This window comes from Paraburkholderia phytofirmans, assembly GCF_046028095.1.
Classification (GTDB): Bacteria; Pseudomonadota; Gammaproteobacteria; order Burkholderiales; family Burkholderiaceae; genus Paraburkholderia; species Paraburkholderia phytofirmans_A.
The window spans coordinates 57,672-115,342 of sequence record NZ_JAQQDJ010000004.1; the positions used below are offsets into that span (position 1 = coordinate 57,672).

Annotated in this window: 49 protein-coding genes (2 of these 49 cut by a window edge); 18 read left to right on the forward strand and 31 right to left on the reverse strand. The window is 62.1% G+C overall.

Annotated elements, in window-relative coordinates; all coding sequences use genetic code 11:
• The 10 genes from PQR54_RS12925 to PQR54_RS12970 form a co-directional block, all read right to left on the reverse strand.
• On the reverse strand, positions 1-456 hold the 5' end (the start) of the coding sequence (locus tag PQR54_RS12925) for a peptide chain release factor 3 (protein ID WP_012428715.1). It extends 1,146 nt beyond the left edge of the window; only the first 456 of its 1,602 coding nucleotides appear in the window; it begins with the start codon at positions 454-456; its stop codon lies off the left edge, out of view.
• Positions 457-863: 407 nt separating this feature from the next.
• Positions 864-2,246 (reverse strand): MFS transporter, encoded by a 1,383-nt coding sequence (locus tag PQR54_RS12930; RefSeq protein ID WP_408246167.1) that lies wholly within the window; start codon positions 2,244-2,246, stop codon positions 864-866.
• A gap of 121 nt (positions 2,247-2,367) precedes the next feature.
• Positions 2,368-3,807, reverse strand: coding sequence for an NAD-dependent succinate-semialdehyde dehydrogenase (locus tag PQR54_RS12935; protein ID WP_408246169.1), 1,440 nt, complete (start codon positions 3,805-3,807; stop codon positions 2,368-2,370).
• Positions 3,804-4,841 (reverse strand): aldo/keto reductase, encoded by a 1,038-nt coding sequence (locus tag PQR54_RS12940; RefSeq protein WP_408246171.1) that lies wholly within the window; start codon positions 4,839-4,841, stop codon positions 3,804-3,806. Before PQR54_RS12940 ends, PQR54_RS12935 begins: the two co-directional genes overlap by 4 nt.
• A 90-nt stretch (positions 4,842-4,931) precedes the next feature.
• A complete protein-coding gene (gene fae, locus PQR54_RS12945) occupies positions 4,932-5,456 on the reverse strand; it encodes a formaldehyde-activating enzyme (protein ID WP_116146872.1) in 525 nt (174 codons plus the stop codon).
• A gap of 615 nt (positions 5,457-6,071) precedes the next feature.
• Positions 6,072-6,362 (reverse strand): H-NS histone family protein, encoded by a 291-nt coding sequence (locus PQR54_RS12950; protein WP_408246173.1) that lies wholly within the window; start codon positions 6,360-6,362, stop codon positions 6,072-6,074.
• A gap of 134 nt (positions 6,363-6,496) precedes the next feature.
• On the reverse strand, positions 6,497-7,699 hold the full coding sequence (locus PQR54_RS12955) for a serine hydrolase domain-containing protein (protein WP_408246175.1): 1,203 nt from the start codon (positions 7,697-7,699) through the stop codon (positions 6,497-6,499).
• 200 nt (positions 7,700-7,899) lie between these two features.
• The gene (locus tag PQR54_RS12960; protein ID WP_408247146.1) at positions 7,900-8,103 is read right to left on the reverse strand and encodes a hypothetical protein; all 204 of its coding nucleotides are present in this window, start codon (positions 8,101-8,103) and stop codon (positions 7,900-7,902) included.
• A 513-nt stretch (positions 8,104-8,616) separates the two neighbouring features.
• Positions 8,617-8,877, reverse strand: coding sequence for a hypothetical protein (locus tag PQR54_RS12965; protein ID WP_408246177.1), 261 nt, complete (start codon positions 8,875-8,877; stop codon positions 8,617-8,619).
• An 86-nt stretch (positions 8,878-8,963) separates the two neighbouring features.
• Positions 8,964-10,445, reverse strand: a complete 1,482-nt coding sequence (locus PQR54_RS12970; RefSeq protein ID WP_408246179.1) for a sigma-54 interaction domain-containing protein — start codon at positions 10,443-10,445, stop codon at positions 8,964-8,966.
• Between the two features lie 312 nt (positions 10,446-10,757).
• On the opposite strand from PQR54_RS12970, the gene PQR54_RS12975 reads away from it, so the two are divergent.
• Positions 10,758-12,158, forward strand: coding sequence for a GntP family permease (locus tag PQR54_RS12975; RefSeq protein ID WP_408246181.1), 1,401 nt, complete (start codon positions 10,758-10,760; stop codon positions 12,156-12,158).
• A gap of 102 nt (positions 12,159-12,260) precedes the next feature.
• Positions 12,261-12,662 carry a RidA family protein gene (locus tag PQR54_RS12980; RefSeq protein WP_408246183.1) on the forward strand — a complete coding sequence of 134 codons (402 nt, stop codon included), beginning with the start codon at positions 12,261-12,263 and terminating at the stop codon, positions 12,660-12,662.
• A gap of 22 nt (positions 12,663-12,684) precedes the next feature.
• Here the strand turns inward: PQR54_RS12980 and PQR54_RS12985 are convergent, their stop codons facing one another.
• Positions 12,685-16,224, reverse strand: coding sequence for an ATP-binding protein (locus PQR54_RS12985; RefSeq protein ID WP_408246185.1), 3,540 nt, complete (start codon positions 16,222-16,224; stop codon positions 12,685-12,687).
• 308 nt (positions 16,225-16,532) lie between these two features.
• On the opposite strand from PQR54_RS12985, the gene PQR54_RS12990 reads away from it, so the two are divergent.
• The 7 genes from PQR54_RS12990 to PQR54_RS13020 all read left to right on the forward strand — a co-directional run bounded on the left by PQR54_RS12990 (position 16,533) and on the right by PQR54_RS13020 (position 24,725).
• A complete protein-coding gene (locus PQR54_RS12990) occupies positions 16,533-18,233 on the forward strand; it encodes a methyl-accepting chemotaxis protein (RefSeq protein WP_408246187.1) in 1,701 nt (566 codons plus the stop codon).
• A gap of 439 nt (positions 18,234-18,672) precedes the next feature.
• Positions 18,673-19,284, forward strand: coding sequence for a DinB family protein (locus tag PQR54_RS12995; RefSeq protein ID WP_408246188.1), 612 nt, complete (start codon positions 18,673-18,675; stop codon positions 19,282-19,284).
• A gap of 275 nt (positions 19,285-19,559) precedes the next feature.
• Positions 19,560-19,811 carry a hypothetical protein gene (locus PQR54_RS13000; RefSeq protein ID WP_007178686.1) on the forward strand — a complete coding sequence of 84 codons (252 nt, stop codon included), beginning with the start codon at positions 19,560-19,562 and terminating at the stop codon, positions 19,809-19,811.
• 339 nt (positions 19,812-20,150) lie between these two features.
• Positions 20,151-21,143 carry a DedA family protein/thiosulfate sulfurtransferase GlpE gene (locus PQR54_RS13005; protein WP_408246190.1) on the forward strand — a complete coding sequence of 331 codons (993 nt, stop codon included), beginning with the start codon at positions 20,151-20,153 and terminating at the stop codon, positions 21,141-21,143.
• Positions 21,144-21,233: 90 nt separating this feature from the next.
• Complete coding sequence (locus PQR54_RS13010) at positions 21,234-22,979, forward strand: FAD-dependent oxidoreductase (RefSeq protein ID WP_408246192.1); 1,746 nt, start codon at positions 21,234-21,236, stop codon at positions 22,977-22,979.
• Between the two features lie 137 nt (positions 22,980-23,116).
• A complete protein-coding gene (locus tag PQR54_RS13015) occupies positions 23,117-23,392 on the forward strand; it encodes a hypothetical protein (protein ID WP_408246194.1) in 276 nt (91 codons plus the stop codon).
• 97 nt (positions 23,393-23,489) lie between these two features.
• A complete protein-coding gene (locus PQR54_RS13020) occupies positions 23,490-24,725 on the forward strand; it encodes a winged helix-turn-helix domain-containing protein (RefSeq protein ID WP_408246196.1) in 1,236 nt (411 codons plus the stop codon).
• 20 nt (positions 24,726-24,745) lie between these two features.
• On the opposite strand, the gene PQR54_RS13025 is transcribed toward PQR54_RS13020, so the two are convergent.
• The 4 genes from PQR54_RS13025 to PQR54_RS13040 form a co-directional block, all read right to left on the reverse strand.
• Entirely contained in the window at positions 24,746-25,345 is a 600-nt protein-coding gene (locus PQR54_RS13025; protein WP_408246198.1) for a LysE family translocator, read from the reverse strand.
• A 191-nt stretch (positions 25,346-25,536) separates the two neighbouring features.
• Positions 25,537-25,794, reverse strand: coding sequence for a hypothetical protein (locus PQR54_RS13030; RefSeq protein ID WP_408246200.1), 258 nt, complete (start codon positions 25,792-25,794; stop codon positions 25,537-25,539).
• Between the two features lie 110 nt (positions 25,795-25,904).
• The gene (locus PQR54_RS13035) at positions 25,905-28,088 is read right to left on the reverse strand and encodes an NHL repeat-containing protein (protein ID WP_408246202.1); all 2,184 of its coding nucleotides are present in this window, start codon (positions 28,086-28,088) and stop codon (positions 25,905-25,907) included.
• A gap of 212 nt (positions 28,089-28,300) precedes the next feature.
• Positions 28,301-28,966, reverse strand: a complete 666-nt coding sequence (locus tag PQR54_RS13040) for a helix-turn-helix transcriptional regulator (protein ID WP_408246203.1) — start codon at positions 28,964-28,966, stop codon at positions 28,301-28,303.
• Positions 28,967-29,052: 86 nt separating this feature from the next.
• On the opposite strand from PQR54_RS13040, the gene PQR54_RS13045 reads away from it, so the two are divergent.
• Positions 29,053-30,480: an MFS transporter gene (locus PQR54_RS13045; RefSeq protein WP_408246205.1), complete on the forward strand. Its 1,428-nt coding sequence runs from the start codon at positions 29,053-29,055 to the stop codon at positions 30,478-30,480.
• Positions 30,477-31,469, forward strand: coding sequence for a LysR family transcriptional regulator (locus PQR54_RS13050; protein WP_408246207.1), 993 nt, complete (start codon positions 30,477-30,479; stop codon positions 31,467-31,469). The genes PQR54_RS13045 and PQR54_RS13050 overlap by 4 nt, the downstream gene beginning before the upstream one ends.
• A 10-nt stretch (positions 31,470-31,479) precedes the next feature.
• Here PQR54_RS13050 and PQR54_RS13055 read toward each other — a convergent pair whose 3' ends face one another.
• The 5 genes from PQR54_RS13055 to PQR54_RS13075 all read right to left on the reverse strand — a co-directional run bounded on the left by PQR54_RS13055 (position 31,480) and on the right by PQR54_RS13075 (position 36,520).
• A complete protein-coding gene (locus PQR54_RS13055) occupies positions 31,480-32,682 on the reverse strand; it encodes an osmoprotectant ABC transporter ATP-binding protein OsmV (protein WP_408246209.1) in 1,203 nt (400 codons plus the stop codon).
• Complete coding sequence (locus tag PQR54_RS13060; RefSeq protein ID WP_106281586.1) at positions 32,679-33,332, reverse strand: ABC transporter permease; 654 nt, start codon at positions 33,330-33,332, stop codon at positions 32,679-32,681. Before PQR54_RS13060 ends, PQR54_RS13055 begins: the two co-directional genes overlap by 4 nt.
• Before the next feature lie 15 nt (positions 33,333-33,347).
• Positions 33,348-34,244, reverse strand: a complete 897-nt coding sequence (locus PQR54_RS13065; RefSeq protein ID WP_408246211.1) for a glycine betaine ABC transporter substrate-binding protein — start codon at positions 34,242-34,244, stop codon at positions 33,348-33,350.
• Positions 34,241-34,957, reverse strand: coding sequence for an ABC transporter permease (locus PQR54_RS13070; RefSeq protein ID WP_408246213.1), 717 nt, complete (start codon positions 34,955-34,957; stop codon positions 34,241-34,243). The genes PQR54_RS13065 and PQR54_RS13070 overlap by 4 nt, the downstream gene beginning before the upstream one ends.
• A 663-nt stretch (positions 34,958-35,620) precedes the next feature.
• On the reverse strand, positions 35,621-36,520 hold the full coding sequence (locus tag PQR54_RS13075; protein WP_408246215.1) for a DMT family transporter: 900 nt from the start codon (positions 36,518-36,520) through the stop codon (positions 35,621-35,623).
• Positions 36,521-36,678: 158 nt separating this feature from the next.
• On the opposite strand from PQR54_RS13075, the gene PQR54_RS13080 reads away from it, so the two are divergent.
• Complete coding sequence (locus tag PQR54_RS13080) at positions 36,679-37,596, forward strand: helix-turn-helix domain-containing protein (RefSeq protein ID WP_408246217.1); 918 nt, start codon at positions 36,679-36,681, stop codon at positions 37,594-37,596.
• 42 nt (positions 37,597-37,638) lie between these two features.
• Here the strand turns inward: PQR54_RS13080 and PQR54_RS13085 are convergent, their stop codons facing one another.
• The 4 genes from PQR54_RS13085 to PQR54_RS13100 all read right to left on the reverse strand — a co-directional run bounded on the left by PQR54_RS13085 (position 37,639) and on the right by PQR54_RS13100 (position 44,201).
• Positions 37,639-40,662 carry an FAD-binding and (Fe-S)-binding domain-containing protein gene (locus PQR54_RS13085; RefSeq protein ID WP_408246219.1) on the reverse strand — a complete coding sequence of 1,008 codons (3,024 nt, stop codon included), beginning with the start codon at positions 40,660-40,662 and terminating at the stop codon, positions 37,639-37,641.
• A 32-nt stretch (positions 40,663-40,694) separates the two neighbouring features.
• Entirely contained in the window at positions 40,695-41,444 is a 750-nt protein-coding gene (locus PQR54_RS13090) for a 2-keto-4-pentenoate hydratase (RefSeq protein WP_408246221.1), read from the reverse strand.
• A 38-nt stretch (positions 41,445-41,482) separates the two neighbouring features.
• Positions 41,483-42,769 carry an MFS transporter gene (locus tag PQR54_RS13095; protein WP_408246223.1) on the reverse strand — a complete coding sequence of 429 codons (1,287 nt, stop codon included), beginning with the start codon at positions 42,767-42,769 and terminating at the stop codon, positions 41,483-41,485.
• Between the two features lie 211 nt (positions 42,770-42,980).
• The gene (locus PQR54_RS13100) at positions 42,981-44,201 is read right to left on the reverse strand and encodes a pyridoxal-phosphate-dependent aminotransferase family protein (RefSeq protein WP_408246225.1); all 1,221 of its coding nucleotides are present in this window, start codon (positions 44,199-44,201) and stop codon (positions 42,981-42,983) included.
• A gap of 162 nt (positions 44,202-44,363) precedes the next feature.
• Here PQR54_RS13100 and PQR54_RS13105 point away from each other — a divergent pair, with 162 nt between their 5' ends.
• Entirely contained in the window at positions 44,364-45,089 is a 726-nt protein-coding gene (locus tag PQR54_RS13105; protein WP_408246227.1) for a GntR family transcriptional regulator, read from the forward strand.
• A 251-nt stretch (positions 45,090-45,340) separates the two neighbouring features.
• On the opposite strand, the gene PQR54_RS13110 is transcribed toward PQR54_RS13105, so the two are convergent.
• The 6 genes from PQR54_RS13110 to PQR54_RS13135 all read right to left on the reverse strand — a co-directional run bounded on the left by PQR54_RS13110 (position 45,341) and on the right by PQR54_RS13135 (position 50,940).
• A complete protein-coding gene (locus tag PQR54_RS13110; RefSeq protein ID WP_408246229.1) occupies positions 45,341-46,291 on the reverse strand; it encodes a LysR family transcriptional regulator in 951 nt (316 codons plus the stop codon).
• A 138-nt stretch (positions 46,292-46,429) separates the two neighbouring features.
• The gene (locus PQR54_RS13115) at positions 46,430-47,155 is read right to left on the reverse strand and encodes an amino acid ABC transporter ATP-binding protein (protein ID WP_408246231.1); all 726 of its coding nucleotides are present in this window, start codon (positions 47,153-47,155) and stop codon (positions 46,430-46,432) included.
• Complete coding sequence (locus tag PQR54_RS13120; RefSeq protein WP_408246233.1) at positions 47,152-47,829, reverse strand: ABC transporter permease subunit; 678 nt, start codon at positions 47,827-47,829, stop codon at positions 47,152-47,154. Before PQR54_RS13120 ends, PQR54_RS13115 begins: the two co-directional genes overlap by 4 nt.
• A 1-nt stretch (position 47,830) precedes the next feature.
• Positions 47,831-48,568: an amino acid ABC transporter permease gene (locus PQR54_RS13125; protein ID WP_408246235.1), complete on the reverse strand. Its 738-nt coding sequence runs from the start codon at positions 48,566-48,568 to the stop codon at positions 47,831-47,833.
• Between the two features lie 51 nt (positions 48,569-48,619).
• Entirely contained in the window at positions 48,620-49,558 is a 939-nt protein-coding gene (locus PQR54_RS13130; protein ID WP_408246237.1) for a glutamate/aspartate ABC transporter substrate-binding protein, read from the reverse strand.
• A 98-nt stretch (positions 49,559-49,656) separates the two neighbouring features.
• Positions 49,657-50,940: a hypothetical protein gene (locus tag PQR54_RS13135; RefSeq protein WP_408246239.1), complete on the reverse strand. Its 1,284-nt coding sequence runs from the start codon at positions 50,938-50,940 to the stop codon at positions 49,657-49,659.
• A 177-nt stretch (positions 50,941-51,117) separates the two neighbouring features.
• Here PQR54_RS13135 and PQR54_RS13140 point away from each other — a divergent pair, with 177 nt between their 5' ends.
• From PQR54_RS13140 to PQR54_RS13160, 5 genes are all read left to right on the forward strand, one after another.
• The gene (locus PQR54_RS13140; protein ID WP_408246240.1) at positions 51,118-52,029 is read left to right on the forward strand and encodes a LysR substrate-binding domain-containing protein; all 912 of its coding nucleotides are present in this window, start codon (positions 51,118-51,120) and stop codon (positions 52,027-52,029) included.
• Positions 52,030-52,336: 307 nt separating this feature from the next.
• The gene (locus tag PQR54_RS13145) at positions 52,337-53,773 is read left to right on the forward strand and encodes a putative bifunctional diguanylate cyclase/phosphodiesterase (protein ID WP_408246242.1); all 1,437 of its coding nucleotides are present in this window, start codon (positions 52,337-52,339) and stop codon (positions 53,771-53,773) included.
• Between the two features lie 72 nt (positions 53,774-53,845).
• Complete coding sequence (locus tag PQR54_RS13150; RefSeq protein ID WP_408246244.1) at positions 53,846-54,118, forward strand: hypothetical protein; 273 nt, start codon at positions 53,846-53,848, stop codon at positions 54,116-54,118.
• Between the two features lie 243 nt (positions 54,119-54,361).
• Complete coding sequence (locus PQR54_RS13155) at positions 54,362-55,276, forward strand: SphA family protein (protein WP_408247148.1); 915 nt, start codon at positions 54,362-54,364, stop codon at positions 55,274-55,276.
• 206 nt (positions 55,277-55,482) lie between these two features.
• Entirely contained in the window at positions 55,483-55,875 is a 393-nt protein-coding gene (locus PQR54_RS13160; protein ID WP_408246246.1) for a hypothetical protein, read from the forward strand.
• Between the two features lie 108 nt (positions 55,876-55,983).
• Here the strand turns inward: PQR54_RS13160 and PQR54_RS13165 are convergent, their stop codons facing one another.
• Positions 55,984-57,671 carry the 3' portion of a methyl-accepting chemotaxis protein gene (locus PQR54_RS13165; RefSeq protein WP_408246248.1) on the reverse strand. 112 nt of this gene lie beyond the right edge of the window, so the window shows 1,688 of its 1,800 coding nt (coding positions 113-1,800); its start codon lies off the right edge, out of view; it ends in the stop codon at positions 55,984-55,986.

The window sequence follows — 57,671 nt, forward strand, 5'->3', positions numbered from 1 at the left end:
GTCGAGCAGTTCGAGCGGCTCGCGCACTTCGCGGTCGAGCTTGTTGATGAAGGTGACGATCGGCGTCTTGCGGCTGCGGCAGACTTCGAGCAGCTTGAGCGTTTGCGCTTCGACGCCGTTCGCGCCGTCGATCACCATGACAGCGGCGTCGACCGCGGTCAGCACGCGGTACGTGTCTTCGGAGAAGTCTTCGTGGCCCGGCGTGTCGAGCAGGTTGATGACGGCGTCGCCGTACTCGAACTGCATCACCGAGCTCGCCACCGAAATGCCCCGCTGCTTTTCGATCTCCATCCAGTCGGACGTTGCGTAGCGGTTGCTCTTGCGGCCCTTCACGGTGCCGGCGATCTGGATCGCGCCCGAGAACAGCAGCAGCTTTTCCGTGAGCGTGGTCTTACCCGCGTCCGGGTGGGAAATGACCGCGAACGTGCGGCGGCGTTTGAGTTCGGAGACTGACATCGGGTCTGGCGGTCACGGATAGGGGTTCGGGCGGTTCCCGGCGGCTTGTGGCTGCCGGTATGCCACGCCTTGCGCGGCGGCGTCGAGCTGCGGGAATTGGGCCGACGACCCGCATCACAGTGGCAACTCAGCCGCGTCGGAAACAGGTCACGAACGAGCGTTCGACAATACGGGAATCGCCAGCGCAGAACAGCGCAGGGAACGAATGATACACGTCCAGGGGTGGTGAAGGGGGGAAAGGGCCTCCCGCGCGTATCGGCGCACGGGAGGAGAGCGAGGTCCTGATGACGGGGAACCGGCCAGTTGCCGCGCCGCACAGCGTTCGAGGCATGAGCCGGGCCACCAACGGCATGGAGGTTCCAATCGTCTTATGTTGCCTGCGTCAATGTTGCCGGCTTTAGTACGAATCAAGCGCCGCTAGCTTCGTTCAAAGTCAGGTGCTTCGTTTCCGGCGCCCACGCAATAGACACCACCATGCCGATCAGCAGCACCGCCGCGAGCACCATCATCGTGATATGGAAGCCTAATTGCACGATGCCGAGCGGCAGCAGAAACGTGCCGACAGCCGATCCAAGCCGGCTGCACGCAATCGCGAGTCCAACACCACACGCGCGCACCTCGGTGGGAAAGCACTCCGGCGGAAACACGCCGACGAGATTCGAGAACGCCGACATGGTGAGCGTGAAAATCCCGAACGCGACGATCATGCCGAGCGTCGCCGATTCCGGCAGCACACTCAACTCGATCAGCGACACGCACGTCACCGCGAACGAACTGATCAGGAACACTCGACGCGGCAATTTGATCGTCAGCCAGATGCCGATCAACGCCCCGAGCACGAGAAATCCGTTCAACAGAAAGTCCGCGCTCGAATCGTTGTTCAAGTGGATCGCTTTCAGAATGGTCGGCAGAAACGTATAAACGGCGAAGTACGGAATGACGAGACACACGAAGAACGCGCAATTGAAAATCGTGCGGCGAATCAGATCGGCCTTGAACAGGCGCATGAAGCCGCCCGCCGATTGCGCGTGCTCGTCGTGGCCACCGTCCAGCGTGACGTTCGCACCGAAGTGCTTCAGCACGATCGATTTCGCCTCCGCCGTGCGTCCTTTGCCATGCAGCCAGCGCGGCGACTCCGGCGTACCCATGCGCAGCACGAGAACGATCAACGCCGGCACACCCGCCGACGCCAGCAGCCAGCGCCATGCATCCGGCGAGGCATCGGCGTAATGCATGCCGAGCACATTCGCCACCACGTAGCCGATCGTCCACACCACGCTGAACGAACCAAGCAACGTGCCGCGATGTTTGCGCGGCGAGAACTCCGCAAGAATCGCATGGCCCACCGCGAAGTCGCCGCCCATGCCGAAGCCGATCAACACCCGCAGCAAACATAGTTCGAGCGGTGAACGCACATAGAACTGCGCGAACGCAGCCGCGGTGATGATGATAAAACTCAGCAGAAAAATCTTCTGGCGTCCCATGCGATCCGACAGCCAGCCGAAAACCAGGCTGCCGATAAAAATGCCCATCAACGCGGAACTGCCGATCATGCCCATCCAGAAGGCGTCGAGCGGCATCTGGCGATTCAGCGACGCGAGCGCATAGCCGATCGTGCCGAGCGCGAAACCTTCAGTAAAGTGCGCGCCGAACGTCAACCCGGCGATCTTGACGTGGAAGGCGTTCAACGGAACGTCGTCGAGAGGAATGGGGCCGTGCGCGGATGCCGCTGCCGCCGGCAAAGTGGGGGCGAGGCCGAGAGCGGCCACCTGCATATCCTGATTGCTCACGCTGTCTCCTTCGTTAGTATGGATCGCCGGGCGCGGTCGGCATGCTGCTACGCGCCCGATTGCGTCATCCGCCTGTGCGTCACGCATATGCATGACGTACGGCGAACGCACGGTGTGAAGATCAGCGTCCGAGGCCGCCCATCATCATGTACTTCAGTTCGGTGTATTCATCGAGCCCGTACTTCGACCCTTCGCGGCCGAGTCCCGACTGTTTGACGCCGCCGAACGGCGCGACTTCCGTGGACACGATGCCTTCGTTGATGCCGACCATGCCGCTTTCCAGCGCTTCGCCGACGCGCCATGCGCGCGCCAGATCGCGCGTGTAGAAATACGCCGACAAGCCGAACGGTGTGTCGTTGGCGGCTTCGATCGCTTCCGCTTCGGTCTTGAAGCGGAAACACGCGGCAACCGGTCCGAAGGTTTCTTCCCCGGCGATCAGCATCGAACTGTTGGCGTCGGCCAGAACAGTCGGCTCGTAGAAAGTGCCGCCGAGCGGGTGCGGCTTGCCGCCGGTCAAGATCTTCGCGCCCTTTTGCAGCGCGTCGGCTACGTGGGTTTCGACCTTCTTCAGCGCAGCCTGGTTGATCAATGGACCTTGTTCGACCTCGCCTTGCAACGCATTGCCGACGCGCATCTTGCGCACCGCTCGCGTCAACGCGGACGTGAACGCATCGTAGATGCCGTCCTGCACGTAGAAGCGGTTGACGCATACGCACGTCTGCCCGGTATTGCGGAATTTCGAAGCCATCGCGCCTTGCACGGCGGCATCGAGATCCGCATCGTCGAAGACGATGAAAGGCGCGTTGCCGCCGAGTTCGAGCGACAGCTTCTTCAGCGTGTCCGCCGACTGCTTCGCCAGCAGTTTGCCGACGCGCGTCGAACCGGTGAACGAGAGTTTGCGCACCACGTCGGATTCCGTGAGCGTGCCGCCGATAGCCACGGCATCGCCGGAAACGATGTTGAACACGCCGGGCGAGATGCCCGCTTTCCCGGCCAGCACCGCCAAAGCGAACGCGGACAACGGGGTTTCTTCCGATGGCTTCAGCACCATCGTGCAACCGGCTGCGAGCGCCGGACCGGCCTTGCGCGTGATCATGGCAAGCGGAAAATTCCACGGTGTGATCGCCGCGACCACGCCGACCGGTTCGCGCGTCACGATAATCTTCGCGTTCGGATTCGGGCTCGGGATGACGTCGCCATACGCACGCTTCGCTTCTTCCGCGAACCATTCGAAGAAGCTCGCCGCATAGCCCACTTCGCCGCGCGCTTCGGCAAGCGGCTTGCCTTGCTCGAGCGTCAGCAGTTCAGCAAGCGCGTCGCGACTCTCCAGCATCAATTCGCCCCAGCGTTTGACGCGGGCGCTGCGTTCTTTCGCGGTCAGCGCACGCCATGCGGGCAACGCGCGCTCGGCCGCCGCGATAGCCTGCGCCGTTTCCGCCGCGCCGCCTTTGGCCACTTGCGCGACGACCTCGCCGGTTGCGGGATTCAAAACGGCATACGTGTTGGCGCCTTCGTACCACTCGCCGCCAATGAAATGTCCGGTGCGGAGAAACTCGTTCATGCGGCCTTCTCCAGCGCTTCGACGAACATGCCTTGAGCAAAGCGCGGTTCGCGCGCGATGCGTTTTCCTGCGGTGTAGTCGTTGATCAGATCGCACGGCGTGTAGTTGCGTTCGAGTTCGAACAGTTCATCCGGCGAGAGCGTCGTGCCGAGCGCGGCGAGCGCGCTGTCGAACTGCGCCGGCGTATCCGCGCCGACCAGCATGCTCGCGACACCGCCGTGATTCAGTACCCAGGCCTGCGCGATCTGCGCAGCGGAAACGCCACGCCGCGCGGCCACGCGCGCCACCGACGCGGCAATTTCACGCGAAGCCACATCGCCATACATTTGCGCGGTGAAGAAGTCAGTCTGATTGCGCGTCGAATGCGGGTCGCACGTCAACAGCCCGCGCGCCAACGGACTGAACACGGACACGCCGACGCCCTGATCCTGGCAATACGGAATCATTTCGCGTTCTTCCTCGCGGTACGCCAGGTTCAACTGCAATTGCATATTGATCGGCTTGTGCCAGCCGTTGCGCTCGCAGACCTGCATGATCTTGGCGAACTGCCACGTGTACATGGTCGACACGCCGATATAGCGCGCTTTGCCGGCGCGCACGATATCGTTGAGCGCACCCATGGTCTCTTCAACGGGCGTATTCACGTCGAAAAAATGCAGCATGTAGATGTCGACGTAATCCATGCCGAGGCGCGTGAGCGAGCCGTCGATGCCGTCCATGATGTGCTTGCGCGAATGGCCGCCCGCGTTCTGATACGCGCCCATGTCATAGCCGACCTTGGTGGCCACGACCATTTCCTCGCGACGCGTGAGACGCTTCAGAATGCGCCCCACCACTTCTTCACCGACGCCGGTCGAATAGAAATCGGCGAGGTCGATAAAGTTGACGCCGGCTTCGAGCGCATGACGAACGATCGGCTCGCTTTGCGCCTCGTCGAAAATCCACGGCTTCCATTGCGGCGTGCCCATGTTCATCGTGCCGAGGCACAGGCGCGAAACCTTCAGACCGGATTGGCCGAGGCGAATGTATTCCATAGTGCGTGTCTCCTTCCAGATCGCATCAAGCGGCGCGGACGGTTAGTTGCGCATTCCTGGGGACGCACGACCGAACCGCGCTGCGTGCCATTAACGTTGTTTCGGTGTGTAGAACGGGTTCGATACGTCGCGCGCGGCGGCGAAGACTTCATCGCGATGCGGCAAGCCCTTCATCGCCGCGAGGATTGCGTTCTTGCACGCGCGGTAGTTGTTCTCGAAGACGGCGTCGAGATCGTCGGTCGACGGGTTGACCCAGTTCGCCGACACCACCACCCAGTCGTTCTCCGCTTCGGGCGGCAGCGTGCCGTTCTCCAGCGACTCGGCCACCGCCTTCGCGATACCGGCTTGCGAAGCGCCCCACGTCGCGTTGCCGTGGAAGTCGCTGCCGATCTGCGCCTTGTTCACATACAGCGTGAGCGGCTTGGTCGGCACACCAGGACGCGCGATCACGACGAACGGCGCGTGACCCGCCGAAGGCGTCGCCAATGCGGTGGCGAATGCCTGGCCAGCTGGGCCGTTGCGCGGGCCGACCAATACGTTGATGTGCGCGAGATTGACGCCGGGGCCTTCGAATCCTTCGCCGATAAAGAGTTGTTTGTCCGTCGATGCGCTCATGGTCTTTCCGTCGAAGTTGAGTGGATGGCCGATTGTGAGGTTCGGCATCCGCGACCATGTATCGATGAGTTTTGATGCGGGGTATGAGAGGAACTCAACTCCGGGTTAGCCCCGAGCACAGTGGTCCGCGCGTATCGACGCGCGCAAAGGTGAGGGTTTTCGGGAGCATCTCGGCGGCACTGCGGAATCGCTGCGAAAGGTGAGCGTGTCGACGAACGGACGCGCACCTGCGCCGCGACACCTTGCACAGCGTCGTGAGCGTTAGACGCGACTGAAAGAGACTCAAGCGATGGCGGCAGCGATTCTTCGCACAGCCTGGGAACGCCCACCAGCAAGGGTTGGCGCGGGTTTCGGAGGTACTGGGTCAGTCACGGCGGGCTGCGGTGGCAAGCTTGCCGCAAGATGCGTGATCCGGAAAAAACAGGCTCACCGAAGAAACCAGGCCCGTCGCGGATTGTCCGTCCGAGCCTATGTTCACCTGCCAGGTTCACGCGAAAGGTGAGCGTTTTCGGGACTTACTTCTATCGTGCGAGAAAGGTGCGAGAAAACCCGCACGCGACATCACTTTAGACAAGTGGGCCCACGACAAGTGGACAGGTCATGCGCTGAAGCACTTCAACCTTCGATCAGAAAACGCTCGCGATTCTTGCCTACGAGCCACGCCGGCGAGCGGCCGCGGCCACTCCAGGTCTCGCCGGTTTTCGGGTTGCGATACTTGGCGACCGAAGGCGTTTTGCGGGCCACGGTGCCCTTGCTCGTGAAACCCAGTTCTTCAGCCGTCAAGTCGTATTCGGCTACTTTCTGCTTGATCTCGGCGATCGCCTGCGCAACTTCCTTCTCGCGGGCCGCCGCGACTTCCTTGTGGAGTTTTTCGAGCTGGGCAGTCAACTGCTTGTACGAGGCCATGACGGGTGCTCCGATCATTAGACGAGAACTGAAGTGCGGACACTATCAGACGAATAAATTGCCGGATAGAGAACCCCGACACCGCGAGCGGATAACACGCTTAAAAGACGCCGGCCCGGTCGCGGCCGGTCCGCTCAATCGTCGATTGCATCGTACACGCGGCGTTCGAAATCCACTGCCATTGGAAACGGTGCGACGGAGCGCCTTTGAATCAGCATCAGACCGATCATGTCTTCCACGGGATCGGCAAACCAGCTCGTGCCATACGCACCCGGCCAGCCGAACGAGCCCATCGAGCGATAGCCGAGCGTCAGCTGCTGCGCAGGATCGTCGACGATGGACAAGCCAAGGCCGAACCCTTGGCCCGCCCACAGCGCATGACCGAAGGCCGACACGCGGCGTTGGTCGCGTGTCAGAAAATTGGAGCGCATCAGATCGACCGAGCGGTGCGACAGCAAACGCGTCGTGCCGACCCGCCCGCGGCCGAGCAGCAGTTGCGCGAATTGCAGATAGTCGTGCGCCGTCGAAACTAGCCCACCGCCGCCGCTCTGGAAGCGGTCCGGATCCGCCCATCGGCTCGACGACGGATGGTCTTCGACAATACGCCGCCCTGAGCCCTGTTCGACAGCATAAGCCGTGGCCAGCCGGCCGAGTTGCGCGTCGGGCACCCAGAACGCGGTATCGCGCATGCCAAGCGGCTCGAAAATCCGCGTCCGGAAAAACTCGCCGAGCGGCATGCCGCTCACGCGTTCGATCAGCACGCCGAGCACGTCGGTCGCAACGCTGTAGTGCCAGCGTGAACCGGGCTGGAACATGAGCGGCAAACTTGCGATGCGGGCAAGCCAGGCGTTGCCGTCCATGCGCGCGTCGAATCCGTCGAAAGCGGCGGCGTACGCCTCGGCAAGCGGCCCGGTCGCGGTGGAGCCGTAAGCGAAGCCGGCGCGGTGCGTCAGCAGATCTAGCACGGTGAGCGACGCTCTGACCGGGTCGGTTTCGTCGAGCGGGCCAGCGGGGTCGCGCAGCACACGCGGCGCGGACAATTCCGGCAACCAGAGTGAGATCGGCGTGTCGAGGGCGAGCCGATCTTCTTCGATCAGCAGCAGGATCGCGGCGCTGGTCACCGGCTTGGTCATGGAGGCAATGCGGAACAGCGTGTCGCGCTCCATCGGCAACTGCGCCGCGTCGTCGCGCCAGCCGAGCGGCTCGAAATAGCCAATCTCGCCGCGCCGCCATACCATCGACACCACGCCCGCCACTTCACCGCGCTCCACATAGCCTTGCATGGCGTTGGTCAGCGCCGTCAGCCGAGACGCGGAAAGTCCTGCTGGTTTTTGCATGTTTGTGTCCCGAGCCAGTGGAGGGGATGGTGGCCTGCGCGTAAAGCGCCGCCAGCGAGTGCGCAACAATGACGTGATCTGCCATCCTGTCGAGACATCGCTCTGCGCCGGGCCGCCTGCGTGGCCGTTACGTTCCCTTATTTTTGCAGAAAACGTTACCCGATCGAAGGGTACGTCACAGCATCCACTGCACTGGGCGTTCAGGCTTTCTGGCGCTGCTCCAGAGCCGAGAGCGCGGCGTTGAGCCGTTTGACGCGGTTCGCCTGCGCCGGCACCAGTGCCGCGCCGGAAACGGAGTCGATGCGGTTTCGCCAATAGGACAGCGGAATGCGGTCGCCCGCGGAGATATGCGAGATTACGTGTTCAAGATGTTCAATATCTTTTTCGAGTTGATGATGATTCATTGCTTTCCCCGGATTACTCGTTGAACTATTTTCAATGCGTAAATCGAAGCATAAAGCGTGCCGCAATAACTCCGGTTTTTGCCTTAACGGAAAATCCTTCCTGGCGCCTTCCGTATAATCGACTAAACCGGCAAAACCTGCCTGCTGCCTGAATCTTGAGCCACTGGCAAGAGAGTACCGCGGCTGAACTTCGCGTTCCGTTAGGTGCCGCACCGACTTGGCTAAACGACGCGAATGGGGCGTTTTTAATTGCGCCAGGCGATAAGGAAAAATAATATGAAGCGCAGTATTAATACCCATTGAGCATCATAGCCATGGAGAGAACCCGCATTAGACGCAGGTCTTTATGACGGCCGTACGCTTATCGCGACGACCTCGAAGCATTGCGTAAACCCGTTTGGCGCGCACGAATAAAATCGGTGCGACGATCGAAACGCCCGCGTTCGTCGTAAAGGCGCGGGCTCAAAGCAGAGCGTTTGAAGTTGATCGCGCCGGCCTTGCGCCAGCGAACTGTTATTTAGCCCGGCAGGCGTAAATCAGGTTGAGCGTGCCGTTCTCAGTGGACTGACGCACGACATCGAACGCGCCGCCGCAACTTGCGCTGGCTTGCTGCGAACAGGAATCGGAACCGGCGGGGCATTGCACCAGCGTCGTCGCGCGGCCGTCCGGCAAAAACAGCGGCGCGCTGCTGCTGCAACCGCTCAGCGCGAGCATGCCGCCGGCCGCCAGCGTGGCGCAGGCCCGGCGCGCGTAGAAGGAGAGACTGCGTTTCATTTGAACCCCGATCACGTCTTGTTTTTCGATCACGCGATTGTGCCACGCGTCAATTACGCTGCGTCAATCGCCGTCGCGGATCGTTGTCACACGTCGATGCCGTGTGTCGCGATCTTCTTATAGAGCGTCGCGCGGCCCATGCCGATCTGGTTCGCCGTATCGATCACCCGACCGCCATTGGCGCGCAAGGCGTCGATCAGGAATCGCTTCTCGAAGGCCGCCATCGCCTCACTCCACGAGGCCGGTTCAGGCGCCCTAGCCTGCGCGTTTGCCGGTTGCGTCGTCGAAAGCGCCTCGGGCAACGGCGCATTCGGACGATGCGCACCGCCGCCGGGCGCGGAGCCGATAAACGGCGCCAGCGCCCGCGCATCGATCCGCTCGCTGTCGGACAGCATCACGGCGCGCTCCAGCGTGTTGCGCAATTCGCGCACATTGCCCGGCCAGCCGTATGAACACAGCAGCCGCAGCGCGTCGTCCTGCAATTCGAAGTGACTGGCGCCGCGCGCCTGCGTCGACAGATCCTCGAGGATGGCGTACGCGAGCGCCTCGATATCGGAGGTTCGCTCGCGCAACGGCGGCGCATGAATCGTCAGCACGTTCAACCGATAGAACAGGTCCGCGCGAAAGCGCCCCGCCGCGACCAGCGCGGGCAAATCTGCCGACGTCGCCGCGATGATCCGAACATCGGCGCGCAGGATCCGGTTCGAGCCGAGCGGTTCGAACTCCTTGTCTTGCAACACGCGCAGCAGCTTGCCCTGCAAGGGCAGCGGCATATCGCCGATTTCGTCGAGAAACAGCGTGCCGCCGTTCGCCAGCTCGAACTTGCCGACGCGCCCTTTCCGGTCCGCTCCGGTATAGGCGCCGGGCGCGGCGCCGAAGAATTCGACTTCGAGCAAGGTGTCGGGAATCGCGGCGACGTTGACCGTCACGAGCGGCTGATTCGCGCGCGCCGAGCCGCCATGGATGGCATGCGCGAGCAGTTCCTTGCCGGTGCCGGTTTCGCCGAGCAGCAGCACCGGCGATTCGAGCTGCGCGGCGCGGCGCGCCTGACGCTTCACTTCGAGGCTGGCCGCGCTCGTGCCGACGAAACTGCCGAACGTATATTTGGCCCGCCGCGCTTGCGCGAGCGACCGGCGCGTCGCGATCAATTCTTCCTGCACGCGCGAGTAGTGGGAAAAGAGCGGCGTGAGCGCTTTCAGTTCATCGAAGAGCGCAAAACCAACGGCGCCGACCGTCGCGCCCGCATCGTCCTTCAACGGCAAACGCGTGACGACGAGCGGTTCGCGGTCCGTTTCGAGAATATCGAGCAGAATCGGTTTGCCGGTGTTCACGACCTCGCGCATCAGACTGTTCGGGATCACCGCTTCGCAATCGCGGCCGATGGCCTGCTCGGGGTCCGCAAAACCGAAGCGCGCGGCATAGCGCTTGTTGATCCAGACCACGCGCGCGTCGGCATCGACGATAAAGGTGCCTTCGCTGAAATTTTCGAATGTGCGGAAGAGCGAATCCATCGCCCGGCGCAATACGTCGCCGTAAGTGGCAGGCAAGCCTGCCCAGTCGTTCATCATGCTGTCGCTGTCTCCGGCTATCGTTTTATTATGCTTTGTCTCATTTCGTAGACAAGCTTATCTCATTGACGAGATCGCCAGCAAGCCTACGGCATAAGGGTTTAACCTTGGTTTGGCCTAACTTGAGCCAATTTGCGTCCCGTTTTAGAGACGTTTGGGTACAATCGGCCCGATCACGTTTTGAACTTCGGTCTGCGAAATCAGGCGGCTGGCCGTTGCCGCGTCTCTGGCACGGAACCTGCACTTGCGGGCGCCGTGCCGCCGCACCTTCGAGACGGCGACCATGTAGAACAACCAAGCTTTGGAGACTCAATGTCCTTTGTCATCGTCCTCGCCGCGCTGGCGTTTCTGATGTTTGCCGCTTATCGCGGCTACAGCGTCATCCTGTTCGCGCCGATCGCCGCGCTCGGCGCCGTTCTGCTGACCGATCCGGCCGCCGTCGCGCCGGTTTTCACCGGCATCTTCATGGAGAAGATGGTCGGCTTCGTGAAGCTCTACTTTCCGGTGTTCCTGCTGGGCGCCGTGTTCGGTAAGGTCATCGAACTGTCGGGCTTCTCGGAATCGATCGTGGCCGCGGCGATCCGCTATATCGGGCGCTCGCGCGCCAATGCGGTGATCGTTGCGGTGTGCGCGCTGCTCACCTACGGCGGCGTCTCGCTGTTCGTGGTGGTGTTCGCGGTCTATCCGTTCGCCGCCGAGCTGTACCGCCAGAGCAATATTCCCAAGCGCCTGATGCCCGGCGCGATCGCACTCGGCGCGTTCTCATTCACGATGGATTCGCTGCCGGGTACACCGCAGATTCAGAACATCATCCCGACCACGTTCTTCAAGACGACGTCGTGGGCTGCGCCCGCACTCGGCGTGATCGGCTCGCTGTTCATCATCGTGGTCGGCCTGACGTATCTGGAATGGCGCCGCCGTTCGGCAATGGCGACCGGCGAAGGTTACGGCACGGAACTCGTCAATGAGCCGGATCGCGTGGAATCGAAGCAACTGCCGCATCCGTTGCTGGCGGTTGCGCCGCTGGTTCTGGTGGGCGTCGCGAACTTCCTGCTGACCCGCTGGATTCCGAACTGGTACGGCGCGTCGTACACGATTGCGCCGGACATTTTGCCGGGCGTTCACGCACCGGTCACGACGACGATCAAGGCCGTGGTCGCCATCTGGGCCGTGGAAGGTGCACTGCTCCTCGGGATCATCATGGTTGTCGTGACGGCGTTCAACCGCGTGCGCGAGCGCTTCGCGATCGGCACCAAGGCTGCGGTGGCGGGCGCGCTGCTGGCTTCGTTGAACACGGCGTCGGAATACGGTTTTGGTGGTGTTATTGCCGCGTTGCCGGGCTTTCTGGTGGTCAGCAACGCGTTGAAGAGCATTCCCAATCCGCTCGTCAATGCAGCTGTTTCGGTGAGCTCGCTGGCGGGTATCACGGGTTCGGCGTCGGGCGGCATGAGCATCGCGCTCGCGGCCATGTCGGACACGTTCATCAAGGGCGCGGAAGCGGCGCATATTCCGATGGAAGTGCTGCACCGGGTCGTCGCCATGGCGAGCGGCGGCATGGACACGCTGCCGCACAACGGCGCGGTGATCACGCTGCTGGCCGTCACGGGCTTGACGCATCGGCAGTCGTATCGCGACATCTTCGCGGTCACGGTCATCAAGACGATGGCTGTGTTCTTTGTGATCGCGGTCTATTACGCGACTGGTTTGGTCTGAGCGAGCGGGGTGTTGGACAGGATGCCGGCAACGCGCCAGCATCCTGAGTTTTGATCGGTTACCTTGTCATCCCGACAACCGACCTTGCCCCGCACACCTGCCATGAGTTCAGCGCCTTCTTTCTGGATGATTCCCACCGCACCCACGCCCGTCGGCCCGTTCTCGCACGCTGCCGAGACCGACGGCTGGGTCTTCCTGACCGGCCAGATGCCGACCTCCCCCACCGACGACACCGCGCCGCTTCCTGAAGGCGTAGTCGCCCAGACCAAGCGCGTGATGGACAATCTCGTGCTGGTGCTCCAGGGGCTGGGCCTCGGTCTGCAAAACGTGGTGGCGACACGCATCTTCCTGACCGAGTTCAAGCGCGATTACGCGCCGATGAACGAGATCTACCGCGCCTACTTCCCCGCCGACGCGCTGCCCGCGCGAACCTGCATCGGCGTCACCGCACTGGCGCGCGACGCGCTGGTCGAGATCGATTTCGTCGCCAAACGGCCGGGTTGAGCGCGCGAAGCCGAATGGCGAATCAATGCGCAGACTGCTCGTCGAGTCCGTAGTAATCGGATAAGGCTTCGTGCAGCGAGATCGACAGTTCGTCCATCTCGGTGGTCCAGCGTCCGTTGTCGTTGCATAGCCGCTGCAAACGCCGGCATTGGTCGACGAACCGCGGTTCCTGCACGACGACGAACGCGCCGCTCGCGCTATGCGCCCAGCCGGCCAACGCCTGCACGTTTTCCTCTTCGACGATCGCAAGCAGTCTCGGCAGATCTTTTTGCAAGTGCTCCTTGAGCATCGCCGTGTAACGCGCCCTGTCGTCCGCGCTGAGCGTGCTCGCGGTGCTGGGAACAGGAGCCATGGGTTTCGCTGGCGCTACGTTCTCCGGTGCAGGCTGAGGCGTTGCCGTCGCCGGCGCCACTGTCAGCAACGCGGCTTGCAATTCGCTCAGCGACGCCGGCTTGGGCACATATCCGCTAAAGCCGTGCTCGCGCCAATTGCGCGCCTCTTCATGTTCGGCCACGGCGCTGAAGGCGAGCACCTGCACGGTCGCATCCAACTTGCGCAACGCGGCCAGCAGGTCGTAACCATCCATCTCCGGCATGTGGATGTCGGTCAGCACCACTTCGAAACTTGCCTGTTCGAACACCCTCAGCGCGTGCTGACCGTCATGGGCGATCGTGGGCGCGCACCCCAGCTCCAGCAGTTGTTCAGCGATCAGATTCTGGATCAAAGGATTGTCTTCCGCGACCAGCACCGGGAGACCTCGCAGCGCCGGATGGATTCCCACCGAAACGGCAATTGTTGGCGCACGAGTCGGAGCCGCGGCAGCGGACGTGCCCCCACGCGCCAGTTCGATCGCCGACCGAATTGCCGACCGGCTGAATTCAGTCACTTCGAACACGCCGTCGCCGCGCGCCTCGGGATGGTGCGGACCGCCGCGCGTGATCCACACGGCGCCGACCGGCTGCAGCGCGCGCAGAGCAGCAACCACCTCGAGATCGTATTCGCCGGTGACGATCAACACGTCCGGCCGGTTCACGCGCAACCACGCCTGCGCGGCGGCCGATGAAGACACGAGGTGTCCTGCCCAACCCGCGCACTGGAACCAGCGGTTGAGAATTTCACCGACTTCCTGCTCCATGGACAGGATGAGCACCGTTCCGCGCTCCGCACGGACTGTTGCCGGCGCTTGCAACTCGACGGGCGGCTTCGCGAGCGGAATCGATACGCGGAATGCGCTGCCTACACCGGGCACACTCTCCGCGGTGATCTGACCACCCATCAACTCGCACAAGCGCGCACAGATCGCAAGGCCAAGTCCCGTGCCGCCGGCTCCCCGCGAAGCACCCTGTTCCCCTTGCGCAAACGGTTTGAAGAGCCGCGCCAGCGTTTCTTCGTTTATCCCGGCGCCCGAATCCGAGACCCGGCAAACCAATATCGCGCGATCCGGTGAATCGTCCGTCACTTCGGCGCGGAACGTGATCTTGCCGGTCGAGGTGAACTTGAACGCATTGCTCAGCAAGTTGTTGACGATCTGCGCGATGCGCATGCGATCGCCGATCAACGTCCGGTCGAGAGTCGGAGAGAAGAGCGCATAGAAACGGATCGAGCGGTCCCCATGCATCGGCGCGTAGGTTAGCGCAATGCTTTCAAAATCGTCGATCAGACAGAACGGCTCCGTGACCAGCAACATCGCGCCAGCGTCGATCTTCGAAAAGTCGAGAATGTCGTTGACGACGCGGCGCAGCGCACCTGCGGCAAGGTCCAATGTTGCGAGCCGTTGCGAATGCGCCTCGAGGCCGGGTGTGCGGGCGAACAGCTCGAGATTGCCGAGCAGTGCGTTCAACGGCGTCCGGATTTCGTGGCTCATCGCGGCGAAGAAATTCGTCCGCGCACGCATCAGCGCCTCGGACGTTTGCTGTGCGTGCCGCAATTGCTGTTCGAGCATGGTCTGCGCGGTCACGTCGAGAATCGCGCAGAACAGCACGTTCTCGCCAGCGTAACGCGCGGGCGCGTAAATGAATTGCAGAAACCGTGGAGGCGCGCCGTCGATTTGATCGGGCGGCGGCGAGGTTTGCGGCTCGTTTCGCTGTTCCATTGGCGATTGATGCAAAGACTGAGCCGGCATCTGCGCCGGCCGCGCGGGCGCGACGAAGGCAGCCACCCGCGCATACGACATGGCCGACGGCTGATCCGGCGCCTGAACCAGGAATTCGCCGACGATATGCGGCGGAAGCCGGTTGCCATCGGCCTCGATCCCGAGCAACTCGATCGCAAGCGCGTTGGTGGTCAGGACCGAATAGTCGCTCTGCCGGACAATGCACAAACCGACCGGCGTCGCGCTAACCAGAATGTGGTTGAGCATCTCGCTTTGCAGCGCGCGTGAAGTCTCCGTAAACGAATTGCGCAGCAAGCGCAGCCCGAAATAGCGGGCCATCAGCGCAATCGCCATCAGGATGAGCGCCGTCAGGCAACCTATCACCGCCAATTGCCAGCCGAGTGCGACGGCCAGCGCGCCCCAAGGCACGTAGCCGACCAGAAGGCCGAAGCCCAACCCCAATGGCTCGTGAAAAATCACGCCTTCACGGCTGTAGTGAAAGATCTGGGTTGGGGTAGCGGCTACTGCCCGTTGCACCAGGTTGATGACCGATGCGTCGAGCGGCCTCGACGGTACGGCGATGCGGTGGTCCACCGTCATCAGCAGATTCACGCCCTCGTTGTCAGGCGGCGCCAGATGCAATGCCAGCGCGTCCAGCGGAAAGCTCGTGCTGATCAGCACGGTCGGCGTGTCGCCGTCATAGTAGGCGCTCACCACGGAAATCACCGCGCCATTCTGTAGCGGATCATGATACGGTCCGAGCCAGATACGTTCGCCTTTTCGCGGCACGCGCCTGCCGGTTTGCGCCTCGATCCGGCGCTCGAGCGTCTCGCGCACCAAGCTCGCAAGCGCCGGTTGCGGCGCGGGCATTGCGGCCTGATTGGGCCCGCTGGTTTGGGCCGCGAGCGGTTGAGTCAGCGAAGGCAGAATCGCTGCATAGTCTTCCTTCAACCCTATCAGCGTTGCGCGTTGCTGCAGTTCAAAAGCCTGCTGGGTCACGAGCGTCGATTGCGCCGCTTCGTAGAGGCGCCCGAGTTTTTCGCCCAATTGAGAGCCCCACGCGTTGCGCGTGGTTTCACCGACCACAATGTCGAAATTTGAGTCCGCACCGTCTGTCTTGCCGAGCGCTACGCCGGTCTTCAGGATCGCTTGCTGAATAGCATCCGGCGCGCTCCGCCCGCCGGCTGGGCCATAGTAATAATCGAGCGTCAACGCGGCGCGCCGCAAAAACGACTCCTCCTGGTGGATGAGCAGAGAGATATCGGTGGCGTTCTGCGACGCGAGGGCCCGGCGATACTCGAGTTGCTTGAGCCCGGCGACGACAATCAGCACCAGTGAGAAGATCAGCACGATCAGCATGAGCGAACCGATCGTCACCAGGTAGAGCCGCTGTTGGCGCTTCGCGTTCTGCGCGAGCGTGGCGAAAGCCTGCGCTAATGACTCTTGAGTACGGTCGAGGATTTTCTGCATCAGCTCGCGAGTGTGGCGCGTGGGTGGCAAATTCGCGCAGGCGGACCGCTGCGGAACCGAGGACTCGATGCGTCCGCAGTCCTTGTACCGGCGCAGTGTAGTCCTTTTGAAGGCATCGCGCGACGCATCCGGCACTGTTTCACGCGACCATCCACGATGCGTCAAACAACCCTGCAATAACGGCTTCGGCTTGCCTAAACCTGAGTGGTTTACTGGGAAACCCTCAAGACCGCAGGGTCAATTGCCGTTATTCCTTGCAAACATGTAAGCGCCGCGCCAACGCGCCGGCTAGCACAGCAAGGAAAGCCATGCGCAACAACCAGCCTGTCACCGGGCACGAGTACGAATTCCCGTCGTCACACATGCTTGTTTCGGCGACCGATCTGACCGGCCGCATCCAGTACTGCAATCCGGCCTTCATCGCGGTCTCGGGCTTTACACGCGACGAACTGACCGGTCAGCCGCACAACCTGATCCGTCATCCGGACATGCCGCGCGAAGCCTTTGCCGACATGTGGGCGACGATTCGCGACGGCCGTCCCTGGACTGCGCTCGTGAAGAACCGCCGCAAGAACGGCGATCACTACTGGGTGCACGCCAATGTCACGCCGGTGGTCGAGAAAGGCGCGGTCGTCGGCTATTTGAGCGTGCGTGTGAAACCGGAACGCGCTGCGGTGCGCGCCGCCGAAGCACTCTACGCACGCATGCGCAGCGGCGAGTCCCGCGGCGTGCGGTTGCGTCGCGGGGTGGTGGTGCGCACCGGCGTGCTGGGGCGTCTGCAGGCGCTGATGGGTCTGCCGGTCGCTACGCGCGCGGCGATCGGCTACGCGATCACGCCGCTGGCGCTGCTGCTGACGGGGCTCGCAGCATGGCAAGGCGCGCCGCCCGCGCCGTTCTGGATCGGGTTCGGCGTCGCCACGGCGGTGAGCATCGCCTCGTGGCAGATGCTGACGCGACAACTCGCCGCACCGATCCGTGATATGTCGGGATTCGCCACGCGTCTCGCCGCCGGCGATCTGACCGCCGATCTGCAGATCGCGCGCCACGACGACCTCGGCGACGTGCTGCAAGCGCTGAATCAGTTGAAGGCGAATCTCGCGGCGATCGTCTACGACGTGCGCGCCCAGATCACCGGCATGCTGGACAACGCGCGCGAGATATCCAGCGGCAATGTCGATCTCGCGCGACGCACGGAATTGCAGGCGGCGTCGCTCGAAGAAACCGCCGCTACCATGGAAGAACTGACCACGACGGTCCAAGCCAACGCCGATGCCACCGTGCGCGCGCTCGATCTGGCGAGGGACGCCCAGGCGGCGGCCGCGGTCGGCGGCAAGATTGCCGGCCAGGTGGAGCAGACCATGGCGGGCATCACCGCGGCATCGCGGCGTATCGCCGACATTACCGGTGTGATCGACGGCATCGCGTTCCAGACCAATATCCTCGCGTTGAATGCGGCCGTCGAAGCGGCGCGGGCGGGCGAAGCAGGCCGTTCGTTCGCCGTCGTCGCGGGCGAAGTGCGCATGCTGGCGCAACGTTGCGCGGCGTCGTCGAAGGAAATCAAGTCCGTGGTCGAAGCAAGCGCGTCCGAAGTCGCGGCCGGCACCGAACTGGTTGCACGGACAACATCGCAAATGCGCGTGATCGACGAAGCGGTGGGCCGCGTGTCGTCGATCATCGTCGACGTGGCGAACGCGAGCAGCGAACAGGCCGAAGGAATTCGCCAGGTCAATCAGGCGGTCTCGCATCTGGACGGCGCCACGCAGCAGAACGCCGCGCTCGTCGAGCAGGCGGCGGCCACTGCGCAGCGCCTCGCGGAACAGGCGGACGTGCTGGATGAAGCCGTGCGGCTATTCACCGTCGCCGACGCAGCGCCGGCGCGACACGTTGGCGGCACGAAGCGTGAGGCGTTCACCGCCGATGCAGCGCTAACGCCCGCGCCTGAGATCAAACGACACCGCGCGCCCGTCATCGCAGATGATGCTGAGCAGGAAGAAGCTGCATTGATCTGATAGATCGGCGTTACTCCCACCTCGACAGTCCAGTATTGACGCAGCACGATGGCTTCGTCAGCGCCCAGTTGTTTGCAAGGGCAGGCTGACCCGAGTAACAACGGCGTTTAGCGGCCCGCCCCCTCCGTGGACGGGCCTATTTTTTTTTGAGGCTGGCGCTGGTGCGCTGGTGTTTACGCAGTTGAGGATTGTCGAGGTTGCGCATTCGCTCTTGCGCCGCTGCGAGTGCAGCAGATCAGGTGAACGGTGAGGAAATACGGGAGCACATTCTCGCAAGCTCGCCGCGAGACCTTTGCCTCGCGCGAAGCGAAGCGAAGCGGCGCGATGCGATGCGATGCGATGCTACGCTAAGGTCAGCGCTTCCCTTCTCGCACCACGCGCCGCCACGAAGACGCGTAAGCGCATGCTCTCATGCCGATTCCCGCCACCGGAGGCCGACGTGATCCCTTCCGACGACCCGCCACGCGTCAATCCGCTGTCTTCACACCTTGCCGCCATGGCGCGCAACAACGCATGGTCGAACCTGCGCCTCTACCGCGCCTGCCTCACATTGACCGACGAAGCGTTCGCCGAACGCAGGGTGAGCTTCTTCCCGTCGTTGCAGCTCACGTGGAATCACATCCTCTTGGTGGACCGTTACTACTTCGACGCGCTGATCGGCGGCGGCGCAGGCCTCACCATTTTCGATAACGAACTGCCCTATCCGCGCGCAGCCGACCTGTGGGATGCACAAGCGCGGAGCGATCAGCAACTGCTCGCCTTCTGCGAATCGCTGACTGACGACGATCTGCCACGCGAAGTCCAGATCGACCGTGGACCGTCGGTCGGGGTGCAACGCGAGCAGATCGGCAGCGTACTGCCGCATGTTTTCGTCCATCAGATTCATCATCGCGGACAAGTTCACGCGATGCTGAGCGGCACAGAGGCCGCCCCGCCGCAGCTCGACGAGTTTTTCCTCGCCGCCGACGCACCGCTGCGCGTTGCCGAACTCAACGATCTGGACGCGATGCGCGAGCCGCAGACTACGCCGCGTCCCGCCCAATTCCCCTAACCGGAGCGCGCGTCAACCGCGTGACATTCATGGAGAAGGATCGCACCGGCACGGGGCACGAAAAATGCATCCGTCGTGACCTGCAGTCGCGTTAAACTGGTTGTCACGGCGGGACGTCACGATAGGCGCTGCCCGGCGGGCCGCGCCAGTCCACGCGCTTGGCGGCGCAAGCCACGCAGGCAGGTGAACGGCGCAAACGTGACGGCGGCGCGACAGACGCCGCCCTATCCTGCCCGTACAATGGTTCAATCAACAACGGAACGAGGACAACTTCGATGCGCACTACCGGGTCTTCCGGGTCAATGGCCCTGCTCACCGAATACGACGACGCAACGGCGCGCGAACTTCGCTCGCTGCGCCTCGAATCGACAGAAGACGGCAAAGGCATTCTTTTGATCGAAGTCGATGAGCGCAAGCCAGGTATACACCGCGAAGTGCGCTACGAAATCACGCCGGCCGAACTGATTGCCGCAATTCGCGCACACGGCGCCGAATTGCCGGGCGAACAGCACAATCATCGTCAATGAAATCCATCACGCGGCATTGCATCTCTGGTGCAAATGCCGCGTGGCGCTTTAGCGTCTCCAGTCTCTAATTGCTTGCTGGGCTGGCGTCTGCGGACGTCAATCGGGCAATATTTCCGCTCCCGCATATCGCGCGACATTTGCACCATTTCGGTTTGTGCAGGTCGCAGTGCTAATGCGTCTTTCAAGTGGCTCAGTGCACTTGAGATAGCGCTTTCCATACCCAAGTAAAGGGCTACTTTTCAGGGCGTTTGCACGTCTTGAAAATGCGTCCATAATCCTTGCATTCTCCTTTGCATTTCCTACCTGCGCCGCGCCCGAAAGGGCCGCGGATGTAAGCCGATGCTACATGATCTCGTCGAGCAATATGGGCCGGCGCTCGTGTTCGTAAACGTGCTCGCCGCCTCGATCGGGCTGCCGGTTCCGGCGATGCCGTCGCTCGTGCTGTTCGGGGCGATGGCCGCCATGCATCCTGGTTCTGTGGGCACGCAGTTGGCGCCGGTGCTCATCCTGTCGATATTCGCAACGCTGATCGGCGACAGCGCGTGGTATTTCGCCGGCCGTATGTACGGTGGCAATACGCTGAAAACGATTTGCCGGCTGTCGCTCTCGCGTGACACCTGCGTGAAAAAGACCGAACGCTTTTTTGGCCGCTGGGGCGTGCGCGTGCTGGCCGTGGCCAAGTTCGTGCCGGGACTGTCGATCGTTTCGATCCCGATGGCGGGCGCCATGGGCACGCGCTACCGCACGTTCCTCACTTACGACAGCATCGGCGCCGCGTTGTGGTCCGGCACCGGCCTGATCATCGGCGCGTTGTTCGCCAAGCAGATCGACATGCTGTTCGCGCTGGCCGGGCGCCTCGGCCGCACGGCCGCGCTGGTCGCGGGGGCTTTGCTGCTGGCGTACGCCGCGTATCGCTGGATACGCCGGCGTCAGGCGATTGCCAATCTCGCGTCCGCGCGCATCGAAGTCGACGAACTGGCCGCGCTCGTGAGGGCCGGGAATACACCGGTGCTGTTCGACATCCGTTCTAACGAGAAACGCAAGCTCGATCCGTTTGTAATTCCGGGCTCGCAATTCGCCGACGAGCGGCAACTCGACGAGATCGTCGCGACCTATCCGCACGATCAGAAGTTGGTGATTTACTGTTCCTGCCCGAATGAAATTTCCGCGGCATGGATGGCCAAGCAATTGAACGAAGCCGGCTTCTCCGACGTGCTGCCGTTGCGCGGTGGCATGGAAGCCTGGCGCGACTCGGGCAAGCCGGTGGAATCGCTGCCCAACATGCCGCCGCCCGAAGTGGCGGTCGACGACGTCGCGCCGAAGGCCGTGTAGCGCAAGCAGCGCAACTGGGTTTGCGCCTGCGGGCGCCGCGCCGCTTCGCCCCTCGTTCGATCCATCAATGAACACCGAAGGAGCGGTTCAATGCTTTCGACTCAAGAACCTGAAGTGCAGCAACCTGAAGTGCCACGACCAGACGTGCCACAACCAGACGTCGTCCCCGACGCGCCGTTTTCGTCGCTCTCGACGCGCATGCATCAGATGTTCCCCGCGCTCACGTGTGCCGAAATCGGCCGTCTGCGCAAGTTCGGCGAAGTCGGCCACTGGAAGTCCGGTGAACTGCTCTTCGAAACCGGCCTCACCGGTCCCGGCATGTTCGTGGTGCTCGAAGGGCGCGTGAAGGTGTATCAGCGCGACGGCATCGGCCGCGAAGTGCTGATCAACGAACATGGCGCCGGGCATTTCCTTGCCGAAGTCGGTCAGCTGTCGGGACGGCCCGCGCTGGTCAACGGCATGGCGATCGGATCGGTGGAAGCATTGCTGATTCCGCCGGAGCGGCTGCGCGCGCTGATCGTCGCCGAAGCGGAACTCGGCGAGCGCATCATGCGCGCACTGATCTTGCGGCGCGTATCGCTGATCGAAAAGGGCGCGGGCGGCCCGATCCTGATCGGCAACAGCAACGACGCGCGGCTTGTCATGCTGCAAGGCTTCCTGTCGCGCAACGGCCATCCGCATTCCGTGATCGACGAACGCGACGAAGATGCGTTGCGTCTGATCGAGCAATTCGCCGCGCAAAAAGAAGACATGCCGCTGGTGATCTGTCCGGACGGCTCGGTGCTGCGTCATCCGAGCATGCCGGAACTCGCCACGTGCCTTGGCTTGCTGCCCGATCTCGACGATGCGCATGTGTACGACGTCGCGATCGTCGGCGCCGGGCCGGCCGGGCTCGCCACCGCGGTGTACGCGGCCTCCGAAGGCTTGTCGGTGATCGTGCTCGACAGCCGCGCGCCGGGCGGCCAGGCAGGCGCAAGCTCGCGGATCGAAAACTACCTCGGCTTTCCGACCGGCATCTCCGGCCAGGCGCTGGCAGGCCGCGCGTTCGTGCAGGCGCAAAAATTCGGCGCGCACGTCGCGATTCCGGTCAACGTGAAGGCGCTGCATTGCGCGGACCGGCCGCATCGGCTTGAATTGAAGTGCGGAGGACATATCACGGCGCGCGCGATTGTGATCGCGAGCGGCGCGGTCTACCGGCGTCCGGCGCTCGAAGGGCTGGATCGTTTCGAAGGGCGCGGCGTCTACTACTGGGCGTCGCCGGTCGAAGCCAAGCTGTGCAAGCGTCAGGAAGTCGTGCTGGTGGGCGGCGGCAACTCGGCCGGCCAGGCGATCGTCTATCTGGCGACGCATGCGGCCAAGGTCCACGTGCTGATCCGGCGCAGCGGCTTCGAAGCCACCATGTCGCGCTATCTGATCGACCGGATCCGCTCGCTGCCGAACGTGTTCGTGCATCCGAATTCGGAGATCGGCCGGCTGGATTCCGACGACAGCGGTTTGTCGTCGGTTGCGCTGAAAAAACCGTTGCCCGACGGCACCGATCATTTCGACACGCGCCATCTGTTCCTCTTCACCGGTGCGGACCCGAACACCGACTGGCTGCGCACCTGCGGCGTCAAGCTCGACGAGAAAGGTTTCGTGCTGACCGGCGTGAACGCCGACGGCGCCTCGGTCTGCGATCTCGCGACGACGGTTGAGGGCGTATACGCGATCGGCGACGCCCGTGCCGGCTCGACCAAACGCGTGGCGGCGGCTGTCGGCGAAGGCGCCGCCGTGGTCGCGCAGATTCATGAATTGCTGGCGGTGTCGGCGGGAGAAGCGGTCGCGCTGGGCGCCTGAATATCTGGACGGTCTGAAACCCGCCGGCCTCGCAACCACCGGCGGGTAACCTGCTGTTACACACGCCTTCAACTGGTTGCACCTGCTTGTCTTTCTGTCTCGTAATATCGTCGTCAGCCATTCGACAGGAGACAAGCATGTTCAAACGCGCGATCGTTTTCGCCGCCTTCGGCCTGGCCGCCGCCTGCGCATCGACTGCCGCCTCGGCACGGGTAGATGTCGGCGTGTTCGTCAATACGCCGGGTCCGGTGTACGCAGCGCCGCCGGTCTATGCGCCGCCGCCGGTCGTCTACGCGCCCCAACCGGTCTACGGTTACGGCTACCGGGACGACTACTATCGCGACCGCCGTCACTGGCATCACGATCATGGCCGTCATCGCGGCTGGGATCGGCATCACGGGCGCGGCTGGTAAAGGCAAGTTCAAGCGCTTCACGCTACAGTAGCGGCTGCTGATCCAGGCCGGGCCTCGTGCCGGCCCCCTTCGCAGTCACTCACTGATCGACGCCCGCGTGAAGACTCTTTCGCTTTCCGCCGCCCGCACCCTGCATCTGGCCGCGCAAGGTTTGCTGACGCCGCCGCGCCGCAAGGCCGTCAAAGCCGACGTGCTCGACTCGATTCGCCGCATGGCGCAATTGCAGATCGACACGATCCACGTCGTCGCGCGCAGTCCCTATCTCGTGTTGTTCAGCCGGCTCGGCGCTTATCCGCCGCAATGGCTCGACGAGCATCTCGCCGAAGGCAAGCTGTTCGAATACTGGTCGCACGAGGCCTGTTTCGTGCCGATCGAAGACTACGGCCTGCTGCGCCATCGCATGCTCGATCCAAGCGGCATGGGCTGGAAATACGCGGCCGAGTGGCACAAGAAACATCGCAAGGAAATTGACAAGCTGCTCGCCCACATTCGCGCGACGGGTCCGGTACGCTCCGCGGATTTTGCCCGCGAGGCGGGCAAGGGCAACGGCTGGTGGGACTGGAAGCCGGAGAAACGCCATCTGGAAGTGCTGTTCGCGATCGGGCAATTGATGGTGGCCGAGCGGCGCAATTTTCATCGCGTCTACGATCTGACCGAACGCGTGCTGCCGGCTTGGGACGACGCGCGCGATCTGCCGCCCGCGCACACCGTGACCGACGCCGTGTTACGCCGCACCTGCCGTGCGCTCGGCGTCGCGCGCGCCGATTGGGTCGCCGATTACTACCGGTTGCCGCGTCACCCGTATCGCGACGAACTGCATGCGCTCGCCGACCAGGGCGAGCTGATTCCGGTGCGCGTGGAAGGGTGGAAGCAGGACACGTACGTGCATCAAGACTTCGCCGCGATACTCGACGATGCCGCGAGCGGCAAACTCACCTCGACGGTCACGACGGTCTTGTCGCCGTTCGATCCGGTGGTGTGGGACCGCAAGCGCGCGGCGGCGCTGTTCGACTTCGACTACGCGATCGAATGCTATACGCCAGCGGCGAAGCGCAAATACGGTTACTTCGTGTTGCCGCTGCTGAGCCGCGGCCGTCTGGTCGGCCGCGTGGATGCGAAAGCGCACCGGACTCAAGGCGTGTTTGAACTCAAGTCGCTGCACATCGAACCGGGCGTGCGTCTGAGCGCGCGTCTCGCCGGCGATCTGCGGCGCGCGTTGCAACGCTGCGCGGATTGGCATGGCACGCCGCAACTGGAAATCACGTCCGCGCCGCCGGAATGGCTCGACGCGTTAAACGTCGGTGCCAGCCTGGACGACAGCGTGGCTGCCTGAGCGCCGCATCAACGTGACACTCAATGCAGCGCCGCCCACGCCAGCGACAGGGAAAACACACCGAGCACGATCGAAGCGCCGCGCTGCATCTTTACCGGATTGAGCCAGCTGAGCTTGCCGCTGCCGAGCGCCGCGCCGAACGCGATCCACGCGAGCGCGATCGGCACCAGCAGGCAAGCGAACATCAGCATGGAGAAGGCGTAGGCCGGCAGGTGCGCAAAAGCGATAGCCGGAAAGATCGTGCCGGCGAACAGCAAGCCCTTCGGATTGAGCAGCGTCGCCACGAACAACGTGCGCATGCCGCTCGCTCGCTGTGCCGAGTCGGGCAAGGCGACCGCGGCGCGCCACATGTCGACGGCGAGATAGGCGATGTACAGGCCGGCCGCCACGCGCAACAGCGAGGGCAACCACGGCAGCGCATGCGCCGCCTGGACGAGGAAATGCCCCCACACCGAGATCGAGATTAAATAACCCGCCAGTTCAGCGGCGATCAACGGCAGTGAACCCCGCACGCCCTGACGCAAGCCGGCCGCCGCAAGCAGCGTATTCGTGGGGCCGGGCGTAATCAGCACGACGATAATGCCGACGGCCAGCAACGCGATAGCAGACGCAGAGAGCATAAAAAAGGCGCAATGTTGGAGACAGTGCGCCTTTTTATCATAGACATCGGCGGCGCCGAAATGCAGTGGCCAATTACGATGACGAATCGCAACCACGCAATGCCGTCACGTCGAGCATAGGCAACGGCCATTCGACATCGGCAGGCATGCCGATGTGAACCGCGCCGCCCACCGGCAACGCGCTGTCGCCTTTAGTGATCCAGCTTCGCGCGCAGCTCGCGAGCGGCTTCCAGTAGACCTTCGTAACCGGAACGTGCATGCTCCGGCAAATCGGGATCGCCGACGAACGTGCCGAGCGTTTCGATCAGGCTATACAGAATGCCCTTTGCGGCGCCGGATGCAATGCTGCCCGACGAAACCTGCTGATCCACGTGACTGAGCGCTGCGTCGAGGTTTTCCAGCTCGGGCCGGTCGCCCGTGGGCGGCTTAGGCGTTACGTCTTGCGTCATGATGAAACTTCGCTCCTGTTGATGCAGCGGTGAACAAGCCATCCTTTCATGTTGTTATATACCGATCGTGCGTTGCCGTCTATTCGTGATCTGCACGCATGCGACCGGCGTCAAGGCGTCCATCGATACATCAGAATTTTCGCGCGGGCGTCGTCCTCGAGTAGCACGACGTACTCGCCGTTGTCGCGTTGCACCGCGCTGATGCCGAGATACACGTCCACCCAACCGCTCGTGTTACCGACGCTCGCGCCCGGCGTCATATAACCGGCCACTTGGCCGGTGCGCGCGTCGTAGACATCCACTCTCTGCGTGTACAGCTCCGCTACGAAGATGTAATTGCCGGCCACCGCGACGCCCACGGTCGTCGTTTGCGGATTGCTTTGCGTGTTCCAGGGCAGTGAGATCGCGTACTGCTGCGTCGGCGTGCCGGAGCTCCAGTTGTCATAACGCGCGAGCACCGGGCCTGCCTCTTTCCAATGCGTCGCATCCCATGGAATCGCGCTCGTGAAGCCGGAGATATACATCGTGTCGGTCGCCGCGATGTAGACGATCCGCGCAATCCGCGTGAACGGTTGCGGCATCGCGAACATCTTCGAGCTGGCGTACGTGTAGATTGGATTGCCGGCGGAATCGAGACCTTGCAGCGGCATTTCGCGGATGCCGCTCAACGGCGTGGCGAGCCAGACATTGCCTGGCGTGTCGATCCACCAGAAGCCGTTGCCGACCGTGCTTCCGGTCGACGGATTGCTGCTGATCTCGCTGGCGTCGACGCTGCCGTTGCCATTGCTGTCACGCCACAGCCATTCGCCATACGCGGGCTGCGCTGCGGGCCATGTACCGGGCAGCGGATTCTGCGCGAGCAGGCCCGATGGAATCGCCATTTCACCGTGGGCGGCGTCGAAGCGATAAACGTTCAGATAATGCGCGCCCGGATCCAGCGTATAGAGAAACCGCTGACCGTTGATTCGACGCACCATCGGCTCGCCGCGCACACCGCGTGGCTGATGAAACGCGGGGTCGTCCGGATAGTCGAAACGGTCGAGCGTGAAACCCGCATACGACCATTCGTGACCGACGGCTTGGCTGTAGTCGAGCGTGAAGCGCTTCGAGCCGGTGTAGACGGAATTGGGCGTGGCGGGATCGAACGCGGCGCCATCGACGAACGTCAGACCGTACAGGCGCCAATTGAGGGCGTGCGATCTGTACACGTAGCTTTCGAGCACCGCGCCTTGTCCGACCGATGCTGATCCGACCGGCCGCGGCCCTTCGCCGTTCTGCGCGACATACAGGTTGCCCGCGGGATCGACACCGATGCCCGTCATGCCGTTGAAGCGCCAATTGCCCGGCACGCCTTTGACCGCGTGAAAGATGCCGTTGCGCGTGCCGATGGGCGCGGCCGCTTGCGGCTGACCGTTGCCGTCCTTGTTGAAGACCAGAATCTGCTGCGACGGGCCATTGTCCGCAACGAGGATTTGCCCCGCCGGCGTAACCGCGATGTCGGCCGGCACGGCGCCCGCGGGCAGTGTCAATGTGCCGGCGAGCGCCGTGCCGTTCGCGGCGTAGTGCTGGATAGTTAGGCTTCCGGACGAGATACCGCTCATCACCCACAGCGTCGAATCGGTATCCACCGCGATGCGTCCCGGCGACGTCACGTTCCACGAGCGCAAACGCTGCATCGAATTCGCGTCGAACACGACGATCCGGTTCGCGTACGTATCGGCCACGTAGAGTTCGCTGTCGGTGGCGGCCATGCCGCGAATGCTCGCGTCGTTGCCGGTCGTTACCGTGTCGAGCGGCACAAAGCTGTTCTTCGTCGCATTGGCGCTATTGCCGATGCCGCCGCTGAACGGCGCGCCGGTCGCCAGATTGGCGAGCGTGCGGCGCGTGATGCCGTACCAGGTCAGGTTGGCTGCGGGATAATCCGCGCCGACCAGGGCGTTGCTTTCGTTACCGATCGACATCGCCGCATACAGATACGTGTGATTCACCGCGACCGCGTCGCCACCGGCCGCGCCCCAGCCATGTGTCGAGCCGGCTACGGCAATCTTGTCGCCCGCGCGATAAGCGGCGATTTCACTGCCGCTTTCGTCCCAGGGCGCATTGGTGTACACGGTGCCATCGGCGCCGACGCTGATGGCCTGAATATCCTGCTGCATCCATTTGCCGTCGCCGAAACCAAAGCTATTGCCGATCCATGAAGTGGTGTAATTGAGTTGCGATTGCGCTGACGTATTCAATGGAATAAAGCTGCTGAAGATAACAGCGGCCACGCCCAGGCGAGAGAACAATGTCACGACGGTATTTCCTTGCGAGGCACGAAGCGCGTACAGCTGGCATGTCTGGCGCGCATTCGCGCGCATGCGGATCGATGGGTAATCACGCATGCGTAAAATTTGACGCTTTATCCTCGCATAGAAAAATCGGAAATATATTGATAAAAAAATCGTGTTAAATGTTGAATTACACAAACCATTCGAAGCGCATAAGCCGACGCACGAATACGGTGCTATTTGCCTTTCACGCGGATGCGATAAGCACACCGGCGCGCGCCCGCCAACACATGTTCCTCGCGCTCGATCGAACCGTCTTCGCCCACAATCTCCGCAAAGAGTTGCAACTCCGTGCGGCAAAATCCCTGGCAGGTTCGCGCCGCCGCACAAATCGGGCAATGGTTTTCGAGCAGCAGCCAGTCGCGCCCGTCTTTTTGCAACTCCGCCATGTAGCCCTCGGCGCTGCGGATTTCCGCCAGCTTCGCAAGCCGCGCTTTGAGGCCTTTGACCGGCTTGAGCGCGGCCAGATAATTCGCGCGCGTTTCGATGGCGCGCTGGTCGATCAACTTGTCGAGACCCGCTTCACCGAATAGCTGACGAATCGAGCCGAGCAATTGCACCGTCAGTTGCGGATGCGTGTCGGGAAAACGCGCGTTGCCCACTTCCGTCAGAGCCCAACTCTGGCTCGGCCGCCCCGGACCCGCTTGCGAAGCCTGACGCCCTGCTATCAAACCGCCACTCAACAACTTCTGGATTTGCTGGCGCGCCGCCTCGACGGTGATATCGAGTTCACCCGCGATCGACGCCGTAGACAACGGCCCCTGCACTTTCAGCAGATTCAGGATGCGATCCACCGGTCCGGCTGTCGTCGCTGCCGACGCGACGCCCGGTGAATTTTCCAAGCTTTCATTTGCATATCTCATGGAGTGCCATTATTATCCAAGCCAATACTTGCATAATAAGCCAGCCTCGCACGGCTGTCCACGACATGAAAAATCTGCAATCGAATGCGCCCGCATGGAGCGATCTTCTCAGTGGCAGCAACGGCTGGCGGGCGTTGGGACTGGCCGGCGGCGTCGCGCTGCACGCCACCAACGTCTATGTCGCGACGACGGTCCTGCCCTCGGTCGTGCGCGACATCGGCGGACTCGAACTGTATGCGTGGAACACCACGCTATTCGTGGTCGCGTCGATTCTGGGTTCGGTTTTGTCAGTGCGTCTGCTGGCGGTGCTCGGTGCGCGCGTCGCTTACTTCAGCGCCCTCGCCGTGTTCGCGTTGGGCACTGTCGTCTGTGCGAGCGCGCCTTCCATGCCGTGGATGCTGGCCGGGCGCACGCTGCAAGGTCTCGGCGGCGGCATTCTGCTCGCGCTCAGCTATGCGCTGATTCGCATCGTGTTCGACGAGCGCCTCTGGCCGCGCGCGATGGGACTGGTGTCGGGCATGTGGGGCGTTGCCACGTTGTGCGGGCCCGCGCTCGGCGGCGTCTTCGCGGAACTGGGCGACTGGCGGCTCGCGTTCTGGGTCCTGCTGCCGGCTATCCTGTTGCTCGCCGTGATCGTGCATCGCGAGGTGGGCGGCGAGCACGCTACCGGCGCGGCGGCCACGTCCATTCCGTTGCTCAAGGTCGTGCTGCTTAGCGCATCCGTTCTGGCGATTTCGCTTGCCGCCTTGAGTAAGGAGATCGTGTGGAACGCCATCGGCGTTGCGGGCGGCCTGGGCTTCGTCTGGCTGCTCGCAAGACTCGAACGCGACAGCACGCGTACGCGCCTGTTGCCGAGCGGCTCGTATTCGATTCGCACGCGCATCGGCAGCATTTATGCGTGTATGAGCCTGCTCGGCATCGGCGTGACCAGTGAAATCTTCCTGCCGTATTTTCTGCAAACGATTCATGGCCGCTCGCCGCTTGCGGCCGGTTATCTGACCGCCTTGATCGCGGCCGGCTGGTCGGTCGGTTCCATGTTCAGCGCCGGACGTTCCGCCATCGCCGCGCAACGCTTGAGCCGCGCGGGTCCGATCGTCGAAGCGCTCGGTCTCGCCACGCTCGCGTGGCTGATGCCGCAAGCCGGCCTGTTCGGCAGCGTTAGCGGAACGCTGACACTGTGCGCCGCGCTCGTCAGCGTCGGACTGGGTGTCGGGATCGGCTGGCCGCATCTATTGACACGCGTATTCACCGCCGCGCAATCCGGCGAGGAGAACCTCGCGTCGCTTTCGATCACCACTATTCAACTCTTCGCGATGGCGCTCGGTTCGGCGCTCGCGGGCCTTATCGCGAACGGCGCGGGTCTCACCACGCTGCCCGCGCTGCAGGGCGCGCAACAGACCGCGCCGTGGCTGTTCGCGATCTTTGCGATCGCGCCGCTGCTCGCGGCGGGATTGATACGCCAGCAGCCGCGCTCGACCGGAGAAGCATCGTGATAGATCGCGTGCAGGCCATGCGGATATTCGTACGCATCGTCGATACGAGCAGCTTTACGCGGGCCGCGGAATCGCTAGAAGTGCCGCGCGCCACCGCGACCACGACTGTGCAGGCGCTCGAGTCGCTGCTCGGCGTGCAACTGCTGGTGCGCACGACGCGCAAGGTCACGCTGACCGCCGAAGGCGCCGCCTATTACGAACGCTGCGCACAGATACTCGCGGCAATCGAAGAGGTCGAATCGGGCCTTTTCAATCGGCCGGAAAATTTGCGCGGCCGCTTGCGCGTGGCCATGCCGGGCATGATCGCGGCGTCGATCGTGGTGCCTGCGTTGGCCGCATTTCATGCGCAGCATCCGCATGTGGAACTGGCGCTCGGCGTGCAGCATCGATCGCTCGATCTGGTTGGTGAGAGCGTGGATTGCAGCATCGAACTGGGCGAGTTGCCGGATTCACGCCTGCTCGCGCGCCGCCTCGGTTTGATCGAACGCGTGACTTGTGCGAGCCCAGCATATCTCGCGCAATTCGGCGAGCCGCGACATCTCGACGACCTCTCGGATCACATCGCCGTGCACTGGCTATCGACGCAAACCGGCCGCCGTATGGACTTCGACTTCAGCGTCGCGGCGCGACCCAGCAAGGTGAAGATGGACAGTTTCATCCAGGTGAACGACGAACACACTTACCTCGCCTGCGGACTCGACGGCCTCGGCCTGATTCAGCCTGGACGCGCTGTTGCCGCGCCGTATCTTGCGTCAGGACAGTTGGTCGAAGTGTTGCCGAAGTGCAGACCCGCGCCGGTGCCCGTTTCAGTGACGTACGTGAAGAGCCGGCAGATTTCGCCGCGTGTGCGCGCTTTCGTCGACTGGCTCGTCGAGGTATTCGAAAGCGCGCCGGGGATGGTGAGAACGGCGGCGGCGCAGCCGATCGAATCATCGCTGTGGCCGGTGCTCGATTCGACTCGCGACGCCGCGCTCACACCGCTTTGTTAATTGGCGAGTTTCACCCGTGATCAGCAGTCGCAGCCTGCACGGCCGCCGCTTCCGCCGCGGCCACAGCAGGCGACACGATCGCCGGCTGGCCCGTCTGCCGGCGCGAGCGGCCCGAACTCAGATAGTCCGCAATCGAATCCTGCGTGACCTCGCCGACGTAACGGCCGTCGCCATCCAGCACCGGCATCCATGACGAATTGAACTGGTACATTTTCGACAGCACGATGCGCAGATGCTCGTCCGCGCTGACCGTCGCCTTGAACGCGGACAGATGGTCGCCACACACGCCCTGGCCCGCACGCGCCGCGCGGCGCGTCACGTAACCGAGCGCCTGCTGCTTGTCGTCGACGATGGTCAGATAGCGGTTGTCGCTGTCGTCCATCATCTGGAAGGCGCGCGCGACCGGCATGTCGGCATGCGCGGTTTCGGGCTGAGTGGCGGCGTCGCCGGCCTTCACCAGCAAGAGGCGCTTCAACGTGCTGTCCTGACCGACGAACGCGCCGACGAACTCATCGCGCGGATGCGCCAGCAACGTATCCGGATGATCGTATTGCACCAGTTGACCACGGCGGAACACGGCCACACGGTCGCCGAGTTTGATCGCCTCGTCGATGTCGTGGCTCACCATGATCACCGTCTTGTTCAACTGGCGCTGCATCTGGAAGAACTCGTTCTGAATCGACTCGCGATTGATCGGGTCGACCGCGCCGAACGGCTCGTCCATCAGCAGTACCGGCGGATCGGCGGCCAACGCGCGAATCACGCCGATGCGCTGCTGCTGGCCACCCGACAGCTCACGCGGATAGCGCTTCAGATATTGCTTCGGATCGAGCGCAACCATCGCCATCAACTCCGTGGCGCGTTCGCGGCAGCGTTTCTTGTCCCAGCCGAGCAGGCGCGGCACGACCGTGATGTTCTCCTCGATCGTCATATTCGGGAACAAGCCGATCTGCTGGATCACGTAGCCGATGTGACGGCGCAATTCGACTTCGTTCAGACCCGAGGTGTCCTCGCCGTTGATCAGCACACGGCCCGAAGTCGGCGCGATCAGACGGTTGATCATTTTCAGTGTGGTGGTCTTGCCGCAGCCCGACGGGCCGAGAAACACGCAGATTTCGCCTTCGCCGACAGTCAGACTCACTGAGTCGACGGCCTTCACCTGCTGGCCGTCCTTCTGCGTAAACGTCTTGGTCAGTTTGTCGAGTTCGATCATGTCTTTTGTACTCCCTTCGGGGTCAGCAAGCGTTGCAGCGCTTGCAGCAGCAGGTCGGCGACGATCGCGAGCACGCTCACGAGCACGGCGCCCACCAACAGTTTCATCATGTTGCTCTGGCCGATCGCGCGGATGATCAGCGTGCCGAGACCGCCCGCGCCGATCACGGCGGCAATCGTCATCACGCCGATGTTCATCACCACCGCCGTGCGCACGCCGCCGAGAATCACCGGCACGGCAAGCGGCAGATCGACGAGGCGCAGCCGTTGCCACACCGTCATGCCGATGCCGATACCCGCTTCCTTGATGCCGGCGTCGACGTTGCGCAGCGCGAGGTAGGTGTTGCGCATGATCGGCAGCAGCGAGTAGAGGAACACCGCGGTAATCGCCGGCACCGCGCCGATGCCCTGGCCGAAGCGCGAGAACACTGGAATCATCAAGCCGAACAGCGCGATGGAAGGCAAGGTCAGCACCACCGTGGCAACGCTCAGCAGCGGCGCGGCCAGCCATTCGTGCCGATTGATCAGGATGCCCAGGGGTACGCCGACGACAATCGCGCAGCCCACCGCAATGCCCACCAGCCACACGTGTTGCGCGGTGAGTTGCAGCAATTCAGGCCAGTTGGCCGATAGATAGTCGAATACAGTCATAAAGAAGATCTCCGCTCAGGGCAGCTTGTGCGTGCGCAGGAATTCCGCCGCGACTTCGCGCACCGGCTTGCCGTCGATGTCGACCTGCTTGTTCATCTCCAGCATCGTGTCGTTGTTCAGCGCGTCGGAGAGCGCGTTCAATTGCGGCGCGAGTTGCGGGTTCTGGTCGAGCGTCGTTTTGCGCACCACCGGTGTGGCGTTGTACGCGGGGAAGTAGTGGCGGTCGTCTTCGAGCGGCATGATGTTGAAGCCCTTCACGCGGCCGTCCGTCGTGTAGATCAGTCCGATCGGCACCTGGTTGTTATGCAACGCCGTGTAGACGAGGCCCGGATCCATCTGACGCGTTTCCGCGCGGCTGAACTGCATGCCGTAGGCGGCTTCGAGCGGCTTCAGGCCGTCCGGGCGATTGGCGAACTCCGCATCCATCGCGAACACGTGCTTCTTGTTCGGCTCCGCGGCCATCTTCGCCGCGAGTTGCGAAATCGTGCGAATGCCGGTTTGCTGCGCGACTTGCTCCGGCAGACCGAGCGCGTACGTGTTGTTCAGCGGCGAGCAGTCGAGCCACACGAGGCCGCGTTTCGCATCGAGCGCTTTTACGCGTTCGTACATCGTCTTCGGATCGAGCTTCTCGGTGATCTTGTTGTAGACGATCGCGGCGGTGCCGGTGTATTCCCACGTGATGTCGACCTGACCGTTCTCCTGCGCGCTACGCAACAGCGTACTGCCGAGGCCGGTGCGGGCGTCGATCGTATAGCCCTTCGCGCGCAAGTATTGCGACGTGATCTCGGTAAGAACGTACTGCTCGGTGAAATTTTTTCCACCGAGTACGAGCGTCGCCGCGCTCGCTTGAATACTCGCGAAGAGCAATGCGCCGGCGGCGATCCAGCGGCTACGTCTGAACAGATTCGTCATGCCGTCACCCCGCGTCGCGCGAGCAGGTAGCGGCTGCCGGCCGAGACAATGCCGTCCAGAACCAGCGCGAGAACCGCGGTAGCCGCCGCGCCGAGCAAAAGCTGCTGCTGGTTGTTCAGATAGATGCCGGGAAAGATCAGCGTGCCGAGACTGTCCGCGCCGATCAGATAGGCGAGCGGCGCACTGCCCACGTTGATCGCGAGCGCCGTGCGCACGCCGCCGATGATGATCGGCATGGCGTTAGGCAACTCCACGCGCAATAGCGATTGCCAGCCCGTCATGCCGAGGCCGCGTGCGGCCTCGCGCAATGCGGGCGAGACGTTCTTCATGCCTTCATAGGCATTGCGGGTGATGGGCAGCAACGACGCGAGAAACAACGCCACGAGCGCCGGAATATCGCCGATGCCGAAGATGCCGAGCGCGATCGCCAGCACGGCCAGCGAGGGAATCGTGTTGCCGATGTTGAAGATCTGCATGAAACGTTCGGCGTGACGCGCGAACGATGGGCGGCTCAGCATTACGCCGGCGGGGATGCCGACCAGCAGCGCGAGCGCCATGGAATAGCCGACGAGCAGCAGGTGTCGCTTCGTGTAGTAGACGAGATCGGGCGCGTACTGATGCAGTGCGCCGGGGTCGATCGCGCGGCACGGCAACGCGACGACAACACCGATGGCTACGAGACTGCCGATCAGTCTGGCAGGACGTTGAATCATGAAGATGCGCCTCCTTGTTCGGGCGACGCGCGAACATAGCCGCGCCGCACAGGCGCCGTGACGGCGCTGCGAATGGGAAGTTCGGGACGCGGCACATGCCGCGAGGTGAACCGAGTGGTGCCGGAGGTTTGTTTTCTTCCGGCGCGAAAGCGGTGATTTCGCCTTCGGTGGCGGACCAGTCAGCAAAACTGGTGCCAGATCCATCGATGAATATTGGATAGCGGCGCTGGGCTGCTGTCCGACGGGGTTTGGGTGCCCCTTGTGAACACCGGCTTTTTACCGGCGACAGGGCGGATACAAACTGCTGCCAATTTGCATTCAACCCGTTCTAACGTAGCTTAACTAGCTGCGATTTCGCTGTTAGGGTGCAGCGATTATACGGGCGATGGGGCGCTTCGTCTACCCATGTGGTTAATGCGGAGGAGCTGGAGGGGATGCTGCCTTTGGTTTTTGCTTGATATTCGCGCTCCCGCAAAAGCTCACCGGTGGATTTTTCAACGGCTCTTTTGGCTCCCGAAAACGCTCACCTCAAAAGCCTGCGGGTGCGGCTGAACCCATCTGGATCATCACCTTTGATCGACCTGCGGATTGGCAGACGATGCCTCTTCGGCGCGTTCGGCGCGGCTGCGAGTTAGCACACCGCCGCGCTCGAAGAACGGTCCATCAGGAAGTCCGCACCCGACGCACAAAAATACGCCGTGTGAGATCGAACGCCACCAGATTGCCGACCACCACCAGCAACAGACCGACCACGGCCAGCGCGGACCACTGATAGCCTTCGAATACCGTCGACACCGCCAGCGCCACGATCGGAAACAGGACCGTGCTGTAAGCGGCGCGTTCCGGTCCGATGCGCCCGACCAGCATCAGGTACGCCGTGAACCCAATCACCGAGCCGAAAATCGCGAGATAGGCGAGCGCGCCGAGATAGCGCGCGGACGGCTCGACGGCAAACGAAAAGCCCGCCAATACGTTCCCCACAGTCAGGACGCTGGCGCCGATCAGCATTGCCCAGCTATTCGTGGCGAACGGGTGCAAGCCCATCGATTGCATGCGGCTCGACAACAGATTGCCGGCCGAAAAGCACAGGGTTCCGAGGAACGCGATGCCAAGGCCGAACCACGCGGCGTGATCGCCGAGGTGCCCCGTCATCTGCTGAACGAACAGACATACGATGCCGACGAGTCCCAACGCCGCCCCCGCAATCGCCGTGGGTTGCAACGGCCGGCCCATGAACAGGCGACCGTTGATCGAATTCAGCAGCGGCGCGGTGGAAAACACCACCGCCACCAGGCCGCTCGGCACCACCTGTTCAGCGTAGTAGAAGCACAAAAAGTTCAGACAGAAGAGCGCCAATCCTTGCGCGATCAGGAAACGCCACGCGGCACGCGGCGGCCAGATCGGCCGGCGCATGATGCGCAGCAACGCGAACAGCACCAGCGCCGCGATCCAGAAACGCCAGGCGATGGATACCGGCGGCGGCACCGCACCCAGTTGCCATTTGATCGCGATCCACGTGGTGCCCCAAATCAGGACGGTGACGGCATAGAGGAACAAATTCATGGTCAGGCCTGCAGCAGCAAATACGGGATTTCACTATGCCGCAGCCCGGCTGGCCGCACTTGTCCAGGATTGCGCACTTTTTCGGAGTGGCAAGCCGCCGCGCGCGGGCGGCCGTATACTGGCGCCCATTCAGTCATGACAGCTCTTTCGCCCGCTTCGTGAACACCAGACCGCCCGCCCCCGTGCCCCACTCCGCTGAAACGCCGTTCGGCCTTCAGTCGGTGTGTCACACGCTGAGCAGCGCCAACGCGAATCTGGACCGCTTCGCGTGGCTCGGCGACCGGCTGGCCATCGCCGTCTGGACACGCGACACCGAAGAAGCCGAGACCGTCTACGACCGTCCCGGCCATCACACGCTGTCGTGCTATCTGGACGGCGGCTATCGCACCGAACGTCAGAAAATGCCGGGGCATTATGGCGCGCCGTCGCGGCTCTGCGCGCTGCCGGGCGAGCACGAATCGCGCTGGTGGGTGCGCGGGCACATGCATTTCATGCACCTGTACTTCCTGCCGGAGCACTTCACGCAGCGCGCGGTTCAGGAGCTCGACCTCGAGCCGCGCGAACTGACACTCGCCGATCGCACGTATTTCGAAGACGCCCGCATCGCCACGTTATGTCAGTCGCTGGCGAACGAAGACTGGCAGGATCCAGACGGCTTGCTGCGCACCAACGAGACCGCGCATCAGGTGCTGAGTCTGCTGTTGCGCGCGCAAGGCGTGCGCCGCACGAATGCATCGCTCAAAGGCGGTTTGTCGGTCGCGGCTCGACGGCGGCTGCACGACTATATCGAAAGCCATCTCTCGCAGACGCTCACGCTCGGCGAGCTGGCCGGCGTAGCGGCGCTGTCGGAATTTCATCTTGCGCGCATGTTCCGCACCTCGTTCGGACTGCCACCCGCCGCGTGGATCGCGCAGCAGCGGCTCGAACGCGCTCGCACGCTGTTGCGCACCACGGCGCTGCCGCTCGCGCAGGTCGCTGAACAATGCGGCTACGCGAACGCCAGCCATTTCAGCCACCGTTTCCGCGAGAGCGTCGGCGTGGCGCCGACCGCGTATCGGCAGGCTGTCGCTGCCTGAGCGCGGGCCGGCGCGCTTCCCGCGTTGCCGTGGTTACTGCACTTAACGCAACGCCATCGCCAGCACTCGCGCCACGTGGATTGCGTCGACTCCCGCGCCGTCGTGGATCTGATGCCGGCAACTCGTGCCGTCCGCGACCATGAGCGTGTCGCCGTCCATCTTGCGCACCGCCGGCAGCAGCGACAGCTCCGCCATCGCTTGTGACGTCGCGTAATGCTCGGCCTCATAGCCGAAACTGCCTGCCATTCCGCAGCACGACGATTCCACCGTCGACACCTTCAATTCAGGAATCCACTTCAACACGGTTTGCACGGGCGTGAAGGCGTCGAAGGCTTTCTGATGGCAATGGCCATGCACCAGCGCCTGCGGCTTCGCCAAAGGCTTCAACGCAAGCTGCAGACGCCCGGCCTTTTCCTCGCGCACCAGAAACTCTTCGAATAGAAATGCCTGTTTCGACAACCGCTGCGCTTCGTCGCCGAAACCGTAGTGCAGGAACTCGTCGCGTAACGACAGCAAGCACGACGGCTCCAATCCGACGATCGGCACACCGCGCTCCACGAACGGCTTGAACAGATCGAGCATGCGCCGCGCTTCCTGCTTCGCTTCATCGACGAGACCCGCCGCGAGGAACGTGCGGCCGCAACACACGGGCCGCTCGCCTTGGCGCGTGTTGAAGTGCACCGTGTAGCCCGCGGCCTCCAGCACTTGCTGCGCAGCGCGCGCGTTCTCCGGCTCCATGTTGTTGTTGAACGTGTCGACGAATAGCAGGACTTCTTTGAGTGCGGCACCTTGGGCTGCGTTGCGCGATGACACTGCATCAACCAGAAACGACTTTTTGAAGCGCGGCAAGCTGCGCTCAGGCGCGAAGCCCACGGACCGCTTGAACCATGCCGACAGCACCGGCACGTTATCGGCGAGCGCCATCAAGCCCGGCATGCGGCTTGCCGTCGACGCATAACGCGGCATGAAGGCCACCAGCTTGTCACGCAGACGCAAACCGTGACGCTTGACGCGCGCCGCCCGCGCCTCGATCTTGAACTTCGCCATATCGACGCCAGTCGGGCAATCGCGCTTGCAGCCCTTGCAGGACACGCACAGATCGAGCGTTTCCTTGACCTCGTCGCTCGCGAGGCCCGCTTCGCCGAGTTGACCGGAAATAGCGAGGCGCAATGTGTTCGCGCGTCCGCGTGTGACGTGCTGCTCGTCCTTCGTCACGCGATAGCTTGGGCACATGGTGCCCGCGTCGAACTTGCGGCAGTGGCCATTGTTATTGCACATCTCGACGGCCTTCGCGAGACCGCCGGACAGATCGTTGCCGCTGCCCGGCAAGGTCTCCTGTCCGGTCAGCGGATCGCGTTCGACATTCCATGCCGACCAGTCGAGCGCCGTTTCTATGCGATGTTCCTTGTACCCCGGCGCGAAGCGGAAATTGCGCGCGTCGTCCATCTTCGGCGGACGCACGATTTTGTCGGGATTGAAGCGGTTGTCCGGATCGAACAGCGCCTTGATCTCGCTGAACGCCTGATTCAGGCTCGGCCCGTACTGCCACGCGACCCATTCGCCGCGGCACAGTCCGTCACCGTGTTCGCCCGAATACGCGCCCTTGTACTCGCGTACGAGGGCTGCCGCTTCATCGGCGATCGCGCGCATCTTCTGCGCGCCGTCGCGCCGCATGTCGAGAATCGGCCGCACGTGCAGCGTGCCGACACTCGCATGCGCATACCATGTGCCCTCCGTGCCATGCCGATGGAACACTTCGGTGAGGCGGCTCGTGTACTCAGCAAGATGTTCGAGCGGCACCGCGCAATCTTCGATGAAGGACACAGGCTTGCCATCGCCCTTCATGCTCATCATGATATTGAGCCCAGCCTTGCGCACTTCCCACAACGCTTTCTGTTCGTTCGCGTCCGGCATCTCGACGACCGAATTGGGCAAGCCGAGATCGGCCATGAGTTCCGTGAGCTGCTTGAGCGAAGCGAGTTGTGCGTCGCGGTCCTCGCCCGCGAACTCCACCAGCAGAATGGCTTGCGGTTCGCCGACCAGCGCCTTGCCGATCACCGGACGAAACGCCGGATTGCCCATCGCGAGATCGATCATCGTGCGATCGACTAACTCCACCGCCACCGGCTTCAGCTTGACGATGTGCTGCGTGAGATCCATCGACTGCCAGAAGGTCGGGAAGTTGACCACGCCTAGCGTTTTATGTGCGGGCAGCGGCGCGAGTCTGAGCGTCAACTGTCGGCTGAACGCGAGCGTGCCCTCCGAGCCAACCAACAGATGCGCGAGATTCGCGACGCCGTCGTCGGTATAAGCGCGCGGGTTCTGGCAATCGAACACGTCGATGTTATAGCCCGCCACACGGCGCAACACCTTCGGCACACGCGCCACGATTTCGGCGCGCTCGCGTTCGGCGATCTGCTTCACGCCCGCGAGTATCTGTTGCAAGCGCGCGCCTTGCGGCGCCTCGCGCAACGAGGCGAAATGCGCTTCGCTGCCGTCGGCGAGAATCGCGTCGATCGCGTCGACGTTGTGCACCATGTTGCCGTATTCGATCGAGCGCGAACCGCAGGAATTGTTGCCGGCCATCCCGCCGATCGTGCATTGCGCGGCCGTCGAAACATCCACCGGAAACCACAGACCGTGGGGCTTGAGCCACGCGTTCAGATGGTCCAGCACGACGCCCGGTTCGACCGTCACCGTGCGCGCTTCGGCATCGAAGGCGACGATGTTGTTCAACCACTTGCTCGTGTCGATCACCAGCGCTTCGCCGACCGTCTGGCCGCATTGGCTCGTGCCCGCGCCGCGCGCGAGCAGCGGCACCTTTTCGCTGCGCGCGATTTCCAGTGCGATACGCAGATCGTCCTGGTCGCGCGGCACCACCACGCCGATCGGCGTGATCTGATAGATCGACGCGTCTGTCGCGTAACGGCCGCGGCTCGCCGCATCGAATAGCACGTCGCCGCGCAATGATTTGCGCAGATGCTGCGCGAGCGGACTCGTCAGACGCGCGGCGGACGGAACCAGGTGGATCGGCTTGACGAGTAAAGCGGAAGTGGGGTTCGTCATTTCGTCGGCCTATGGCAAATACAGGGAGGCGGCTAGTACAGCGTGAGGCTGACCGGCGCGAGTCCTTCAATGCGCCCGCTCGCCGTGCCCGCCGTCTTCGGAAAGAACATGCCGGTGTATGAACCGGCCGTGATGACCATCTCAGGCGTTACGGCAATGCCGCGCGACGTGGCGTGATTGACGAGCCATGTCAGCAGGCGCCGCGGATCGCCGGCCGGATTGGCGGGCGTGGCTTTAACCACATCTTGTCCGTCATAACTGAATTGCAGCGATGGCGCCACGAACGGAAAGTCCTCGCGATACGGCGTAAATTCGCCCACGATCAACGCGCCGTGATTCTGCAAATCCGCGAGTTGAGCGAGCTTGTCGATGGCGGGCCATTCGGCGTAGCGGCTCGCCACGATCTCGATGGTCGCGCCGATCGAGCCGACACTCGCCAGCACTTCGGCCTCGGTATAGGGCGTGGTGGAAACATCGAAACGCCGCCCGAAGCGAAACGCAATTTCCAGTTCGAGGCCCAAAGGCGCGAAGTCTTCGCGCGGCAACCGCGCGCCGTCGGCATGCAGGTCGAGGTCGGGTAACGGCGCGCCCTGGATCGGACCGCTTTCGGACTTCGCGCCGATCTTCCAACCGGCGATCCGCGCGCCGCATACGTCCAGGATCTCGTGCTGGATCGCGTAGGCCGCGGCGGCGTCGGCGGGGGTTTGCTCGGGCGGCAACGTGTCGAGCGTGGCGTGATTGCGGCGTGCGTCGGCGAGACGCCGGCTGAGTGCTGTCGTCATAGTGTCGTGAGGCGGAGAGAGGAAACGGTGTTGTGCATTCAAACGCCCATGCCAGTCGGTACGTGCGCTTTGTCGGCCGCATTGAGCGCAAATTTGCTTTCCGGCTGCATGCGGAACGCGAGCACCACGCCGATCGCCATCAACAGCATGCTGCCGACGAACGGCAATTCCCAGCTTCCGAAGTAGTCGATCAGAAAGCCGCCGACCACCGGCGAGATGATCGCGGCCAGTGCCGAGCCGGTGTTCATCATGCCGCTCGCCGTGCCCGAGTATTCCGGGGCGATGTCCATCGGAATCGCCCACATCGGACCGATCGTCATTTCAGCAAAGAAGAAGCCGGACGCGAGACATGCCATCGACAGATACAGGCTGTGCGTGAACATCAGCGGAATCAGCGAAAGCAGGCAGAAGAACATGCAGACCGACACCATCCAGCTACGTGCGCGCTTCAGACTGCCGGTGCGCGTGAAGATCCAGTCGGTCACGATACCGCCGAGCGTGTCGCCGATCACACCGGCGAAAAACACCACCGAGGCGAAGATCGCCGACTTCTGAAGTTGCAGGTGATAGCTGTGCAAAAAGTATTGCGGAATCCAGCTCAGGAACAGCCACAGCGTCCAGCCGTAGCAGAAGTACACGATCGTGACCGGCCACATGCGGCGAAACAGTTTGCCCCACGGCACGCCAGCGACTTTCGGCTTCGGCGCGGGCAGCACGGCGAGTTCATCGTTCGTGATACGCGGGTGGTCTTTCGGATGTTCGGTAAACGTGATGGCCCACACGCCGACCCACAACAAACTGAACACGCCGCAGATATAAAACGATTCGCGCCAGCCCCAGGTCGCCATCACGAGAACGATCAGACCGGGTGCTATTGCATTGCCGATCCGCGACGCCGCGTGTGTGATGCCCTGCGCAAAGCCGCGTTTTTCCTTGGCGACCCAACGCGCCATCGCGGACGTGGCGGCGGGAAACGTCGCGCCTTCGCCGAAGCCGAGCAGCACGCGCGCGGCCAGCAGCGAAACCAGGCCGCCGGCAAAACCCGTCAGCAAAGTCGCAACGCCCCAGATCGCGCCGCAAAAAATCAGCGTGCGTTTCGCGCCGAAGCGATCACTAACCCATCCGCCGATGATCTGAAAGATCAGATACGGATACGCGAAGGCCGAGAACACCAGGCCGACTTCCGTATGCGAGAGATGGAATTCCTTGCCGAAACCCGCAGCCGCGGTGCTGACGTTGACGCGGTCGAGGTAGGTGATGAAGTACATGATGCAGAGCATCACTAGAACGATACTGGTCGCACTGGTCACACGAAACCGCTTCATCGTCTCTCTCCATTGCATGTGTCGACGGCGGGCCTGAGATGGCGCGCTGCGTCGTTGCCCGGCGGCGGCTTGCGCCGCGGGGCCATCGCATTCGTTCGGGCCGCGTTCTGTGCGCGGCTTCGTCAGGGAAGTGCTCCCGGCCTTCCCTTATCCGCGAGTCGCTGGATGCACTCCGCTCGATGCCCCAAAGGGCACCGATTTCACGGCGTATTCAGGCTGCGGCTTTCAGGCCGGATGCCTTCGTCGGCTGGCTCAACCACTCCATAGCGGCAGGCAAGCCACTTTCCTTGAGCGGCACGCCCGCGAGCCGCAGACCCATTTCGCAGCCGGCCAACGTGGCCAGCAGCATCAGGTCGTTGCAGTCGCCGAGATGGCCGATGCGGAACATGCGACCTTTCATCTTGCCGAGGCCCGTGCCGAGCGACATGTCGAAGCGTTCGTAGATGAGCTTGCGCACCGCATCGGCATCGATGCCGTCGGGCATCATCACGCCCGTGAGCACCGGGCTGTACACCGACGGATCCGCACACTGAATTTCCAGGCCCCAAGCACGCACCGCGCGACGGGCCCCTTCGGCGAGCCGTTCGTGACGGGCGAACACGTTGTCGAGCCCTTCGCCGAGAATCATTTCGAGCGCTTCGTTCAGGCCGTAGAGCAGGTTCGTGTTCGGCGTGTACGGCCAGTAACCGGTCTTGTTCATCTCGACGATGTCAGTCCAGTCCCAGAAACTGCGCGGCAGTTTGGCCTGCTTGCTGGCGGCCACGGCTTTCGGCGAGATCGCGTTGAAGCTGATGCCCGGCGGCAGCATCAAACCTTTTTGCGAGCCCGAGACGGTGACGTCGACGCCCCATTCGTCGTGACGGTAGTCGGCACAGGCGAGGCCCGAGATCGTGTCGACCAGCAGCAACGCTGGATGACCCGCCGCGTCGATCGCTCGGCGCACGGCGGCGATATCGGACGTCACCCCCGTGGACGTTTCGTTGTGCACCACGCACACCGCCTTGATCGTGTGTTGCGCGTCGGCACGCAAACGCTCCTCGATCATTTGCGGCTGCACGCCGCGACGCCAGCCTTCAATGCCCGGCAGGCCAAGGAACTCCGGCTTCAGCCCGAGGCTTTCCGCCATCTTTTTCCACAGCGTGGCGAAGTGGCCGGTCTCGAACATCAGCACATGGTCGCCGGGGCTCAGCGTGTTCGACAGCGCCGCTTCCCAGGCGCCCGTGCCCGAGGCCGGGTAAATCACCACGGGCTGCTGCGTCTTGAAGATTTTCCTGATGCCGTCGAGCACCTTCAGACCGAGTTCGCCGAACTCCGGACCGCGGTGGTCGATGGTCGGGTAGCTCATCGCCCGGAGGATACGGTCGGGCACCGGGCTCGGACCCGGGATCTGCAAAAAGTGACGGCCAGCGGGATGAAAGTCTAGCTTGAGCATTGGGCTTCTCCGATTGAATTTTGCATTCAAAAAACTATATCAGACGAACCGTGACGATCCCAAGGCAAAAATTGCCTGTCGGCACCGGTGTTTACCCGCGCTATTAACTAATCTTTCAGCTTCCTATAAAATCCGGGCTAATAGGATGTTGAGGGCTTTTGTATGCAAAATTCGGATTTTGAGGCGAGCATCGCCGCTTCCCCGCTCATGCCGAAGGTCGAGCGGCAGCGCTTGCACGACACGGTGGTGGAGCACATTCGGCGCTTCATCGTTGAAGGCGTGCTCGAGGCGGGCAAGAAGCTGAACGAGCGCGAGCTGTGCGAAACGCTCGGCATTTCACGCACGCCGCTGCGCGAGGCGCTGAAGGTGCTGGCCGCTGAAGGGCTGATCGAGATTTCGCCGAATCGTGGCGCGTCGGTGTCGAAGATGTCGGAGGCTGAGTTGCGCGAGACCTTCGAATTGATGAGCGGCCTCGAAGCCTTCTCCGGCGAACTGGCGGCCGAGCGGATGACGGCAGCTGAACTCGCCGAGATCAAGGCGCTGCATTACGCAATGCTCGCGTGCCGCACGCAGAACGATCTCGCTGGGTACTACAGCCGCAATCAGGCGATTCACGACAAGATCAACGAGGCGGCCAGGAATTCGGCGCTGCGGCAGACTTATGTCGCGGTGAATCGTCGCTTGCAGGCGCTCCGGTTTCGGTCGAACTTTCAGATCCCCAAGTGGGACAGCGCGATTCATGATCACGATGAGATGCTGAAGGCGCTCGAGGCGCGAGATGGCAAGAAGTTGAGTGCGATTCTTCGGCAGCATCTGCTTGATAAGCGCGATGCGGTTTTGCAGGTGCAGTCGCGGGAAGAGGTGGCTGCGTCGCCGTTGAAGACTTGAGGTGAGTTGAGTTAATGCATCTGAACGCCGGTTGCGTTTGGCGTTGCTGTGCATTCGCACGTCTGCGCCGGTGCCAAAACTTGTCCACCTAAAATGTTGGCAAGCCTGTGGACAACCTTCTTACATCTTGGGCAAGTGGTTGATGCAAAGGGTGTATAGGCTGGTGGGTCACGCATGAGCACGAGCCGCGCCACGGCGAACCGGCCTATCGCCTCGGCGCCGCGCAAATTCAGTGCGGACGCGATGGCTCTTCAAACAAGTATTTCCACGGAGTGCAACGCCCGGAGAATCTCCGGCGTTCGTACCCATGACTCGTCACGGATCGTATCGATCAGGCAGTCTGTAAAACAATTCGACACGGCGTCGGGAGGCTGCCCGGCACGCGTGATGATGCCGACCGTCGACTCGTCGAGTTGTTCTCGCACGGGGATCGCGCAGAGCCCTTCGTGCGCCGCGCACAGCTCGACGAGCGGCCATGGAAAGATGCTGACCATGTCCGTGTGCTTGAGCAGCGGAATGGCGACGGTCAATGAGTGAAGAAAGTGAATGCTGCGCGGCACGCTCAACCCGTACTGCGCAAACATCTTGTAGGGCGTCCGCCCCTCCGTTTCAGGATCCAGCGCGACGAGCCAGTCGAGATCGAGCAGGTCGACCAACGACCGGCTGTCCGCACGCGGATGACCTTGCCGCGCGACAATCGCCCGGCCCGAAGAAAACAGCGGCCGGTAAGCGAACTCGGAGCCTGTCGCGCCCGGCGTTTGCCTGCCCACATAGATGTCCAGGCTGCCGTCGCGCAAACGCGGGTTGGCAATCGCGGGCAGACCTTCGAAGATCTCCAGTTGGATGTCCGGCATCCTTGCGCGAAAGCGTGTAACAGCCTCCGGGAGAAACGTCTTTGTGACCCACGCCGACACGGCCACGGAGAGGCGCCCGTGCGGAGCGCCGCGCATCGCATCGACGGCCTGGTGCGCATGGGTTATTTGCGCGACGACGAGGCGCGCATGGACCAGCAGCGTTTGCCCGCATTCCGTGAGTGTCACGCCTGACGAAGTGCGCGCCACGAGCTGCATTTGAACGGTCTCCTCCAGATACTGAAGGTTTTGAGTGACCGCCGCGGGTGAGGAATTGAGCAGTCGCGCCGCGCCGCGGACGCTGCCTGCGTCGGCGATGGCGACAAGTGCACGTAACTGGTGAATTTTCATTGCACTTTCAGATTAACGGTGCCGCCGGCAAACGCGTTGAAAGCGACGGTGGCAGCGGCGGCGACGGCGACGGCGACATCCGGTCATAGCAATCGCAGGCGACCACGACACCACGTTCGACAACGCGACAGCAACCCTTCAGTGCAAAATCTTCGCGAGAAAATCCTTCGCGCGATCCGACTTCGGATTCGCGAAGAAATCTTCCTTGCGGTCGTCTTCCACGATCAGGCCACGATCCATGAAAATCACGCGATGGGCGACCTTCTTCGCAAAGCCCATTTCGTGCGTGACGCACATCATCGTCATACCCTCCTGCGCCAGTTCGACCATCACGTCGAGTACTTCGTTGATCATTTCCGGATCGAGCGCGGATGTGGGTTCGTCGAACAGCATCGCAATCGGATCCATAGAAAGCGCGCGCGCGATCGCCACCCGCTGCTGCTGACCGCCTGACAGTTGAGCCGGAAACTTGTCCGCCTGCGCGCGCAGACCGACGCGATCCAGCAACCTCAGTCCCTTCGCCGCCGCTTCGTCTTTCGAACGGCCCAGCACCTTGACCTGCGCGAGCATCAGATTCTGCACAATCGACAGATGCGGAAACAGTTCGAAGTGCTGGAAGACCATGCCAACTTTCGCGCGCAACTTCGACAGATTGACTTTCCTGTCGGTCAGCGATTGACCGTTGATGACGATCTCGCCTTTCTGAAACGGCTCGAGACCGTTCACGGTTTTGATGAGCGTGGATTTCCCGGAACCAGACGGACCACACACCACGACCACTTCGCCTTTCTGGATTCTGGTCGTGCAATCCGACAGCACCTGGAACTGCCCATAATATTTAGAAACGCCATTCAACTCGATCATTTTGCCAGCCTCGTTCGAACCACTTTGACGGTCACCGTCAACCCTGTACTAATCAACCAGTAAGCGGCGCCCGCGAACAGCAGCATTGGCACGACCGTACCGTCGCGCTCGCCGATTGCCGATACCCGGCGGAAAAAATCGCCCAGCGCTATCACGTAGACCAACGACGTGTCCTGGAAAATCACGATGCACTGCGTCAGCGCCACCGGTACCATCGCGCGAAACGCCTGCGGCAGAATCACATAACGCATTGTCTGTCCCGCTGTCATGCCGAGCGCAAGCGCAGCCTGCGCCTGGCCGCGCGGCAGGCTTTCAATCCCCGCCCGAATGATTTCGCAAAAGAATGCAGCCTCCAGCAGCGAGTAAGCCACCATCGCGGAGATGAGCCGCACGTCGATACTCGCGGGCAAGTTGAACAGCGCCTTCAGGAATTGCGGCACGATCAGGAAGAACCATAACAACAGCATCACCAGCGGAATCGACCGGAACAAGGCAACGTAGCCTTGCGCGAAAACGCGCACCGCGCGCTGCGGTGACCGATGCAATACCGCTAGCACGGTGCCCCATAGCACCCCGCACAAGATCGCCACGAGCGTAATTTGCAATGTGACACCCATACCCGCGAGCACGATACCCTTCGAATCCGCAAGCGCTTGCCAATCTATGTTGAACATCTCAATCTCCCAGCAAGCCCGGCAAACGGGTTTGGCGACGAATCCAATTCATGCCGTGCAGAATCGCAAAGTTCAGTGCCATATAGGCCAGCGTCACGCAGATGAACGATTCATAGGGCTGTGCGGTGTAATCGACCAACTGACGCGCCTGACCCGATAATTCCAGTAGGCCGATGGTCGAAGCGACGGCAGAATTTTTTGAAATGATCAGAAACTCGGACGTGAGCGGACCCAGAATGGTGCGAAACGTCACCGGCAGCAACACGTAACGGTAAGTCTGCGCACGCGTCAGACCGAGTGCGAACCCCGCGTCGAACTGGCCGCGCGGCAGCGCCTGAATGCCCGCACGCACCTGTTCGCAGATTCGTGATCCTGTATATATCCCGAGCGAGAAAATCGATACCGACAAAAACTGCACATACGGCGGCAGGTTTTTGAACCAGTCGCCCAACTCCGTCGGCAGCAGTTCCGGCACGACGAAGAACCAGATAAAAAACTGCACGATCAGCGGCACGCCGCGGAACACCGATACGTACGCGGTGCCGAGCATCGCCGCAGGACGGTTCGGCAGCGTGCGAAGAATTCCGAATCCGGTGCCAACCACGAGCGCCAACGCGTAGGCCGACACGGTTAGCAGCACGGTGTTCAGCAGGCCGGAAAACAGCCATCCGAGGTACGTCGTGTGCTCGCCGGTAGATACGGCCTGCAGCAGCACACCCCAATCCCACGAGTAATCCATAAGCCCCTCCAGGCCGGCGGACCGTGGCCCACCGCAAATGACAACCGCCCGTCAGGACGCCGGTTTATCGTTCGGATGCGCGAACAGCGTTTGCATGCGAGTGGACATCGGAAAGTTGAGATTGATGCCCTTCGGTGGAATCGGCGCCATGAACCATTTTTTGTAGATTGCCGTGGCCACGCCGGAGCGTTCGGCATCCGCAATCGCTGCGTCCATTACCGCTTTCAACTGCGCATCGTTCTTGCGCAGCATGCAGCCATAGGCTTCGAATGATTGCGGTGTGCCGACGATCGCGTAATCGTCCGGACGGCTGGTTTTGGCACGTTCACCAGCCAGCAGCGCGTCGTCCATCATCATCGCCTTGGCGCGGCCGGTGGAGAGCATCAGGAACGATTCGCTGTGATCCTTTGCGCTGATAATGTTCATACCCATCGATTTCTCGACGTTCATGTTGCGAATGGACTTCTCCGACGTGGTGCCCGCACCGACGACAACCGTCTTGCCCTTGAGGTCGGCGAAGTCATGGATGCCGGAATTCTGCCTGACGAGCAGGCGCGTGCCGATGTCAAAGAAGCTGTTGGAGAAATCGACTTGCTGCGCTCGCGCCGCGTTGTTCGTCGTGCTCGTGCACTCGAAATCAATCGTGCCATTCTGCAGCAGCGAAATTCGATTCTGCGACGTAATCGGAATCAGGCGCACCTGCAGGTCGCCCTGCTTTAGCTGCGCCTTGATACGGTCGATAATCAGATTCGCGATGTCGATTGAATAGCCAATTGGCTTTTGTTGTGCGTCATAGTAAGAGAACGGAATCGACGCGTCGCGATAGCCGATGGTGACAACGTGCTGGTCCTGGATCTTCTTGAGCGTACCGGTCGGCGCCGCATCGGCCGCTACTGCGGGCAGGGACACGACGGCAAGCGCAGCTGCAAGCGCTGAAACGCATGCACAGAATGCATGGCGCGGACTCAATCCGGAACGGGTTTGTTGCATGGTGTCTCCCCTATGTGAGGTTGATTTCGATTTTGTCAGTCGACGCGGGCTGTCCGACTCCAGGAAAGCGAGGTGAAGAAATCGGCGTGGCCCGCGCTTTATGCGCTAGTGATCGCGGATACATCGATTACATACATCTGGCGCTCGCCTTCGTGTACTGAGTCGATGCACACCGCGCGGCCGTCTCGTCGCCAACGCGGATGCAGATCGCAGCGGTTTTCCTTCTTCAGATCGGGCGGTGTGTAGAAAGAGCCGATGTCGTAGCGCAAACCTTCCTTGGTGTCGAACAGGAACAACACGCGCTCGTTGGTCTGCGTATCCGGATATGTGTCGGACAACAGCCAGCGCGAATCGACGGGCGAATACGTCATGTGGCCGTTCTCTGTCAGCACACCCTCGCCTACGACATCGACCCGACCTGAATCACTGTCCTCGTAAAGATGGTAGTGAATGCTGCCCGCATGCGGCCCCCAGACGATGATGTGCCGCTCGTCACGCCACAGCGGGTGAGAAATCTGGTACTCGGACTTCTCGTAGTCGAAGGTGCCGACCGCAGCAGGATCGAAATCTTCCGCGAGCTGCGGCAATGGATGGTCTGAACATTCGAGCAAGCGCATGGCCGTTCCGTCCGGATTCATCGTGATCAGCCGATGCAGGAAACAGGTCTCGTCGTCTACCCGCTCGGTCCAACGATGCAGGAATAGCATCCGCGACGACGCCGGATTGATTTCGATATGGCTCACCCAGTGGATTGCCTTCTCCATCGACGCCTTCGGGTGAAAATTGCGCAAGTCAGCGTAACTCACCAGCAACTGCGCGGCGCCAGTAGCGAGGTCCATTCGATAGATGCCGTCGTCGGCCGGCGCGAGCGGCAGTTCGAACGGGCCGCCGTGCTCGGCATATCCAATCGTTTCATGCGTGACATACAGGCGACGGTAATCGACGCACAGCGCGTAGAGGCTGTTGGGTGCGACAACATAGACAGGCAGCGGCAGCGCCGTCGAGGCGTTGCTGTCTATATCATGGATGGCTGCGCCAAAACCCGGATAGCGCGCCGTCATGTCACTGGTGCGAACGTTGTAAATGATCTTGCGTCCGGGTTCGCCATCGAGCCATTGCAACTGGCAGCCCATTTGCCAGTTCCATGCGCGCGTACTGCCGACCGCACGAAATGCCTCGCTATCGCCCAGAGTGAAATAGCCAACTTCGGCCTCCAGCTCCGGTGTCAGACGCGCATCCATCATCGACACCTGATTGGCCAGCAGATAGCGGCCCGTCTTGTCCCAGCCAGATTTATTGTAGTAACCGAAGAAGTGATGCTTACCTCCCGACTCCAGGCGGTGTACGGGGCATGGATGTTTGATGACGCGAGACGAAGTCATGAGCTGGTGCATTTAAAAATCGGTGAGACCGCGATGGGGAGCATTGCAGCCAGATATGCGACAGCTGGGATCATATATTTGGGTCACCTATGCAGCGTAATTCTTTTTTTTCGATAGGCTATTCACTCCTGGTATAGTCGAGGCCTGACGCCGTCATCCATCCTCTTCCGTGAAACTATGGCCAGGGCTTTGAATTTCCAGCAGATCCAGGCCTTTCGCGCCGTGATGCAGATGGGCACCACGACTGGCGCCGCCTCGATGCTAAACACGACGCAGCCGTCAATCAGCCGGCGCCTTGCCGAGTTGCAGAGTTCCACCGGGCTCGAGCTCTTCGAGATGCACCAAGGGCGACTTCGGCCGACCAGCGAGGGCAAGCTGCTCTACAAAACCGTCCAGAAGCACTTCGACGGACTGGAAAAGATCGAATCTGTGGTCGCGATCATGCGCAAGTCGGGCACGGGCGCGCTCCGCATAGGCTGCACGCCAACGCTGGGGGCCGGGCTGCTGCCGCAGGTGGTGCGCGCGTTTCTAGCGGAATTTCCGGGCACGCATCTCAACATGCAGACGATGAACACGCCACAGCTAGCGGACCTGCTGCGGCAAGATCTGTTCGACGTCGTGCTGACCACAGGCAAGCTCGATCCGCGAGACTTCGAGCCGGTGATCATCAAGACCGTGCCTGCGGTTTGCGTGTTGCCGCCCGGTCACCGGCTGCATGTCGAGCCGGAGATCCATGTGTCCATGCTGCTCGACGAAACGATGATGTCGCTGGGCGAAGCCGACGACCTCACGATCGAAATCAAAAAGCTGCTGCAAGCTCACGGCTTGTCCGACAATTTTCTGATCGAAACCACGTCATCAATCGCAATCTGCGCGCTCGTTGCAGCCGGCAACGGTATTGGAATCGTCAACCCCTACGTGGCCAGCACGTTTGCGGGGCAGTTGCTGATCAAACCGCTTGTCCCCACTATCGAGGTCGCCGTTCAGATGGCTATGCCGAGACACACGGCGCCGTCGCTATTGACGCGTCATTTCGTTGACATCCTGCTGACGCACGTCAATGGGGTTCGCGTGGACCTCGGGTGCTGAAAGCAGGGTACTGTTGACTTACCCATAGGTCAGGAATTTAGCGGACAAAGGCCAATGCTCGCCTCGTCAAGAAGTGAGCCGCCTGAACGCGGCATATCATCGCACTGTACTAGACACCTCAGACTTTCATCCGCTCCATTTCTTAGTCCGGCAATGCGTTCACTTCTGCTTTACGCGTTCACCTAAACGACCCGTTTTCGCACCACCGATTCCTGGATATCGTGGCAGCACGTTCATGACTTCCCGCGCTGAGGCATGCACATCATGCCGCTCGTGTCGGGACGAAGTTCCAAGAAGGAGTGCAAAGATGACCCGTCGAGCGACCGTTGCGCGCCTCAAGGCAAGTCTCCCGGATCTGGCCGCTAGCGTGCCACTCGTCGATGCAGCGATTCAAATGCGCTGGGGAATGAGCAGTGAACAGTCGAGCGCCATTCGACACTTGGGTTATACGTCGTTTCTCGATTCGCTCACCGGTTTGTATAACCGCGCTTACGTGGTCGAACGCGTTCAGCATTTGCTGAAATTGGCGCCTACGGCACGCGTCGCCGTGCTTTTCATCAATCTCGACTGCTTCGGCAAAATCAACGATGCCGCCGGTTACGATCTTGGCGATCGCGTTTTGCGCGGCGTCGCGCGCCGGCTTGCCGGACTGATGAATCATGATGACCTGCTCGGGCGGATCTGCGGCGACGAGTTCGTTGTCGTCGTCGATAAGCGCGGTGACGCGTCGACCATCGGCGAGTTTGCGCTGCAAATCCTCGAGCTGTTCAGCACGCCGCTGGAAATTGCGGGCCGTGAGTATCACCTGGGCGCGTCGATCGGCATTGCCTGCTCGTCCGGTGACGCTCGCGATGCGGACACGCTGATACGCGACGCCGGATCGGCGATGCGTCGCGCGAAGGAGAGCGGCCGCGGCCGGGTGCATTTTTTCACGAAGGGCTTGCAAGACGAATCGCAACGCCGCTTCAGAGTGGAGGAGCTGTTGCACCACGCGCTTGCGGCCGGTGAACTGAAGCTGGCTTATCAGCCCATCGTCAACAGCGCCTCGCACCAGACGGTGGGCGCCGAAGCGCTGCTGCGCTGGACGAGCAGCGAGCTAGGCGAAGTCGCGCCAGCCGAGTTCGTACCCGTTGCAGAGGAGGCCGGTCTGATGGAGAGCATCGGCGACTGGGTGCTGGAACAGGCCTGCGCCCAAGCCGCTCAGTGGCGCAAAAGCATTGCGCCGCGGCTGCCTGTCTCCGTCAACATCTCGCCGCTCCAGTTCAACGAGCGCCTCGTGCGGCACGTTACCGCGTGCCTCGAACGCAACGGGCTCGACGCACCCGCGCTGCAACTGGAGATTACGGAGCGCGTATTAATGCCGGCTGACCCCGCGGTTGCGGCGACGACGGCAGCACTGGCGGCTCTCGGCGTCACGCTCGCTCTCGACGACTTTGGCACGGGCTACGCGTCGCTGTCGTACCTGAAGCGCTTTGCTTTGCACAACCTGAAGATCGATCGATCGTTCGTCGCGGGTTTGCCACACGATAGCGATTCGATCGCGATCACGCGTGCGCTTGTGGGGATGGCTCACGCGTGCAGCATGACAGTCACGGCCGAAGGCGTGGAAACCCGTGAACAGGCAGCGGCTCTGCGCGAGATGGGCTGCGACATGCTGCAGGGTTATCTGTTCGGTCGCCCGGCGAGTGCGGATAAATTCGCCGGCTCGCTACGCAGTAAAGCATTCGGCAACACAACAATCTAAATTGTCGGCGCGTCGCGATGTCTTTGGGGACGTCTTTGCGTTGCCCACATGATGCGAATCAGGAGAGAGACCATGTTCGATGCGGAAGTCGCCGCTACGCTGCTCAACCGCTGGGCAAGTCACACGCCCACAGAAGAATGCCACGCGTACCTGGGCTTGCTGCGCGAAGGCAACCTGCACTTCACTCACAAAGTCGGCTGCATGGGTATGCACGGCATTTGCGACACGGGCGTGTGCTGTACCGAATCGCTGTTTTTCGGCGACGGTTCGCGGGCGTTGCGAGTCGGCGCGCCGGACAGCGAAACAGGTTGGACCCGATGGGCGGCGCTGCAACCGCTTCAATGACGCGGGCCACAGAAACGATGGCGGCCCGGTTGCGAACAAGCCTCCACCCCAGGCAATTACTAAGCACGAACCGATGTCAGATAGGCGGTCTTCCGACGTGATGGACAACAGTGCATGGATAAAAGGAACAACACAATGAGGGCTGACGCGCGTGCACTCAATTGGACGGGCACCCGATGCCAGCCGGGAAAATCTTCGGCCGCCGCCACACGTCGCGTCGCTGTGGTTACGAGCATATTTATCATGGCATCGTGGACGATCGGCGATGCCTTCGCGACCGAAGGTGGCCTGGGCCGTCCTGTTGCCGGCATGAGTGTCTTTTCCGGAGTCGGCATCGTCGCACCTGAGCCCATCACTGCGGTGAGCATCGAACAGATTTACATCAACGGCTCGATTGGCGGCAGCCGTGAGGTACCGATTGCCGGAAAGACGTCGTTGGGCATCGATGCCCCCGTTGCCTTCACGCTGGCGTCACTGCTGCGTGTATGGGGTGGCGCCGGTGGCTTGGATTTCGCATCCGGCATCACCGTGCCTTATGTCTGGACCGAAGTAACCGCGGCGCTCGCGGTTGGAGGCGCTGGCGCCTCGACGAGCGACCGCGCATCGAATCTATTCGACCTCTATTTCACGCCAATCATCGCCGGCTATCACTTTTCAAACACCTCGCATATTGCCGCCAGCTTCAACTTCTGGGCGCCCACCGGCCGCTACGACCCGAATGCGTTGGCAAGCCCGAGTCTGAACAACTGGACGTTCGTGCCGCAGGTCGCCTATACGCAACTCGTACCCAAATACGACCTTGAGTTCGACGTTGTCGCGGGCCTGCAGTTCTACACGACCAACACTGCGACCGATTACCACAATGCACCTCTATTCACGCTCGATATCATGGCGCTGAAAAGGTTCGCGAACGGTCTCGGTGTAGGCATCGTGGCCGGAACCGTGCAACAGCTCGGCAACGACTCAGGCCCCGCCGCCGGGCGTCTGCACGGTTTTCGCGGACACGACTTCGCACTGGGGCCCGTCATTACCTACGACACGAAGATCAACGGCAAGCATCCATTGTCGGCGAGCCTGCGTTGGGTTCCGACAGTGACCAGTACCAACCGCATCAAGAGCACGGCGAGCGTCATGGCGACAGCGGTGCTTGCGTTCTGATGTGACGCCAGGCGGAAATCGGCAAGGGTGGCATCGTCGTCGATTACGGCCGATGGCGTTTGGATTCGCTGGGTATTTCGCTACCCAAGTGCGCGCAAACCCGGCATTTCGATCGCAATCGACGTGACGTATGGACTCCGGCAGAACGCCTTTCACGCTCAGGTTGGCAGCGCCTGGCGCAAACGACGTACGAACAGGAAGAATTCATGGAACTCAATATCGTCGAGCAAATCGCATCGACGCTGCAACGCGCTGCCGAACATAGACGGCTGGTTCCCTACCAGCAGTTTCACGCGCTCTTCGACCCGATGGATCCGCTGTCCGGTCGGTACGCCGCGCTCGAGAAAGCTGTTGCTCTGCTGGCTGGGGAGAGCGGCGCCGACTACGGCGCGCTACTCAGTTTGGCCAATGGACTTGCGGGGAAGGAATTTTATTTGCGCTTCCGGCGCAACAGATTCGACGACTATCTGGCTGTCATGGGCGGTCAGATGCATGAACATTCGCTAAAGAAAAAGAGGTGTCTCGTTGAAGCAGAGCGTGCCCGTGTTTTCGATGATGCAAAACAGCGGCAACGCTCTGCCGAGAGAGAGACGGCGTGACGTACCACTGAGTTGCCTCACGGTGACATCATCCGTGCCGACTATGCGTCCGCGAAGGCCGTGCAGATCACGCGGAACGGTCAGGCGGTTCAATAGCCGCAGGGCGGTTCAATCCAGCTTGAACTGCGTAACGACTCCTGCGAGGCTCACTGCCTGGGTTTGCAGCGCAGCGGCTGCGGCCGTAGATTGCTCGACGAGCGCAGCGTTCTGCTGCACCATCTCATCGAGTTGGCTGACTGCGCGATTCACTTCCTGAATGCCGCGCATCTGCTCGTCGGCAGCATGGGTGATCTCCGAGATGATCGTCGTGACATCCGACACATTCCTGACGATCTCCGTCATCGTTTCGCCAGCATGATGGACGTGACTGGATCCGGCGGCCACGCTCTCCACCGTCGATTCGATCAGCGCCTTGATTTCCTTGGCAGCCTGCGCGCTGCGCTGCGCAAGGCTTCGCACTTCACCGGCCACAACTGCGAAGCCACGGCCCTCCTCACCAGCACGCGCGGCCTCCACGGCGGCGTTAAGCGCGAGAATATTGGTCTGGAAGGCAATGCCGTCGATCACGCTGATGATATCGGCGATCTTGCCCGAAGCATGCTCGATCTGACCCATCGTCGTGATGACCTCGGAAATCACGACGCCGCCACGCGAGGCAACCTGTGCGGCGGATGTGGCAGTGTTGTCTGCCTGCCGGGCGGCGCTCGCCGATTGCGTCACAGTCGATGTGATTTCGTCCATCGACGCCGCCGTCTGCTGCAAGCTGGCAGCGGCGGACTCTGTGCGGCCCGACAGGTCGATGTTGCCCATGGCAATTTCGTTGGCGGCAATACGCACGGATTCGCTGGCATCGCGAATCTGGCGCATTACGTGACTCAGCTTGTCGATGAAGGTGTTGAACGAGTACGCGATCTGCGCGACTTCGTCCCGGCCAATCGCGGGCAACCGCTGCGTCAGGTCACCCTCACCGGAGCCGATGGCGTCCATCGCGTCGCGCACTTCGGAGAGGCGCCGAAAAGAAACCGCGGTGACGGCAGCGACAACTGCTGCGGCAATGCCGGCAATCACGACCAGCGCAATCATCGACGACGTCAGGAGCGAACGCATGCCGGCGGTGGCTTCGGCCTTGTCGAGTGCGATCACCACGATCCAGTCGGTGCCGGGAATCGTTTGTGCGCGCAGTAGCTTGACGCTGCCGCTTACGTTCGCCTCGAGCGGGCGATCCGCCGTTGTGAGCGATGCGAGCTTGTCAGCAACGAGATCGGGCACGAGGTCGGACACTGGCTTGAGTGTGAGTGTGGCGTCCGGGTGCGCGACGATATGACCGCTGCTGTCGATCAACATGCCGAAGCTCGCGGGCGTTGGATGAATAGACTTGATGTTTGCGATCACGCTATCCATTGCGACGTCACCCGACACAACGCCGTTCACCACTCCATTGCGCATCACCGGGGCAGCGAACGCGACTACCAGCTTGCCGGTGCCACCATCCACATACGGGGGTGTGACGACAGGCTTGCCCGCCGCGACCGCCTGCTTGTACCAGGGGCGGGCCGTGGGGTCGTAATCCGGCGGGATGCCGGAGGGGTCCGAAAACTTCGCGGTCTTGTCGGCATAGCCGACGTACACGCTGGTGAAGTGCCCCGCCGCCGCTACCAGCTTCAACGCTGCGGACGGATCGGGTTGCAGCACGGCATCCTGGAGCGAGTTGATTATCCGGCTATTGGACTTGACCCATTCTTCTATGCTGTTGACATGCGCGCTCTCAAGGGAAGTCAGGCTACTGTTGATTGCTT

Bases quoted from the DNA above. Each gene is read 5' to 3' on its own strand.
- PQR54_RS12935 (WP_408246169.1), bottom strand. From the start codon at position 3,807: ATGAACGAGTTTCTCCGCACCGGACATTTCATTGGCGGCGAGTGGTAC.
- PQR54_RS12940 (WP_408246171.1), bottom strand. From the start codon at position 4,841: ATGGAATACATTCGCCTCGGCCAATCCGGTCTGAAGGTTTCGCGCCTG.
- fae (WP_116146872.1), bottom strand. From the start codon at position 5,456: ATGAGCGCATCGACGGACAAACAACTCTTTATCGGCGAAGGATTCGAA.
- PQR54_RS12950 (WP_408246173.1), bottom strand. From the start codon at position 6,362: ATGGCCTCGTACAAGCAGTTGACTGCCCAGCTCGAAAAACTCCACAAG.
- PQR54_RS12955 (WP_408246175.1), bottom strand. From the start codon at position 7,699: ATGCAAAAACCAGCAGGACTTTCCGCGTCTCGGCTGACGGCGCTGACC.
- PQR54_RS12960 (WP_408247146.1), bottom strand. From the start codon at position 8,103: ATGAATCATCATCAACTCGAAAAAGATATTGAACATCTTGAACACGTA.
- PQR54_RS12965 (WP_408246177.1), bottom strand. From the start codon at position 8,877: ATGAAACGCAGTCTCTCCTTCTACGCGCGCCGGGCCTGCGCCACGCTG.
- PQR54_RS12970 (WP_408246179.1), bottom strand. From the start codon at position 10,445: ATGATGAACGACTGGGCAGGCTTGCCTGCCACTTACGGCGACGTATTG.
- PQR54_RS12975 (WP_408246181.1), top strand. From the start codon at position 10,758: ATGTCCTTTGTCATCGTCCTCGCCGCGCTGGCGTTTCTGATGTTTGCC.
- PQR54_RS12980 (WP_408246183.1), top strand. From the start codon at position 12,261: ATGAGTTCAGCGCCTTCTTTCTGGATGATTCCCACCGCACCCACGCCC.
- PQR54_RS12985 (WP_408246185.1), bottom strand. From the start codon at position 16,224: ATGCAGAAAATCCTCGACCGTACTCAAGAGTCATTAGCGCAGGCTTTC.
- PQR54_RS12990 (WP_408246187.1), top strand. From the start codon at position 16,533: ATGCGCAACAACCAGCCTGTCACCGGGCACGAGTACGAATTCCCGTCG.
- PQR54_RS13000 (WP_007178686.1), top strand. From the start codon at position 19,560: ATGCGCACTACCGGGTCTTCCGGGTCAATGGCCCTGCTCACCGAATAC.
- PQR54_RS13005 (WP_408246190.1), top strand. From the start codon at position 20,151: ATGCTACATGATCTCGTCGAGCAATATGGGCCGGCGCTCGTGTTCGTA.
- PQR54_RS13010 (WP_408246192.1), top strand. From the start codon at position 21,234: ATGCTTTCGACTCAAGAACCTGAAGTGCAGCAACCTGAAGTGCCACGA.
- PQR54_RS13015 (WP_408246194.1), top strand. From the start codon at position 23,117: ATGTTCAAACGCGCGATCGTTTTCGCCGCCTTCGGCCTGGCCGCCGCC.
- PQR54_RS13025 (WP_408246198.1), bottom strand. From the start codon at position 25,345: ATGCTCTCTGCGTCTGCTATCGCGTTGCTGGCCGTCGGCATTATCGTC.
- PQR54_RS13030 (WP_408246200.1), bottom strand. From the start codon at position 25,794: ATGACGCAAGACGTAACGCCTAAGCCGCCCACGGGCGACCGGCCCGAG.
- PQR54_RS13045 (WP_408246205.1), top strand. From the start codon at position 29,053: ATGAAAAATCTGCAATCGAATGCGCCCGCATGGAGCGATCTTCTCAGT.
- PQR54_RS13055 (WP_408246209.1), bottom strand. From the start codon at position 32,682: ATGATCGAACTCGACAAACTGACCAAGACGTTTACGCAGAAGGACGGC.
- PQR54_RS13060 (WP_106281586.1), bottom strand. From the start codon at position 33,332: ATGACTGTATTCGACTATCTATCGGCCAACTGGCCTGAATTGCTGCAA.
- PQR54_RS13065 (WP_408246211.1), bottom strand. From the start codon at position 34,244: ATGACGAATCTGTTCAGACGTAGCCGCTGGATCGCCGCCGGCGCATTG.
- PQR54_RS13070 (WP_408246213.1), bottom strand. From the start codon at position 34,957: ATGATTCAACGTCCTGCCAGACTGATCGGCAGTCTCGTAGCCATCGGT.
- PQR54_RS13075 (WP_408246215.1), bottom strand. From the start codon at position 36,520: ATGAATTTGTTCCTCTATGCCGTCACCGTCCTGATTTGGGGCACCACG.
- PQR54_RS13085 (WP_408246219.1), bottom strand. From the start codon at position 40,662: ATGACGAACCCCACTTCCGCTTTACTCGTCAAGCCGATCCACCTGGTT.
- PQR54_RS13090 (WP_408246221.1), bottom strand. From the start codon at position 41,444: ATGACGACAGCACTCAGCCGGCGTCTCGCCGACGCACGCCGCAATCAC.
- PQR54_RS13095 (WP_408246223.1), bottom strand. From the start codon at position 42,769: ATGAAGCGGTTTCGTGTGACCAGTGCGACCAGTATCGTTCTAGTGATG.
- PQR54_RS13100 (WP_408246225.1), bottom strand. From the start codon at position 44,201: ATGCTCAAGCTAGACTTTCATCCCGCTGGCCGTCACTTTTTGCAGATC.
- PQR54_RS13105 (WP_408246227.1), top strand. From the start codon at position 44,364: ATGCAAAATTCGGATTTTGAGGCGAGCATCGCCGCTTCCCCGCTCATG.
- PQR54_RS13110 (WP_408246229.1), bottom strand. From the start codon at position 46,291: ATGAAAATTCACCAGTTACGTGCACTTGTCGCCATCGCCGACGCAGGC.
- PQR54_RS13115 (WP_408246231.1), bottom strand. From the start codon at position 47,155: ATGATCGAGTTGAATGGCGTTTCTAAATATTATGGGCAGTTCCAGGTG.
- PQR54_RS13120 (WP_408246233.1), bottom strand. From the start codon at position 47,829: ATGTTCAACATAGATTGGCAAGCGCTTGCGGATTCGAAGGGTATCGTG.
- PQR54_RS13125 (WP_408246235.1), bottom strand. From the start codon at position 48,568: ATGGATTACTCGTGGGATTGGGGTGTGCTGCTGCAGGCCGTATCTACC.
- PQR54_RS13130 (WP_408246237.1), bottom strand. From the start codon at position 49,558: ATGCAACAAACCCGTTCCGGATTGAGTCCGCGCCATGCATTCTGTGCA.
- PQR54_RS13135 (WP_408246239.1), bottom strand. From the start codon at position 50,940: ATGACTTCGTCTCGCGTCATCAAACATCCATGCCCCGTACACCGCCTG.
- PQR54_RS13140 (WP_408246240.1), top strand. From the start codon at position 51,118: ATGGCCAGGGCTTTGAATTTCCAGCAGATCCAGGCCTTTCGCGCCGTG.
- PQR54_RS13145 (WP_408246242.1), top strand. From the start codon at position 52,337: ATGACCCGTCGAGCGACCGTTGCGCGCCTCAAGGCAAGTCTCCCGGAT.
- PQR54_RS13150 (WP_408246244.1), top strand. From the start codon at position 53,846: ATGTTCGATGCGGAAGTCGCCGCTACGCTGCTCAACCGCTGGGCAAGT.
- PQR54_RS13155 (WP_408247148.1), top strand. From the start codon at position 54,362: ATGGCATCGTGGACGATCGGCGATGCCTTCGCGACCGAAGGTGGCCTG.
- PQR54_RS13160 (WP_408246246.1), top strand. From the start codon at position 55,483: ATGGAACTCAATATCGTCGAGCAAATCGCATCGACGCTGCAACGCGCT.